The organism is Thermostichus sp. MS-CIW-41, from assembly GCF_054058915.1.
In genome coordinates this window covers 1-56803 of record NZ_JBSSBO010000013.1, presented here as the reverse complement: position 1 = coordinate 56803, position 56803 = coordinate 1, and the positions used below count along the sequence as shown (strand labels likewise).

Sequence of the window (56803 nt, the reverse complement as noted above, 5' to 3'; positions counted from 1 at the left end):
GCGGATATGAGCACACTCCCCTGCTCCTCCTGAGGCAATCACCGGCACCGACACCGCCTCGGCCACCCGCCGGGTTAGCTCCAGGTCATAGCCGGCCTGGGTACCGTCGGCGTCCATGCTGGTGAGCAAAATCTCCCCTGCCCCCCGCTCGGCCACGCTTTTGGCCCACTCCACCGCGTCCAGGCCCGTCGGCTGCCGCCCCCCGCGCACGTATACCTCCCATCCCCCTCCCTGCGGCTTGGCGCGAGCATCAATGGCTACCACAATGCACTGGGATCCAAACCAGCGGCTGGCCTGAGCCACGAGATCAGGATCCCGAACCGCTGCCGAGTTGAGGCTGACCTTGTCCGCCCCGGCCCGCAGCAGTTGTCGGATCCCCTCCAGATCGCGGATCCCCCCTCCCACCGTGAGGGGAATGAACACCTGCTCTGCGGTGCGCCGCACCACCTCCAGCAAGATCTCCCGCTCTTCGTGGGTGGCGGTGATGTCCAAAAAGACCAGCTCATCGGCTCCTGCCTGATCGTAAGCCTGGGCCAGCTCTACCGGATCCCCGGCATCCCGCAATTGCACAAACTGGATCCCTTTCACCACCCGCCCTGCCGCCACATCCAGACAGGGAATGATCCGTTTGGCCAACATCGCTCTCTCCCAAGGACTCCATACCGCTAACGCGAACAGAGGGGAACAACTGGGGATCGTTTTAGCCGAAGCTGATGACCAGGAAGGGTTCTTGAAACTTGGCCCCAGTCACCTGCCGACCTGCCAAGCTGGGGGGCAGGAACAAATTGCGCCGCTGATCCCCGGCGGTAATGGTCAGCTCCGGGCCCGACTGGCTCAGCTCGATTTGGGCCTTGCTGAAGCCGGGAATAAACAGCTTGACTGTACGGGCTCCCTCGTCGATGGCCACGGGCGGCGGCACATCCGGCACAGCGAACATCCCCCCCACCGCTGCTTCCAAAGCCGACCAATCGGATCCCTGACGCAGGGGGAGTGTTCGTAGTGTCAGCGGGAAAAAATCGGCGGCCGAGACCTCTCCCGGAGCCAGAGGGGTAACCCAGAGGCTACCCACCGTCAGCCCCACCATCTGAGCACTCCCCCAAAGGTAACGGGCGGTTTGCACGGCCATCGGGTCAGGGGTGGTCACCAGGTGGGCCAACACGCGGCGCGGATTGGCAATAGCCTGTCGTCCCTGCTCCAAAAGGTTGGTCATGCCCCCCAACCGCTCTGGCAGATCCTCCAGGGAGGAAAATTCCACGGTGCTTACCGAACGCAACAAGGGCTCGGCAAAGGGTCGCAGGGTTTTGGCCAAGTCGGATCCCAAAAAAGCTTGGGAGGCTCGCCGCCAGTACCAACTGGCCACCTCCGGGATCCCAAAGGCCCGCAAGGTGGTCAGATCCCCTGGCCCATCGTAGAGAATGCAGTCGTATTGGCCGCTGGCATCGTAACGGCGCAGAGCTTCCAGGGCCAGGGCCTGATCCATACCCGGCAACACCCCCAATTCCTGGCCGTAGATCTCCCGGAAAAAGGGGGTGCGCACGTATCGGGCTTCCAGCTCTTTGGCCGCCGTCCAGAACTGCTCCAGCAGCTGGGTTGTCCGCAACTGCACCACGCTCAAGTTGGCAGCAATGGTCACCGGCTCGCCGGAAAGCGGGATCCCGCCCAAAAGCATTTCCAGCCCCGGCCCCGCCTGATGGCCCACCAACAGCACCCGCCGCCCCTGCTGGGCTGCGGCCCGAGCTGCCGCCACGGCCAAGGTGCTCCGACCTGTGCCCCCCTTGCCCAGAAAGGTGAGAATTTGGCTCATTCCCGCTCCTCCCGATTCCGCTCTCCCGCCTCTCCGTAGATATCGATGTACAGAGATTGACCTGCCAACTGAGCTGCGGCCATCATCACCTGTCGAATCGCTTGCAGGGTGCGCCCGCCCCGCCCGAATACCCGCCCCCGATCCTTCGGGTCAAAGGCCAGCCGCAGCCATACCTTTCGCCCGCCACAGGTGGTTTCCACATCCATTTGAAGAGAGGCGCTGCTGAGCAGCGGTTCGATCAAAAGATGGACGAGAGCCTTGTAGTCTGGCATAGAGAGCTAGACGACAGGAGGGAACAACTGGCCAAGCCAAGCTTAGCCGACCCTAGGCCTCAACCGCTTCCTCAACCTGAGGCTTTTCAACTTCAGCTTCCGGAGGACTTAATTCTGCCGCTGCTGTCTCAGTGGCAGCTTCGCTCAATTCAGACTCGGGAACATCGGCGACCTCAGCCTCGGCCACGGATTCTGTTGCAGGGGCCTCTTCTGCCGCCTCAGGGATCCCAGCTTCAGGCTTGGCCATGGCCGGGATGCGAATCGAGGCAACCACTCCGCCTTCCCCTGCTTTCAACATCTCGTAGATGCCGGCCTTTTTGAGGAGACTGTCCACGGTCTCTGTGGGCTGAGCGCCACAACGCAACCACTTCAGCAAGCCTGCCGTTTGCAAAACCGTCTCCTTGGTGCGCGGGTTATAGTAACCCAGTTCCTCTAGCGGACGGGCTTCACGGCGGCTTTTACTTTCAATGGCGATGATGCGATAGCTGGGTTGCCGCTTTTTTCCGTAGCGCTTGAGCCGCAATTTGACCATGGGGTATCCACTCCTTGGGGGACGCTCCGCAAGCTGTAAAGATCCAAAAAATCCAAAAAAGAGTTCGCCTAGACCCGCCAAGCCTGCTGAAGCTCCAGAGCCTCGCTCCGAGCCTTTGGCGTTTGGCCGGTAGACACAGGCTTTTTATTTTAAGCGATTTTCTGCTTGACTGGAACTTGACTGGAAAATGTCCGACCCCGGTTTGGAAGGCAACCTTCATGGCAGAGTTGAAGAGAAAACCCTACACTCAGCAGCAACTCCCATGATCAACTACGCCGATTTGACAGACGAGCAGCGCCAGCTCTACCTCAAGGCCCTGATCGCGGTGGCCCGAGTAGATGGCCAGTTGGACGAAGAAGAAACCTCTTTCTTCATGCAAATCGCAGAAGGGGTAGGCATCGAAGCGCCACTGGCCCAAACCTATCTGGCCGATGAAGCAGGTGCACCTTTGGATATCAGCGGGATCCCGCCCATGCGCAATGCGGCAGGGGCCTTGATCCTGCGGGATTTGGCAGCAATGGCGGTGGTGAATAGCCAGCTGGTGGAAAAAGAAGAGGAGCTAATTTTCGAGATCGGCAAAGCCATGCAGTTCAGCGCTGAGGAGATCAACGAGTTTATCGACTGGGCCTTCATGGGACTGCAGTGGCAACTGAAAAGCGCATCCCTGCTGGAGCGCTATGCCCAGCCCTCCCCCCAACCTTCTGAATGACCTGGGGTACTAGATAGCATCACAACGGCCAGCCCCCGCTGCAGATATTGACAGCCCAGTTTGGCGTTCCCCTGAGCCAAGCAGGGGGAGACTTTCATCAAGTTAAATCTGGCCATCGAGACTTAGCCGATAAAGCGATCCAGAGCCCGCTGCAACTCCTCCAGCTCCACTTCGATATTGCCGGTCTCGATGGCATGGCGGATGCAGTGGCGAATGTGATCGTCCAAAATCAGCCGCGCCACCCGATCCAGCGCTCCCTTGACGGCGGCAATTTGCAGCAGCACATCTGGACAGGGCTGATCCTGCTCGATCATGGAGCGGATCCCACGCACATGCCCTTCGATGCGAGCCAAGCGGTTGGTCAACTTGCGCCGAGACTGGGGATCATGATGGTGAGGCTGGGCCCGCCCAGACAGCGGCGGCTTTTCCAGCGCCAGCTCCCACTCCTCCTCCCAATCGGGTTCTGAAGGGAGCGGTGGAACGGAATGAGATCGAAGTGGGGGGACGGGATCCGACATGAGAAGGGCAAAAGACTGCTTGCATGATACTGCCTGGTTTTCCCCGGGAACGATGGGGTACTCTACAATAGAAAAAGATGTGAAATTTTGTAAAACCTCTCATACTTTGGCTCCATGACCTCTGTGCTCTCCCCCTTTGGCCCTGTAGAAGCGGATCTGGAGCGTTTACGCCAGAACCTAACGCGGTTGGTGAGTGCCAAGCACCCCATCCTGGCCATGGCTGCCGAACATCTGTTTTCGGCGGGAGGGAAAGGGATCCGGCCAGCCATCGTGCTCCTCATTGCCCGTGCCACCACCCCAGATGGAGAGATTACCCCACGGCATTGGCGCTTGGCAGAGATTACTGAGATGATCCACACGGCCAGCTTGGTTCACGACGATGTCATCGACGCTGCCGACGTGCGACGGGGCATCGATACGGTGAATACCCTCTTCGACAATCGGATAGCCGTGCTGGCGGGGGATTACCTCTTCGGCCAAGCTGCTTGGTACTTGGCCAATCTGGACAACCTGGAGGTAGTGAAGCTCCTTTCCAAAGTAATCATGGATTTGCCGGAGGGAGAGGTGCGCCAGAGCCTCACCCGCTTCGACCCGGATGTGTCGATGGAAGACTACCTGGCCAAGAGCTTCTACAAAACGGCCTCCCTCATGTCCGGCAGTTCCAAGGCTGCTGGCCTGCTGAGCGGGGTTAGCGAGGAAGTGGCGGATCGCCTGTTCGATTTTGGGCGGGATCTGGGCATTGCTTTTCAGATTGTCGACGATCTGCTGGATTTCACCGCTTCGGCAGAGACGCTTGGCAAGCCTGTGGGATCCGACCTCATCCAGGGCAACCTCACTGCACCCGTTCTGTTTGCCCTAGAGGAATTTCCCCAGATGCGAGAGCTCATTCTCAGGGAGCTGTCCAACCCGCAAGACCTGAAGCAGGCCCTGGAGTGGGTGTATCAAAGCGAAGGGATCCCACGCTCTCGTCAGTTGGCCCGCGACTACGCCCAGCGGGCTGCCGAAGCGCTGTATAGCCTGCCGGACTCTGCGGCGCGTCGTGCTTTGTTTCAGATGGTGGACTATGTGCTGGAGCGGCTGCACTGAGCAGTCCCGACAGGGTCAAGCTGGCTTTCTACCGGGCTGTGTTGCCCAACACTTGGGCCTCTGGAAGAAGCTCAGGATATTCTGGCGGGGCGAAAAAGTGTAGGCGATTTGGGGGCCAAAAGCGAAAAATGGTGTTGCCGATGATGTTTTCTTCCGGCAAGAAACCCCACACATGGGAGTCTTGGCTGTCGTTGCGGTTATCCCCCATCACAAAATAGGAGCGGGGAGGAACCACGAATTCGGATCCCTGATTGGGAACTCCAGGACAGCGCTCGCCAGGGCAAGAATAGTCGGGGGGGGCATAGATGTAGTCTTCCCGCAGCGGGATCCCGTTGATGATGACCTCACCGTTGGCGATGCGAATGCGATCTCCCGGCAGGCCGATCACCCGCTTGATGTAGGCCCCGTCGAAGTTCAGTTTGGCGGGAGGGTTGAAAACAATAATATCGCCTCGTCTGGGCGAACCAAAGCGGTAGCTGACCTTTTCCACCACCAGCCGATCCCCTTCTTCCAGAGTGGGCAGCATCGAATCGGAGGGGATCCAACGCGCCTCTGCCACAAAGGTGCGAATGCCGAAGGCCAGCAACAGAGCCAGCACCACCGTCAGAAGGTTTTCCCGTTGCGCCTGCCACCAGCTGCGGGATCCCGAGCTGGCAGGGGTTTCCCCTGATGGCGACTGGGGCTTGGGCAGAGGAGTTGGATCTTTTGACGGCATGGAAGCTAACGAACAAGACTTCACGATCTCAAGATTACCGCACCCAATCCAGGGCAGCAGAATGGGATGCCCTCCCGTTCAACCCCTGCCGGAGAGACGAATAGCCGGCAATAGCATAGGATGGGTATTCTGGTGTACCGTACTCGCGACTGTTAGCCCCTATGACGATTTCAACAGAAGAGCGCCTAGAGCGAGTCGAGCGCCTGGTCGAGGCCAATAGCCAAGCAATAGCTCGTCTCACCCAACAACAAGAGGAAGTTTTGAGGCGGATCGATCGGCTCTCAGGGGATAGCGAAAAACTCTCGGAGCGGATTGAAAAGCTCTCGGGCGATGTCGAAAAGCTCTCAGGTGATGTCGAAAAGCTCACTTTTAAGTTCGACACCTCACAAACCATCGGGGAACGGCTGGAACGTCTAGCCACCAGCCTGATTGCCGGTGCCACCATCAGCATCATTGCCGGAGTGATTTTGGTGCTGCTGCGGGAGGGATCCCGTTGAAGGGATGTTGCTCGGGGCTGGTTTTGGGGGGTCAACTGCCGGAATTGAGTTTTTCCCAGTCCTGCTGGTGGATGGCGATCATCTGGGCTTGGGCTTGAATAGCTGCCAACACCTCCGTCATCAGGGGCCAGTCGCTCCGCGGCGGACTGGGGTACTGCTTAAGCTTGTCAACTGTGTTGCTGAGAGCACTTTGCAATTGTTGCAGCAGTTGATAGGTCTGTTGGGCCAAAGCTAGGGTCTCAGAGACGCGGAGGTTATTCTGGCCTTGTTGATATTTCTGGAGAGCTTCCCCTCGCAGGATGCTCAAGATGGCCCCTTCTCTAGAGGCGGCAGTCTGGCCACTTTTGGAGCGCTGCGGTATGATGCGCAACTGCAACACCAGTGGCTCCCCCCGGTACATCCGCTCCACCTCTGCCTGCTGCGGCTCCCCGATCAACTCCGGATCCAGCGCCATCATCCGCTTCATGGCGGTGATCAACTTCGCTCGTATGGACTCGGAGAGATCTTTGAACAGATCCCGCAAAATCCCCTGCTGGCGGTAGCGCACTCGACAAGAAGGCCCCTCTTGAGGCTCCACGAAAATTTGCTCGGCTTTCTCATCCAAAGCCCGCCGCAGCATCGAGTTGAGCAACTGCTGCACTGTCTCTTCTGATTCGTCGGCGGGGACGGACGGAGGCTGGGTTGGCCTCAACTGCGTGGGGGGCCCCGCCGCAGGAGCAGGAACCTCCCGAGTCACCCGGTTGGCTTGGGCCTGGAGGCGCAGCCGCTCCACCTCTGCCGGGTCGGGGGGATGGCTGAAGTAGTAGGCAATTAAATCCTGCTGCTGCTGAGCGGTGAGAGGGATTGGCTGGACGGAAATCTGGGAATAGGCCAGCATTTTGCTCACATAGTCCAGCGCCGCCAAATCCTGGGGATCCACCATGCCCAAGATAAGGCTGTCGGTATCCAGGGCCAAGGGAACAACTTGGTAGTAAATGCAGATCTCCACCGGCAAGTACTGGGCAATTAGAGCCGGCACCCGCGCCCGGTCAACAATGGAGTGTTGTCCCACCGCCAGAGAGGCATCTGGATCAGTCATGGCAAGCCCGGAGTGGATCCCGCACAGGCGAGACGTCGCTACTCGATCATAGAGTAAAGCCTACACCCTCGCGGCCTGAGGCCCATGGCATCCTGGCTCATCTGACCGGCGTAAATTGAATAATGTAATACTAGGGGTATTCTCCTCTACACCCAAAGCAGTAAAGCCTTGTTAAGTCTTGGAGTTAACATCGACCACATTGCCACCCTTCGACAGGCACGCCGCACGGTGGAGCCAGATCCGGTAGCGGCAGCGGTGATTGCCGAGCTGGCGGGGGCAGATGGCATTACGGTGCACTTGCGCGAGGATCGCCGTCACATTCAAGATCGGGATGTGCGGCTGTTGCGGCAAACTGTGCGCACCCACCTCAACCTGGAGATGGCAGCCACCGAGGAGATGGTGGCGATTGCCCTGGAGATTAAGCCTGACTACGTCACTTTGGTTCCTGAGCGGCGGGAGGAAATCACCACCGAAGGTGGGTTGGATGTGGCGGGGCAGGTGTCGCGCCTCAGGGATGTGGTCGGCCAACTGCAGGGATCCGGCATTCCCGTCAGCTTGTTTATCGACCCAGATCCGACCCAAATTGCCGCTGCTGCCCAAGTGGGAGCCCGCTGGGTGGAGCTCCACACGGGGCGCTATGCAGAAGCCTCATCCGCAGCTCAGCGGCAGGTGGAACTTGACCACCTGGAAAAGGCCAGCCAACAGGCCCTTCAACTGGGCTTGCGGGTGAATGCGGGACATGGTCTTACCTACTGGAATGTCGGCCCAGTGGCGCGGATCCCTGGCATGGAGGAGCTGAACATCGGCCACAGCATTATCAGTCGAGCGGTGCTGGTGGGGCTGGATCGGGCGGTGCGAGAGATGCGTCAGGCGATGGGACTAAGCTGAGGAGCAGGCCCGGCATGAACTCGGAATACTACGGCTACGAAAACTACGTTCTGGATCAGGCGGAGATTGAGCGCCTGTTGGATCTGCTGCCAGCCAGTATGCGGGAGAGTGTGAAGATCTTGCCCGCCTCGGAACGGCAAACGGTGGTGATCAAAGGCCGTCGGCAAATGCCCTGGGAACGGCAGATGCGACTGTTCATCAAGCCCTACGAGTGGCGGCAATTTACCCCCCTGCAGCGGGCGGGGCTGTTCCTGCACAAGGTGGGCTACTACAGTCGGGCGGTGTCGCGGCAGATCGACTTTTACCTGGCCATAGCAGCTCTGGGGGGGTTGAGCTTGATCTTCGAGGCCGTACAACAGGATCCCGTGGGAGCAACCGTTTCGGGTGGTTTGAGTGGCTTGGCCCTCTGGCAGTTGCGCCGCGACCAAACCAATGACCGTCGTCTGTTGGCTGCCGACGCCTATGCGGTGGATCGCCTGGTGTTGCGCGGGATCCCGCGGCTGCAGGCGGTGGAGGCCCTAGGGCAGGCGCTGCATGTGGAGGCCCGTCTGGAGGGGCGCTCGGGCAATGATCTGCTGGACATGTTGCGCTACCAAAACCTCAAGCGGCTGGCCCAGCGTCCGGCGGAAGACATTGTGTTGAGCTAATCCCGGGTAGAGATGCTTTCCCCCTCGCGGCTGGGATCCCAGGCGGGCCGGTGGGGCCGCCATCTGCTGCAAGTGGCGGTGACCGATTCCACCAATCGGCTGCTCTTGGATTGGGGGCGTCGCTTCCCACAGCCGCTGCCAGTGGGCACAGTTTTGGTCAGCACCCGCCAACGGGCTGGGCAAGGTCAACATGGGCGAGTGTGGCACTCGCAGCCGGGGGGACTATACCTGTCCGTTTGGCTGGGATCCCCGCCTTTGCATTACTCGCTGCTGGAACTGACCCTGACCTTGGGCTGGGGCATTGCGGGCCGTTTACGGCAAAACCTTGGGATCCCGCTGCGGCTGAAATGGCCCAACGATTTGGTGGTGGTAGATGAGCAGCACCCAGATTCTCTGCTCAAGCTGGGGGGGATCCTGGTGCAAAGCCGCTTTGGGGGGAGCGGGCAACTGCTGGGGTTGGTGGCCGGTGTGGGGGTGAATGTCAACAACCCCGTTCCCATTGGGGCAATCACCTTAGCCCAAATTTTGGGATCCCCTCTGCACCGCTCACTCGACCGCACCGAGATTGCCGGCTGGGTTCTGCAGGGGATGGAGCAGGGATTCCACGTCTGGTTGCAAGGGGGATTTGCCCCCGTTCGCTCAGAGTACGAAGCCTGGATGGTCAAGCCGCAAGTCCAATGGCTCGAAAGGGGGACTAGCCTCACGATCTTGGGCCTTGCCGAGGATGGAAGGGTGCGAGTACAAACACAAGGGGAGCGACATCTGCAACAGCAGCAATCCATCCGGACGCTTACACCCGACCAAGTTCGCTTGAGCTATCACATGCCGGCGGGCGATAGCCTGTAATTTCTCTTGTGTTTTTTATGTGGCCTGTGTTGAACTCGGTGATGAAGCTTTTGGTTATGGCAGCGCGCCTTTTCTCCCCCCGAGCTCGGCGGCTGCGCTTTTGGCTGAAGCTGGGGCTGGCTCTGCTCTGGTTTTATCCCACTGCTCTGCTGGCCCAGACCCAACCAACCCCTTTGCCCCCGCCGCCCATGGTGGAACCGGCCCTGGACACGCCTGGGGCGGCAGCCCTGCTGCTGGATGGAGCCATTCCTTTACGAGAGGGCAGCCCTGCGACCCTTGAGGCAGAAACCCGCCCAGAGACGGTAGTGGGCCGCGAGATCGTGATTGAGCCCCAGAAGAACCATGACCTGGTTCCCCATGCTCAGCCTGAAGGTGGGGTGCCGGTGGTGCTGATGGAACGCAGCTCCGGTCGCCGCATCATTCTCGCCCCCGGCCAAGAGATTCGCATCGAGGATCCCAGCCAGCCCCAAGCTCCTGAACCGCAAACGCCAAGGTTGCCTGAACTGGCGGCAGGTGACGAACGACTGCTCTACCCCCTACCTCACCCGGTGCCGATTACTTCTGGATTTGGCATGCGAATTCACCCCATCCGCGGAGAGCCGGAGTTTCATGCTGGAGTGGATTTGGGGGCCAGCATGGGCACGCCGATCTTGGCCTCTTTAAGCGGCAAGGTGGTCACTTCGGGATCCCTGGGGGGTCTGGGGATCACCGTTGTGCTGGAGCATGCCGGCGGTCGGCGCACTCGCTATGGCCACATGTCCGAAGTTGCTGTAACACCGGGGGAAGTGGTAGAGCGGGGATCCGTCATCGGCTATGTGGGGGCGACCGGAGCGGTAACTGGGCCGCACCTCCACTTTGAGCTGTGGAAGCGGGCGGTGGGGCAAGGTTGGGTGGTTCTGGACGCCACAGATGATCTGAAGGTTGCTGCTGCCCAGCTGCCGGGTTAGCCAGAGCCGGCTTGGGTTAGCATAGGTGGGCGGGCTCCAACTGGAATGCTGGCGCAGGTAACCAGTTGGGTCATGCAGGTTTTGCGGACGTGGCGGAACGGCAGACGCGCTAGACTTAGGATCTAGTGCCGCAAGGCGTAAGGGTTCAAGTCCCTTCGTCCGCATGAGAATCCCCTACTTCCCCAGCCCTTTTCCCCCAAGAGGGCAGAAGTTCCCCCGGTCAACAGCAATGCTGACTGCCTTACGGTCGCTCGCCAGCAAGCCTAGGAGAGCCAAGGTGACAAAGCAAGCTCTCCCGCCGGCTAAAAGCAGACAGGGACACATCTCCCAGGCTAGAAGGCTTCTCGGTCCGCCTGCAGAGAAACTGGACTGGGTTGCTGCCACGAAAACCTTGGCTCTAGGCCGGAAAGATCACCTGCAGAATTTGCTCGGGGGCAATCGACTCCACCTTCCCATCGGCCCCCTTGACCGCCCGAAACGGCCCCTCTGAAGGCAGCAACCGCAGCGGGTCGGTGGGCCCAAACAACGCCACCAGCGGCGTCTGGGTAGCCACCGCCAAATGCATAGGAGCACTGTCCACACACAACAGCAGCGTTGCCCCACCAATCAAGGCCGCCAGCTGCCCCAGCCGGACAGGACGGCTCACCGGCAGCTCCGGCAGTTGCGCCAGAAAGCCCTCCGCCAGCTGCTCATCCTCTGGCCCCACCACCAGCACCAACGGCAGCTCCGGCCGCTGCTCCCGAAAACCCTTGATGACCTTGACCCAGTTGGCAGAGGGATAGATCTTCTGAATTCCCTTCTCCTGCGACAGCTGGCTGGCCCCCGGATGCAACAGCACATAATCTTGAGCGGCATCCCCCAAAAGGCGCTTGCGTTCCTGCTCTGCCCACTCCAGGTCTGCTTTTTTCAGACGAATCTGGGGCAACCCCGCCGGCGCAGCAATGCCAAACCCCTGCACCAGGTCGTGGTACATCTGGGCCGCATACTGGGCTGGCTTCAGGGGCACCGGGTCGGTCAGCCAAGGTCGCCCCGGCCCCGGCGGCGCATAGCCCACCCGCTTGGGAATGCCGGTCAGCCACAACAACAGCTTGACCCCCAAGCTTCGGCCCAGGCTCAGCACCCCGTCATACTGCCGCTCCCGAATGCGCCCCAGCAGGTCGCTGAGATCCCCCAACGACAGCTGTTCTTTGAACGGAAAAGTCAGCACCCGACTCACCGAAGGACAAACCTCGTAGGCAGCCGCTGCCCGCGGCTCCACCAGCACCTCCAGCTCCGCCTCAGGAAAGCGCTGCCGCAAACTGGCCAGGGCGGGGAAAAACAAAATCTGGTCACCAATCCCGCCCGGCACCAAAGCCAGAATCCGAGGTGCCAAAGGGGCTTTAGCTGCTGGAGAAACCGCCTGCATAAAGCATCCTGTAGAAAGCTGTATCCAGCCTAGGGGATCCCCGCTTACTCTATCTCAGATTGGGTGGATAGATTCAGGGCCAGCTCGACCCGCGGAAGACAAACCCCAGAACCCTTCTGGGCCAGAGCGTTGTGTACACAGGCTCTCATCCGCGATGATGGGCTGTGGCCGCCACCTTCTGCAAAGGCAGCACCATGACGGAGGAGCCGATTCCGCTGCTGGATTTGACGGGGCAGTACCGCGCTTTGGCCGGGCTGTTGCAGCCGCAGGTGGAGGCTCTGCTGGCCTCTGGCCAGTACATCGGCGGGGCGGCGGTGCAGCGCTTTGAGGAGCAGTTTGCCCAGTTTTTGGGGGGTGGCTCTTTGGAGGCCGTCGGCTGCAATTCCGGCACCGATGCCTTGGTGTTGGCTTTGCAGGCTTTGGGCATCCAGGCGGGGGATGAGGTGCTCACCAGTGCCTTTAGTTTTTTTGCCTCGGCTGCCGCCATCAGCCGGGTGGGGGCGCGTCCGGTGTTTGTGGATGTGGATCCGTGCACCTTTAACCTGGATCCGCAGCTGCTGGAAAGGAGCATCTCCTGCCGCACCAAGGCGGTGGTGGTGGTGCATTTGTTTGGGCAGGCGGCCAACATGACCCAGATTCTGGCTATTGCCCGGCGGCACGGCTTGGCGGTGGTGGAAGATTGTGCCCAGGCGGTGGGGGCCTGTTGGGGGGGCAGGCCGGTGGGCACTTGGGGAGAGGTGGGCTGTTTCAGTTTTTTTCCCAGCAAGAATCTGGGTGCGGCTGGGGATGGGGGGGCGGTGGTGACGCGGGATCCCCAACTGGCCAGGCGGGTGCGGGCGCTGCGGGAGCATGGGCAGACCCGTCCGTACCACCACGAGTATCTGGGTCTCAACAGTCGTTTGGATGCGCTGCAGGCGGTGATTCTCTCGGTGAAGTTGCCTTATCTGCGGGAGTGGAACTGGCGGCGGCAGGGGATTGCGGAGTGTTACCACCGCTTGCTGCAAGGGATCCCGGGTTTGATTCTGCCTCAGGTGGGGGTGGGGGGCAGCTCGGTGTGGCATCAGTACACGGTGCGGGTGGTGGGTTCTGAGCCGTTGGATTCGCGGCGGCGGGACGATTTGCAGCAGGGTCTGAAGGAGCGGGGCATTGGCAGTCGGGTTTACTATCCTCTGCCGTTGCCGCTGCAGCCGGTGTACCGAGGGCTGGGCTACAGGCGGGGGGATCTGCCCAATGCCGAGCTATGTGCGGCTCAGGTGTTGTCTTTGCCCTGCTTTCCTGAGTTGACCACCTGTCAACAAGAGCGGGTGGCTGCGGCCATTGCTGAAATCCTCTCAGAAAAAACCTGCCCGTAGCACTGGTTATGGTGATTTCAAATTACACTGAAGCAGCTTGTAGATTCCAGACCTCTTTCTCCTTTGGAGAGGGGCCGGGGATGAAGGAGTGATGAGGGGACTGCGGTGTTGTGGAAACGAAGCCGAAAACTAGTTCCATTACTGCTTCAACGGACGGGAAGCCTGGGGATCTTCTCCTCAGAGCAGAAATCAGGGCGCCAGGTTCGTTTTCTGCGCCGCTTCCGCTTTACCCGTATTGGGGGGCGGTTTGTCGGGATCGCCCTGTTGGTAAGTATTGCTGCTTTCAACACCGGCAACAATCCCCTGTATTTGTTGCTGGGAATGCTGCTCAGCCTTATTCTCATCAGTGGTACCCTCTCTGATCTCACCCTCAAAGATCTGGAGGTCAGCCGGCAGTTGCCTAGCCGCATTTTCGCCGGCCAGCCTGTCTTGGTGGGTCTCACGCTGGTCAATCGCAAACGGCGCCTGCCCAGCTTCTCGTTGCAGGTGAGCGAACGCATTGAGGGGCTGAGGCGGGAAGATTGGCCTTCCAGCTATGTTTTGCAGGTGGATCCCGGTGCCAAGGTGGACACTTTTTACCAGCAGACTTTTTCAAGGCGGGGAGCCTGGCAGTTGCAAGGTTTTGAAGTTGCCACCAGTTTTCCATTTGAACTCTTCCGCAAGGCGGTAGAGATTAGGGATCCCCAAACGGTGATCGTGTTTCCGCGGCTCGCCCCGGTTCAAGGATTGGTGCTGTGGGATCAGCTCAGCAGCGGCAACCAATTGCGCCCCCAGCCTGGTCGAGAGGGAGACTACCTGAGCTTACGGCCCTACCGACCCCACGACGATGTGCGTTCTGTCCACTGGAAGATCTCGGCCAAACGGGATCAACTGATCGTGCGGGAGTTGGAGCGTCCACGAGCCCAGGCCATCACCCTCTGTTTTGAAAACCGCTGGCAGCCCCAGAAAGAGAGGCCCGAGATCCATCGAGACAAGTTGGAGCGAGCTGTAGAGCGCTGTGCCGGGATCCTCTTCTACTTGATGCGAGAAGGTTACCCGGTAGCACTTGTTACGTTACAAGAGCGGACTCCTTTTGGGTCAGACCTGGCCCATCAAGATCACCTGCTGACCGTGTTGGCACGACTTACTTTTGTCGGGGATCCCCAGCTCAGCCCTCCACTGGAAAGAGAACCTGATCCCTCTGTCAAGTTTGACCTCACCCCTCAAGATCGCTGTGTGCTGCTGGCCCATCCCGACCAGGATGGAAAATCTGCCCCGGCCCATCTCATCCACACGGGATCGCTGTTGCAATTTATCCCAATTGAGTGAGCTTCAGGCCCATTTTGATAGCAGGATCCATCTGAGATTGTTTGGAAAGCTTGGGCGCAGATCCTTGCAAAGCTTTAGGTTAAACTGCTGAAGAAGTGGTGGTTCACTGCTCCAACTTTTGTCGCAATTCTGGAATGGCCCGCCGCATTTGTCGATAGCCCTCCTGAATAATCGGATCTGCTTGATGAAAATCGAAGATCCCATACTGGCTCAGCTTGGGTTGCAAGAGCAAATCCGGCGGATGTTCGGCTAAAACACTGCGGGTAACGATTTGCTCCATCACGTTTAACGTCTTGCCAATAACGTCGAAAATATTGGGACCAGAGGGCTCATCTGGAAACCATTGGCTAATTTTTTCTTGGATCCCTTGTTGTAGGGATTGATAGCGTTTGCGAATGCGGGTGATGAAGTTGGTTTCTTCTTCGATCACTTCTCCTTCAGCATTCAAGCGCTGTCGCCGTTGAAGGGTTTCTTCCACCTCTGTTTCTTCCAGTTGCGACTCCACATCCGCGGGATCCACATGGTTGAGATTGACCGCAACAACAACATCGGCCCCCATCTCCCGCACCACTCGCACCGGCACCGGATTGACAATGCCTCCATCTCCGAGATAGCGCCCTTCGTGGTGAAAGGGAGTGAAAATTCCTGGGATAGAGATGCTGGCCCGCACGGCATCTGCCATTTTACCCGAACGCAACAGCACCTCCTGGCCTGTGATCAAGTCGGTAGCCACACAGCAAAAGGGGATCCCGGCCTCTTCAATACACAGCTCTTGCAAATGTTCTGTCAGCAGCTCATAAATTTTGTTGCCATCCAGCAGGCCACAGGTGGGAAAGACCACATCAAACAAAGACAGGATCATCTTCCAGTTGAGATCTCGCACAAAGTCTTCCAGCTCATCCAGTTCTCCTGCTGCATAAATGGCTCCCACAAAAGCGCCAATGCTCGTCCCGGCAATATAATCAATGGGGATCCCGGCCTGCTCTAGAGCCCGAATTACGCCAATATGAGCCCATCCCCTGGCTCCGCCGCTGCCCAGTGCTAATCCCAGTTTTTTGCCCATGATTGCTCCCTCAAAAAGAGACCCAAAAGACCTCAAGAATCCTAAACCTTGCTCCCTCTAACAATTAGGTACCTGCCCTTTCCCGCAGATCGGAAGGCAGATAACTGCGTTCCCCTAAGATTTCCAGAAGGGGGCCATAGCGGTCGAACTTGACCACGCTGACCGAGGCGGCCAAAACCTCAATGCGATCCCGGTAGCGACCCAGGTCGATGCCCAGCAGGCTGCAGAGAATAACCCGAATGGTGGCCTTGTGGGAGACGATCAAGACGTGGCCGCCTGTCCATTTTTCCTGGATCTCGGCCACAACCGGCATGGCCCGATTGGCAATTTGCACGGCGGTTTCGCCCCCCGGAGGGGCGTTCCAGGCCGGCTCGGTCATCCAGCGCCAATAGGCTTCTGGGTAGGCTTCTTGCGCCTCAGCGTGGGTTTTGCCCTCCCACTCGCCGTAGTGAATTTCTCTTAGGCCCTCTCGAATCTGCATCTCCAAGCCAACTTTCTCGGCCAGGGGGCTTAGGGTAGCCAAGGCGCGCCGCATTGGGCTGACGTAGAGAGCTTGCCAAGGGATCCCGGCATAGGCTGCGGCAAAGGCTTCTGCCATTTGTTTGCCTTCGGGGGTGAGGTCGGGATCGAGAGCGCCGCAAAAGCTGCCGGAACGGCTGTAGGGAGTTTCTCCGTGTCTAAGGAGGTAAAGTCTCAGGCTCATGGGAAATATGCTTATGGGAGCGAACTTTGCCACTCTAGCTGCCCAACTTTAAGCTCTCCTTATCCCCCTTCGGGGCGGTGGTTGGTGGTGGGGATGTAGATGCGGCTGCCCGCCCACTGCAATTTTTCTCGCAGGGTGCGAAAGTAGGAGAGCTCTTTTTCCAGGATCATCAGCTTGGCCGGTGTAGGCGCTTGCTGAATGTGAACCCACTGGCCGGGATTCACCGACTGAGCCAACACGCCATCTGTCCACAGGCGGGTTAACCCTTCGGGATCGGCAAGAGGCCAAATGTCCACCCTGGCTGTGCCGCTGATGACAATAGGACGGCTAGACAAACTCAGGGGACAAATAGGGGTGATGATGATGGCGTCGAGGGTGGGCTCGAGGATGGGGCCATTGGCTGCCAGAGTGTAAGAGGTGGATCCCGTCGGTGTGGCCACCAGCACGCCATCCCCGTGGTACTGATCCAAAATCTCTCCGTTGACCTCGATCTCCATGATCGCGGCGGGCAGCCGCTCTCGGTTGATCGGCTTCAGGCAGATCTCATTGAGGGCATAGTAGACTTCGCTAACCGGGCGGCCCTGGGGTTTTCCCTCTCCACGGGCGGCCAAGGGATCCCCTTGCCCCAACTGCGGCTGTTCCCAAATCTGGGCTTGCAACATCATGCGGGCTTGCAAGAAAAAATCCCCCGCCTGGATACGATCCCAGGGATCCTGCTGCAACACCCGCTCCGACTGGGCCAAAAACCCCAGCCTACCCCCCGCTTTGATCGGCAAAATCGGGATCCCATGGGGAGCCAGGTATCGTGCCGCCGCCAACACCGAGCCATCTCCCCCCAGCACCACCGCCAGATCGATGGGATCCGAGGTGGCCTCCAAAAAGACTGGGTAGGGGTTGTGGTGCAAGCCAGTGGGAGCTGTCAACACCGTAACACCGCGCCGGCGCAACTGCTCCGCACACCTCTGGCAGGCGGCTTTGCTCTCCCGATCCCCCTCTTTGTAGGCAATCACCACCAAGCCCAAGTCCATGGTCAACCTCATCAAGGGATCCCTGTCGATTGTCCCCTTCTTCAGGCTGGGGATTGCTCAGGATAATCCAGACTATCCCCCCCAAAGTTAACCAGAAAATGTTCTCTTGGACGGTGAAACCGATCACCGCAGCTCTCCCTTGAGCGTCACTGCCCCCGCCAGAGCTTTCTTCTACAACTTTTAAGTAACAGTTAAGTAAATCCGAGAAGTCACCTTGAAGAATCAACCGAAAACCCCGCCATTTCCAACAGATGGCCCCAATCCGGATCCCTGAGTTCAGCCACCGGCGTAGGCTGATGCAGACCTCAGCAATTCGGTTTATGGTATGGACATTCCCCCTGCAATTCCTCTTCTCCAAGCTGCAAACCCATGACCGCAGATCTCACCAACCGCATTTTGGGCAACCGCTACCAGCTGATTCAAGAAATTGGTAGCGGTGGTATGGGATCCGTCTTCCGCGCCTTAGACTTACACAACAACGGCCAAGAGGTAGCTGTCAAGATCTTATATGCCCCCATGCTGCTGAGCCGGGGCGACTTCCAGACAGACTTGCGCCGTCGCTTTGCCGAAGAGATCCGCGTTAGCACCCTTCTGGGGCAGCATCCTCGCATCGTCAAGGTTTTGGATCACGGCCAAGAGGGGGAGCAGGCCTACTTGGTGATGGAGTACCTCAAGGGGCAGGATCTGGGCAAGCTGATCCGAGAAAAAGGGGCTTTGCCGGTTCGACAAGCCGTTCGACTAGCCTTGCAGGCCTGTGAGGGGCTGCACTTTGCCCACACGTTTCAGGCCAAGGTAGAGGGTCGCGAGATTCGGGGTGTCATCCACCGCGACATCAAACCCAGCAACCTCTTCATCGAGCAAGTTTTTCAAAATGGCAAGCTCATCCCCCAACTGAAAATCCTCGACTTTGGCGTGGCCAAAACCCTGGCGGATCACACCCTCAGCCTGGGCACCCAAAAAGGGGGAGGATTTATCGGCACAGCTCGCTACGCCTCTCCCGAACAGATACGGGGCAAAGCCTTGGATGCCCGCTCGGATATCTACTCCTTTGGGGTAGTGCTCTACGAGATGCTGACGGGATCCATGCCCTTTCAGCTGGAAACCGACTCCCTGCACAGCTGGATCCACGCCCATTGCTACGAAAGCCCAATCGAGATCAACCCGAAGGCAGCCCCCCAGCCGATCCCACCCCCTTTAGCAGCCGTGGTGATGGATTGCCTGAAAAAAAACCCAGACGAACGACCGCAAACGATGCGGGAGCTGGGGGAACGACTGCTGCAAGCCTATGACCTGACAGTGGCCACTCAACTCTCCACCAGCCAGGCCAGCACGGTGATCATCCCCACCGGCAGTGCCAAGCCTCAACAGGATGCTCCACCCTCTTCTGAGTCCAAGCCACCGATCCAAGCCACCCGCAATACAGGATCGGCTTCTGGAGCCTTTGAAGATATCCGCGATGAGGATCTGGATCTCATCGAAGATGAGCCGGTCTCTCCCCCCTCCCCAGGTGCAGGGATCCCCTATTACATCACCGAGCGGGAACCCTCCTCAGCAGAAGCTTCGCCGGAAACACCGGATCCCTCCCCCCAAAGTGGGGGCGAAACTCCCAAAACGCCCTCCACAGTGATCCCAGCCAGCAACGCTCTCCCGACCGTTCAGGATCCCCCCGTCGCTCGCCCTGCCACGCCGGCACGAACCGATACTCCCCGCACCCGCCCTCTGCGGCAAGCTGCCCCCCAAACGGTTCTGCAACCTTCCGACAGCAACCTGAAGTGGGTTTTGGCCGGGGGATCCCTAGGCGTTATGGCTTTGCTGGCCGCCTTTTTGCTGTGGCCACGCCCAACGATCCGCGATAGCCGGGAAGAACCGGATCCGATCCCTACCGCTGAAGTAACCCCAACACCTACACTCGAACCTGCTCCCACTCCAACGCCGACACCCACCCCGACTCCAGCACCAACACCCACTCCGGTGCCAACGCCCACCCCGACGCCGACGCCGACGCCCACCCCGACTCCAGCGCCAACACCCACTCCGAGACCGACGCCCACCCCGACTCCAGCACCAACACCCACTCCGAGACCGACATCCACCCCGACTCCAGCACCAACACCCACTCCGAGACCGACATCCACCCCGACTCCAGCACCAACACCCACTCCGACACCGACGCTTACCCCTATCCCTCGATTCACCCCGCTTGTCCCTCGTACTCCTACCCCCACCCCGACTCCATCCCCCACTCCCACTGCCACACCTGCCCCAGCAACGCCAACACCTGCGGCAGAGCTGGCCCTCAGCGGCGAGTGGCTTTACGAGGGAGGATCTTTTATCTGGCAGGGATCCCTGTGCAAGGTCAATGTTGCGGCTGGCGTCCAGGAAACCGTCTCCATTCGTCAGGAGGGCAACCAGATCAGCGTTTCCTCCCCCAGCTTTTCTGAGCGCAGCGGCCAGGTTATCGGCAGCCAACTTTCTGTTAGCGGCAGGATAGGGGGTAGCGGTACCCCAACCGTTGCTTGGAGTGGCACGGTCAGCCCTGACGGGCGCGTGATTCGCGGCAGAGCCACCTGTGGCAGCGCTGACTTTGCCATCAAGCTCACCCGCCAGAGCTAGAGGCCGACACCCCCCCCTCGGTCTCCGCCACCGCCGTTTTCTCTATCGTCCGGTTTCTGTTGCCGTTGAGGCGGTGGAGGAGGAGCAGCAAAGCTTTCGCTCACAACTTCGATGGTGTAAGGGCCTCGCCCAGGGCTGCCCGGAGCAACGCTGCGGGCATTCTGGGCCCAGTAGCTTTCCACCAGGAGCAAGTAGCAGCGGTCTTGCCGTACTGGGATCGTCAGCTCGGAGGTGGTGAAATCACCAGGCTTTGCGTCATCGTTGATGAAGAAGAATTCCGGATCAGTCTCCCTGTTGACATCAAGACCAAAGATGACCAGCACAGGGTCGAAGACTGGACTAGTTAGGCGGATAGTAACTCCTGTAACATTGGCTGCAGAAGGAAAGTAAAGGAATCCATCGACATAAAAGGTAAACGTGCCAGGGGGAGGTGGAACTTCCCGGGCATTTATGACATTGTCCCTCTCATCGAAGTAGATCTCCAAGTCGCTATTTGGCCCCAAGGTTCCACTGCGCCTATCCCCCTGTCGGCGCAGACCAATCGATGCAAAAAGGCCTGGACTGAAGGCTTGTTCGCAGACGTTCACCAGAGGCGGTATTGTACTCCCTCCACTTCCTCCACAGCCTGCCAAAACCGCAGCTGAGGCCAAAAGGCCCAAGAAAACCCTCTGCAGGGATCCCTGCGGAGCTCTAGAAGCATTCGATGCTGGCCCTGGCATAAGCACTCCTCCGGACACCGGATGTCAATGTTCCTCTAGATTACGATGCTCTGAGCAATTCTCAGCAAAATGCAGATCACTGACAGGATTTTCCCACGTTTAGGCTTGCACCGGCCTGGGGGAGCTGTTTCACTGCTGGCATCGAGAAAGGAGCTTCCAGAGTGTAGTGGAACCATTGAGCCCATCTTGTCCTCAGGAAGGGATCCAGAGCAAAACCCTTTTTCGCGGTGGGCTAATCATGACCAGCGTCGGGCTTCTTGGTGAGGGTGAGAAAGAAATGAGCTAGGGCTGCCACACATTCTCGATCTTCGAAGAGTAGGTGGCATCGCTGCCGAACCTCCTCAGCCATGTGGTAGCGAAACTCAGAATCGGATCCCAGTTTTACGGCCAAATCCTCGTAGCTTTTCAGATCCGAGGCAATTAAACTGTCCAGCCCCATTCTTTTGAGAATGGCATAGGTATGCCGCCCCCGCATCAGCTTTCCAGGGCAAGTGATCACAGGCAATCCGACCGCAACGGCCTCTAAGGTGGTGATCCCACCTGACCAGCCATAGGAATCTAACATAAGATCGGCACAGCGGTTGAGATCCAAGTAGTCTTGATAATCCAATCCGGGCAGGATCAGGCAGTGGTCTTCTACATTGAGGCCATACAAAGAAAAAGCCCGGGTGAGCCGTTCCCGAAATTGTCGGGCAATAGCAGCATTGGGTAGAGCCAAAAAAACAAATTGAGCGTTGGGCACTCGCTGAGCAATAGCGGCAAAAAGATAGTCATATTGGGGCAGATATTTACCCAAGTATTGACAAGCTAGGTAAACCACTGCGTTTCTGCGCAGGCCGAAATCCTCACGATAGCGCTTTTGCTGAGGCAAAACCGGCTTTTCGAAGCAAGTGCCCAAATGAGGTAAACGAATCAGGGTTTCACTATAATGTTCTTGAGCATCCTCTGGCTCCATTAAATCGCTGGAGAGGAAATAGTCAATCGTAGAAAGCCCAGAAGTTACAGGATGAGCCCAAGTGGAGCACTGTATCGGTGCCAGTCGCAGGGAAGCCAGTTGCAGAATAAGAGGTGAAAGACCAATCTCCAAATACACTAAAATATCTAGCTGATCCTGCAGGATTTGTCGGGCTGCATCCTCAAGTCCGGTGGGAATGTGTCGAAACACATCGGCATATTGACGATACCGGTCTGTCATGAAATCGGTTCTGGGATCCAAGTGATAGGCGAAGACTTGAAACTTTCGCTCCGAGTTAGCCTGTCCATCAATCCAATTAGCATTTAGGTACTTAACCCAACCCAGAGATAAGCGGCTGTAAGAGCAAGCTCGCATGGAAGCTGAGGCAAACCCAACTCGGAGGGGATCCCCTGGTTGGGATTGGCAAGGAAGATATCTCCAATCGGGATAACAGGCGTTGACTATGCGTTGAACAAACTGGGCATATTTTTTCTGCAAATCCAGGTCGTTGTAGCCTTGGTACTGTAGGTAGTGATTGGTTCCCAGTCCTGATGCCCACAGCGCTGTGCGACGTTGCTCCTCTGTTTCTAGGGGAGTTTCCTCAATAAGACGATCCAGGTGCTCAACAAAGCGAGCACGAAAGGAGTTGAGCTCTTCCTCACTCCGATAGACTGCCGGCAAGTAGAGATGATAAAACCAACGAGCCTGTTCTAACTGGGGATCCAAAGCCAATGCTTTCTCCAGGTGATCCAAGGCAACAGCGTGTTCTCCTTGATCTCGGTAGGCGATAGCCAGATTCAGATGCACCTCTTCCAAAGGGATCCCTGCTGCTCGATCCGAGTTTACCAACAGGGAATTGAGCAGGGGGATCGCCTCTTCGCAGCGACGTAAGTTAACGAGGATCTTGCCAGCTTGAAAGGCGGAAAGAGTGGCATCGGGATTGAGGTTTAAGCTCTGCTGGTAGCAGGATAAGGCTTTCTCCCATTGGCCCGAAGACTCGTAGACCACGCCTAAGTTGTGATGATAAAGAGCTACGCAAGGATTTAACTCAATAGCCTCGGCAATTAGCGCAGCTGCCCATTCCAAATCCCCCTTGGTCTGGGCCACCGTTCCCAGCAGGTGCAAAGCGTCGGCTTGCTCAGGAAACTCCGCCAAGATCTCGGAGTAAATGGCTTCTGCTTGTCGCAAATCTCCTGCTTGCTGGGCTTGGATCCCGGCTAGAAGTTTGTTTGTAAGTATCCAGTCTGACATCTACTACAAGATGGCTAGAAATTCTCCTGACTTGTCTGCCCAGTATAGTTTTTTCCAGTTATAGTCAGTTCAGTTGGGGATAAGATGACTTTACAGGCAAGATAACATGCAGGTAGACCTAAAGAGGAAGCTTAGATCTGAGAGAGAGTCGTATTTGTTCCGCTCCGTGGCTCATTTTTTTACTTTGTTCAGCTACTTTACCTAAACGTAAGCTCTGCTCAGGTAACAGAGACAGCCGTAGTTACCTTGAGAAATCTCCCCCTGCCAGAGGAGATGAGAGGGATCCAACATCTGGTCAATCTGCTTGCGGTCTTGCTCAGAAGTAAACTCCACGTAAATCACCTTGATGTCTTTGAGCTGCTCTTGCAAGCTGGTCAACACCTCCACCTCATCTCCACCTGTAGCCACCCTGAGCACATCGATGGGCTCCAAACCCAACTCCTTGAGGGCTGCCCTGGCTTCCCGGAAAGGGAGCAGCTGCTCCACTCCCCACTCGGCCTGAGGATCCTCCGGCCAGAGGCGACGGGTTCTGCAACTATCCTGCCCCGCCAGCCCCACCGAATGCACAAAGCAGTTGCCCAAGCTGAGAATATTCTGCCGCAGCAGGTGTAGAGCTAGGGGATCCACCTCGAAACAGTGAATAGCCGCCTCAGGGTGAAGAGTTCTGAAACAAGCGCTGGCCACGCCCACCCCCGCTCTCACATCCACGACAACCTTGACATCAGGAAGAATGGAAGCCGCAGGCTGATAGATGCGGCTCAGGCTGGCTACTGTCCCTTCATACTCAAGGCCTTCGTACCCCCGCAACCAAGCTGACGGAGCAGAGCTGCCCTTTTGGATTAAGTCAATGAGAAAAGTTTCTGTTATGTTCCCCGCATTGGCAAAGAGGAGCTGGGTATCTTCTCCCGGAATGAAAGCAAAGCTGGCCCTCAAAGGCTGCCCCAGCCGCTGCAAGTCCTGAGCTGTGCACACCACCGCATCAAAGCTAGGCCAACTGCTCGGCTCCCCCCTCACCTCATGAACTCGCTCGGGCACTCCCTTCTGCTGCAGCAGACCACAGGGATCCCCAAACCCCTCTTCCACGTACAGCTCCAGCCGCGGCAAGTCCAGCAAGTCTGCTGCTATCACCCCAGGACAGCTTCGGCCAACAAATACCCTCAGTCGCTCCTGCACGCGATGCAGCTCTTGAATGGGCTCGTAGATTCCTAGTCGTGTGTCTATCCAGGCAGAGCTGGCCGTGCTGACAAAGTAGCGCACATCAGAGCGGGGCGAGTAACGAAAGGGCTCCGGCAGCTCTCCCCCAAACACCCAGTCCAGCAGGTTCTGAATGCGGTGGCGGGGATGCCAGTGTTGGTCGAAAGTGTGATAAGCGCGGCGGGCAATTTGAATGGCCTCCTGGGGATAGTCTAGGTAGTAGCGGATTTTCTCCAGGAGTTGGGCTTCGGAGTTGTAGGTGTCGCAGTAGGTGCCGGGCGCCAAAAGTTCGTCCAATCCTGAGGCGAAGGAGAGCTGGTCGGTGAGCAGAAAGCCCCCTGCAGAAATCACTTCCAAGTTCCTTAAGTTCAGATCCCCATTTTGGCTGCAGTTAAAGGAAATCAGAGAATGGGCAAACCATTTGGCTGCCTCTTGGTGGTTGGCTGTTTTGATGAGGATGGGCAAATCTGCATTCTTTATGGCTTGAACCAGCCGGCAACGCCTGGGATGGCGGGATCCCTGTTGGCCGATAAAGACCACTTGATTTTCTCTATCTTCCACCCAATCGTGGGTAACAGTGCGCATGGAGATAAGAGGCAACCAGGCAAGATTCTCAACGCCTGCTGCGGCAAACCAGTGCAAATGCTGGAAGTTATAGGCAGTAGCGACGTAATCAAAGCCTTCAGTAGCCCAGTAGGCCAAGAGATGGTTGATGGGAAGTTTCCAGTGGTGGGTGTCTCCAGCTAGCAAGAGTGTGGGGCATTTAAACTTCCTTGTATTTAGGGGATTACTCTGGTCAAAGCTGGAAGTCCAAACAATAACTAGGTCAAACTCCTTATTTGTAATTTGCTCAGACTGCTGCACAAAGTCATAGAGGTCATAGTCTCCCTCTGGGCACTCCACCAATTCCTTAGAGAGATTGACAAAGTTTAGTCCAAAGCCCTTGGCTCTCCTCTTGGGGCAAAGACTGACCTGCCGATCTGAAAGCTGCGGGGGCGGGATATAGTCTGGCGGAGTTGGCCAATTGAGGAGAATTCGCGGAGCATTGGCCTTGATGTCTTGCATTTCTCGACTCCCCAAGTTGAGCGGCAGGTTCTTCTAACTCCTACAGGCTACTAGGATTGGACACAACAACAAGGGATCTCTGTTGCCCTGGAAAACGATAAGCCGAGCATAGGTTATAAGCAACCCCATGGATCCCTGTCTGCAAGAGCCGAATCCAGTTTACCTGCCTGGATGGCCCCTACCCAAGACGAGCTCTCCTACGACAATGGCATACCCATGGAAAGCTGGCGGCACACGTGCCAGATGGACTTGCTCATCTCCACCACCCATGCCGAGCGAGGTTTTGAGGCTGTACCCAGCGAAGTGGGAGGGTAGGAGGCCACCTGGATTCTGTGGGCCACTGCCGCTGGGGAACTGATGCCTGCCAAGGCTGAACTGGAGCAGCAAAGGGCTGAGCGCCTGGCCTAAAAGTTGTGAGAACTGGGGGTGGATCCGGGTACATTAAGCTAGAGCAGACGTCAGGGATCCCTCCCCATGGATTGCCAAGACCTTGCTCAGGATCTTCTCCTAGAACTGGAGCAAGCTCAGAGTCTCACCCAGCTCTTAGATTGGGCTTTAGCCTGCCTTCCTAGCCAGCAAATCTTCTGCCAGATTGGCTGGGAAGAGTCCGCAGCTGTTTTGCAGGCAATGCTTCGCTATCCTGAAAAGTTAGCAGTGATTCTACGGAATCCCCTACAGAGCTCATCCGAAAAGTCAATCAGCACAGAAGATATCCAAACCCAAATTTCTCAGTTGGGATTAGAAGAACGGGTTCTACTCCTAGAAGGCCCCATTCCTGCCCTTTTGGCAGATCTCGGTCAATGTTTCCCAGAGACCCAGATTGGCGTTTGTTTCTGGACTGAACTCACGGACTACCGTACCTGTCTGCTTCAGTCTTTGCTACTGCGGGATTACTTGGCCGACTCAGCCCTATACTTGGTCAACCATTGCCGCTACGGAGCCATAGCCCAAGCCAACCTAGATTTGATGGGGATAGATCCCAGTTTTCATCTGCAGAAGGTTTTGCCCAATCTAGGCCAAGGGATCCATCTCCTCACTTGGGATCCCCAGCACAAAGGGTTAACCGAGCAGGATCTCGCTCACATCCAAGCAATTGGCCCTGGATCACTGCTGGCAGCTAACCCGGTATTCCTGACTTTTACCCAGCCGGATCCCTCAGAACCCAACCGGTTTTACCCCTGTAAATACATCAAGCTGGATAACTTCCTGCCTCAAGAGCTCAACCAAGCCATTCTCCAACATGCCATTACCCACCAAGACAAGTTTATCCCTTCCAAGAGCTACAGCAACAGCAACACCGAGGCAGAGTCACTAAAATTTCGCCGCTCCCTGAGGCTGGACTTCGCTTACTTTCAGGAGCATGGATCCCTGCTGCGAGAAAAAATTGCGGCTGTTGCTCCCCAGATTTTTGCTGAGCTAGGCATTGAGAACTTTGACATTCAAATCTTTGAGATGGAGATGATTGCCAGCCATGATGGCTGCTTCTTTACCGCCCACACCGATAACTCCTACCCACAAACTGCCTTCCGCCAGGTGAGCTGCGTATATTACTTCCACAAAGAGCCAAAGCCTTATCGAGGAGGTGAGCTGCGCATCTACGATACCCAAAGGCAAAAACCTCATCCACCAATCCTGCACGGGGCATACGATGAGGTAAATCCTACAAATAACAGCATCGTCTTCTTCTCCAGCAGTTGCCTACATGAGATCCTGCCGGTATTTAGCCCTAGCCAAGCCTTTGCCGATAGCCGCTTCACTATCAATACTTGGCTAGGAGCCAAGCAATTCACCTAAAGGCTTGCAGCTCCACCATGGCCAGAGTTTGCATAATTACCACTGTTCGGGATCCAGGCGTGTGCTTGGAGTCGTTCATTCGCTATCACCTTGCCCTTGGAATTGACCATATTTATATCTTCTTTGACGATCCAGAGGATCCCGCTATTCAGGTGGCACTTCAGTTTTCCGATGTAACGGCTATTCCCAACGATGAAGCTTTGCAAGTCCAACAAGCATTGGGGAATGTTCTCTACCCAAAATATGGCCCTCATGTTGGCTATGAGGTCATGGCTCGTCAGATCCTTAACGTAGAAACTGCTATACAACTTGCCCTGGATCAGGGCATGGACTGGATTCTTCATATTGATGGAGATGAGCTTTTTTATCCTGGCCAGATGATGGCTTTGGATTGGTTTGATCAAGTAAGCGACGATATATTCCAGGTTACGTTCCTAAACCACGAAGCAGCTCCCGAAGCGTTTGAGATCGAAGACTACTTCCGCGAGGTCACTTTATTTAAGAGAAACCCTGCTATTTTGGATCCCGGATTCTATACCCGGTTTCAGAAGATCTCTAGTAAGAGTCAATACTTTTTGGCTTATCAAAATGGAAAGTCAGCAGCTCGGATCTATCCCTCTCTTCTGCCTAACAGCGTACATAGCTTTGATATTCCAGGGGATCATACTCTAGTAACGTCGTCTCCCTCTATTTTGCACTACTTGAACTGCGGCTTTCAAAACTACTATAAAAAGTATGCTCAACTGGGAAACTTTCCCGACTACTGGTGGCGCTCCAAGTCTAATCCTATTCGGGTGCCTTTTCACTTAACCTCACGGGACGCTTATTGCTCAGGAGATAGAACTCGTATGGAAGCTCTTTATCAAGAGTTCATACTTTACAGCAGTCCTGAAACCAACCAGAACCTCATCGAAAAGGGTATTCTTACTCGCATCTCCTACCCATCACAGTTACTGTCCTCGCTCTAGTTCACTGGTTTAGCCTAGAGCCCTTGCCTACTCTTGAGGGAGACTGGAGCAACTGAAATAAAAAAGCTCCCCACAGGGAGCCACGGAGTACATAAAGTAGAGATAGAAACTAGTCAAAGACGTTGCAGCTCTTACCAACAAAGGTAGCCGCAGTAGCCACAGCTGTCTCCTGTGATCCCAGCCCAATGGTGCATTGAATTTTGTTGCCAGAAGCGTTGATGTACTTATTGTTAGTTGCTGTGGTGTCCCAGCGCATTCCCTGAGGCGAAGTAGAATAAATATCGCTGGCCACTGGTGTCTGGTAGTTGGGAGCGCTCCACGGGTCATTCATGTATTTATCCTGCCTACTGCCGCAGTAGTCTGTGGGGCAGCCGTACTTAATCGTAGTGTAGTGATTAGGATACTGGGAGAAGTCCAGCCGATAGACTTCAGAAGCACGACCTACCGCAGTAAGAGCTGCCTGGGCTTCAGCCGTGCGGGAGCGGCGCACTTGGTTCAAGAACTGCGGGATCGCCACCGCCGACAAAATGCCGACGATCACAATTACCACCAGCAGTTCGATCAGGGTGAAGCCCTTGGCTTTGGAGAGAATTTGCTGAGCCAGTTTGGCCCGCAACAGAGACTGACGAGACTTTGCACTCATGAGTACCAGATCCTTTAGCAAACTAGAGAGTTAACTGTGCAGCTCACCTGCTAGTGCTAACTTACCCCGCTCAAGGGCGATTCATAACAGCCTGCTCCCTGGCGCAATTGCGGATTTTTGCCAGATGAGCCTGACACAGGTCAGTGGTTTAGCTGAGCCGGCCTCAGCATGGCAGATTAAGACTAGCACTCTTCCTTCAGCCTATGAACCCTACGCTGCAAGCCCGGATCCTGGAAGCCAAGCAACTGTTTCAGCAGTCTCCCGATACCTTTGCGGAGTGGTTGGTTGCTTTTTACCGAGAGCAAGACGCAAAGGATTGGCAGGAGTTCCTGTGGGGTTTCTTTGATCTCTCCCCATCTTCATTGGCCAATGAGCCAGCCTTCCCCTCTGAGCCAGAGGCAATTACCTTGTCAGCGCTGGAGCAGGCCTTGGCTGCTGGCCAGCTGAGCCTTGCTTACCAGCTCTACACGCCTCTGGTGAGGGCAGGGATCCTGTCCCAGGAGAAAGTCTTGGATTTGTTGCTATCCCTCGCAAGTCGTCTGGAAAACAGCCCCGCGCAGGAGCCGCAGCAGCGTCTTCAGGCTTGTCTAAAGCTGCGGGAGATGGCCTTTGAGCTGGATCCAAGCCGGCGGGACAACACCCAAGTTTTGCTGATGCGGGCCCTGCAAGCTCAGGATGAGCTGGCAGTTGGCTTTTATGGGCAAGCCCTACTGGAGAGCCTAGGCGGCGAGAAGAGCCTCGATATTACTCAGGAGCCACTCCTTACTGAATTGCTCGCGCGGCTATGGGACGATGGCTACCTGAGCTTGTTTTTTGAGGTGGCCACAACTTTACAAGTCTTTCTTCCGGAGGAACAAAGATCTGGATTTGCTGCTTTGCTGGCCCAGCTAGCCAATGCGGTGGATCCCGAGCAGGCGAAGCGCTATGAAGGTTTGTGGACGATAGAGGACTTAATCGGTGACTTTTTTCAGAGGGCAGCCCGCGCCTTCTTCCAGAACTCTACCAGTGATGGCTATTCCATTTTAGGAGAAGCTCTCATCACGGCGGCCGAGAGCTCACAGGTGCAAGAGAACTTTACTCTTCGTCTATCCCTTCTATCAGAATCGCTGGAAAAGTTGATCCATGCTGCCCAGCCAGAACGGATAAACCTTGTTATTCAAAAAATTATAGACTTGATTTTGTCAAGGGAAACTAACTTAGAGTCCTTAAAAATTGATGACGAAAATCTACTTGAGAGCTTAACAATTTCCAAATCCATTATATTTCGAGTTTGCTTTTGTTGGAGTTATCTAACTGACGATCGCTCTCTGATTCGTCATTACCAACAAATTGGTGGTAGAATCTTTAACGACTGCCTAAGCTTAATGGCTTCTCAGCGAGACTTTCTTTGGTCGGAATATTGGCAGAAGAATCAGCAAGACTACTGCGGATCTGGCAGAACTAAGCGAAAGCTGAGGGTAGGCTTTCTGGGTAACTGCTTTCAGCGACATTCGGTTGGCTTTCTCAGTGAGGCTACTCTCAGGAACCTATCTTGCGATCTTCTGGACGTTGTCTACTACTACTACCAGGGGTGGAAAAATGAAGATATGGCCAGTCATGACAATATGTATCAAAAGTTTCGCTCTCACGAAAATCTCCATTTTCGCTTTTTTCCAGGAGAAACCAATTCGCCTCAAGTAGCTGCTCAAGCACGCGAGGATCGCATCGATATTATGATATTTATGGACTCTATTACCTGCCACGATGCGAATATTGTAGCAGCTTTGCGAGCTGCCCCCATCCAAATTGGTTGGCTGGGTGGAGATGCTGTTGGTTTGCCGGAATTTGACTACTTCTTTGCCGATCCCTATATCCTTCCTGAAGATGCACAGGCCGATTACCATGAAAAAATTATCCGCTTGCCTAGCTACTGTGCTGTGGACTATCTGGACGTCCTGCCCGCTGATAAGATAGATTTCAGAGCTAAGCTGAGAATCGATCCGCAAGATATTGTTCTTCTAACTGCGGCCAGTGCCTACAAGCGCACCCCTGAATGCATTGATGCTCACCTGCAGATTCTAAAAGCCGTACCTAACGGTATCCTAATTGTCAAAGGCTCGGGGGAAATTGCCACGGTTATCAGGCGCTATCAGGAAAGAGCCAAAGAATTAGATGTTTTGGATCGCGTCCGATTTCTAGCCAAAACCAGCACTGTAGAAGAGCATCGCGGCCAACTGGCTTTGGTGGATCTGGTCTTAGATACCTTTCCCTACACAGGCGCAACCCACACTATGGAAGCTCTCTACATGGGTGTGCCAGTTCTTACCTTAGTAGGTCGCCATTACTACGGCCGAATGAGCTACAGTCTGCTAAAAAATATCGGTCTTGAAGATTGTATCACTTGGTCAGTAGAAGAGTTTATCCAACGTGGGATCCAACTGGGCAATGATCCGGAGTGGATTAATCGGATCAAAAGGCAAATCAAGGATTCTCGCCGTTGGTCGGTGATTTGGGATCCAAGAGAACATGCCCGCAGCATGGAAGCTGCTTTCTTCCACATCCTGGAAGGTAAATCCCACGAAACTTATACGTTTCACCCCAACGACTTGTACTCAACTCCAGATGAATGGAACCAAGCTGGGATCGAGCTCATTCGATCCCTAAGTGCTGATGCTTCAGTCTCAACACGTCAATCTGCTTGGGAAGAGGCACTATCCCTGTGGCGAAGAAGTTTGGCTAAGGATCCCCGCCATGTTCCCTGCTGGCTAAATCGAATACATGCTCTACTGGTACTGGGCGATCGTCCTCGTGCCTTTGAAGATGCCTATGCTCTACTAGAGTTTCTGTGTACAGAAGCGCCGGACTTATGTCCTTCCAGAGGGACAGATCTCCCCATCTGGTATGAAAGCGAAGTTTCTACTCACTCAAATACTTATACAAAACATAGTTATCTCTATTATCTATCCAGATGGATAGCTACTCACGTTGGGGTCGTATACAGCCCAGAAGCCATGCGATTTTGGAACCTAACTTATTCGATAGATCCAGATGATGAACAAGCAGCTCTGGCGGTAGCGATTGAGCTTCTCTCGCAGAAAAAGATAGAAGGGCTAATACCAATTAACCATATACTTAGCCTTGATCCAACTCATCGCCAAGCATGCCTGGTCAAGGAAATTGCACTGTGGGAGGTTGTGTCTCAAGTGCAAACAGCCTCTTTCCCTGCGCAGCCCGATCTCTATTTTGACTATGAAAATTGCAGACTCTCCCTCGAGCCTTCGTTCTCGAGTGTTGTCACGCGCGTTCTACTTACTCAAGGAGAATGGTTTGAGAGCGAGATTAGCTTCTGCAAGCACTTTTTAAGACCAGGGATGAACGTAATCGATGTAGGGGCAAATGTTGGAGTATATACTTTCCTTGCTGCGCATCGAGTAGGCCCTACGGGTAGTGTAATCGCAATTGAGCCCACGGCTTCTTGTCTTCAGTGTATGCGGAAGACAATAAGTGCCAGCTCCCTAGAGGATGTTGTCTTCCTTATCGAAGCTGCTGCCGGTGAGCATGAAGGCACTGTTCAGTTAGGAGAAGAAAGATCTGGGGCATTTAACTCTATCGGAAATCCGAAGCAGGCATCAGGGCAGGCGTCAAATAATGGTGAAGGAAAAATTGTGAATCTTGTTACCCTGGACTCTGTGTGGCGTTCGAAAGGTGAACCCCGGATTGATCTTATCAAGATTGATGTAGAAGGCGCGGAAGAGCAGGTCGTTTCCGGCAGTCTAGAGTTGCTTGCCGCCAGTCACCCTGTTCTTATTCTTGAAAACAAGCACGGCCCTAAAGTTACTGGAACTTCTACAGCTAAAATACTGGAGCCTTTGGGATATGAGTTTTACACCTACAACCATTTCCTGAATAAGCTAGCCAAGATCAAGACTCAGCAATACTCGATTTCTACTCTAAACATTATTGCGATTCATTCTTCAGATCTAGAAAAAGTTGCAGACATGATATCGGTTTAGAAAGTTGGATCCGAATTTTGCTCTTTTGCTTGTGTTGAGCAAGGAGCTTTCCAGGGCTGGGTGGTTTCTGTTGTACGAGCAAGTCATTCAACTTTTCTGGGGAACAGAGCTTGCAGTGGGGGTGGGCAATCGTAAGTAGACAGCTCATGCCAAGAAGTCCAACTGACGTTAGACACTGCAGGCGCCGCGAGCAAGCCAATTTGAGCAAATTCAACTAACCGGAAGAGCGTAGCAATTGCATCAACTGCTGAGGCGTCATCTGCTCGTAGGGCTCAAAGGGCTGGTGGATCCAAGGGTTATCCGGCAAATAGTCCACATAGTAGTCGGGTTGATAGACGGAGGCGGCCTTGTACCACAGTACGCCGGTGCGGATCTCCTCGATGTAGAAGCCGTAGTGGTGCTTGAGCCAGTGGACAGAGCGCTTTAGGGTCATGCCAGAGTCTGCCAGATCGTCCACCAACAGCACGTGGCTGCCCAGGTTGGCGGTGGTCATGGCTAGATCCCGCGAGAAGGTCAGTTGCCCCCGCTGGCGGTTACCGGGCCCAGAATAGGAAGAGGCTGAGAGAATAGCCAGGGGCAGGTCGAAAAGACGGGCCAAGGTATCGCCGATGCGCAGCCCCCCCTTGGCAATACAGACGATTTGGTTAAATTCCCACCCGCTTTCGTAGACTTTGACGGCCAACTCCTCGATTTTGCGGTGGTAGTCGGCCCAGGTGATGGAAATTTCGTGCAAGGGATCCCCCTCTACCCATCTAGAGTGCTCAGTTTAATAATGACGCTTCTCCCCTCGACTAGGGACTAGCTTTCTTTCAGAGGGATCACCTTCACCCAATGGGCATAGACGGGATCCCGATTTTCGGTAATTGCCGTCAGCTTCTGCCGCAACTGCTCGGTGATGGGGCGGGAGGGGGGCAGGACGTACTGCTCGATCTGGCGAATGGGGGTGATCTTGGCAGCAGTGCCGGTTAAAAAGGCCTCGTCAGCAATCAATAGCTCCGATTTGTCAACGGGCCGTTCTTGGGTAGGGATCCCCAGGTCGCGGGCCAGAGTGAGGACGCTGTCGCGGGTGATCCCTTCCAAGATATCTTGGTCGAAGCTGGGGGTAATCAGCACGCCATTGCGCACGATGAAGATGTTCATGCCCGAGGCTTCGCTCACTTTGCCCTGGGAGTTCATCAAAATGGCCTCGTCATAGCCAGCCTGCGCCGCCTCGGTTTTGGCCAAAGAGGAAGTGATGTAGGCGCCGGTGATCTTGCCCCGCAATGGTAGGCTGCGATCCTCTTGCCGGGCCCAAGAGCTGATGCGGCAACTGACCCCCTCCGGCGAGAGATAATCCCCCAATTCTAACCCGTACACGAAAAAGTCTTTCTCGATGTTGTGCAGCCGCGGCGAGATGCCTAGGTCGGAGGTGTACACCAAGGGGCGGATGTAGAAAGACGTGGAGGGACGGTTTTTTCCGATCAGCTCGACGATCACCTGCTCAATCCGTTCAGCAGGGAGATCAAAACAGAGCAGGCGGGCGCTTTGACTCAGTCGTCGGCAATGGCGATCCAGACGGAACACCAGAACTTGATCCGGGTTTTGCGGATCAGGGATCCCGCGTAGGCCGCCGAACGCCGCTGTCCCGTAGTGCAGAGCATGGGTGGCAATGGAAATCTTCGCCTCAGCAAAGGGGACAATCTGGCCCTGAAAGTAGGCGTAGGGCAGAAAATCTGGCATGGTCGGCACCCACCGGGGTAGGAATGAGGGGTAGGAATATTATCACCGATTCGTGCAGTGCCGGGAGCTCCAACGTCGGCATGACTTCCCTGCCTGTAGTAGCAGCACGCGGGATAGGTGTAGAGGTATTTCTCCCCCGCAGCAGCGTTGTTTAGCCAGTCAGTTTCCGAGAGGGTTGGATTGGAGAAGCAAACAGTTCGTAGCTGAAGAGGGGCCGAGCAGCTACACCCTATGACGCAAGGGGGATGAACTCCTTGCGAAGGCAGCAATGCTCCTTGTGGCAAGGCTTCTTGAGTCTCAGGGTGGTAGGGTAAGGAGGTGGTTGCTCAAGCAGCTGTAAATAAAGCCTGCAAAACTTTCGATTGCTGCCTTACTTTTGCTTGGCATTTTGCCCCCCGCTAGCCCGATGCTGTCGACGGGTGGGAGCCGGAGGGCTGCTTTTGCCCAATCTTTTGCTCTGGGTATCCCCATTGAGGAAGCCATTCGGATCGCTCGATCTGCCGTGCCCAATGCTGTGATCAAAGAAGTTGAGTTGGAGCGCGAAGATAGACGCCTAGTTTGGGAAGTAAACTACCCGGCACCCGCGCTATGCGCAGGGTGCGGGCTTTATCCCAATCCCTAGCGGCCCCAGAGGGCAGCTAAGTTTCGGAATTTCGGGCGAGTTTACAGTCGCCCCAAGAAGAGAGATCACCCGAGCAGCGTTATGGTCAGCGTCCCCTTCCCAGCCACAATGTCCACACTTGAACGACTTGCCGCTTCGGTAAGACTTGCCCTGCTCAGGGTGGATGTGCAGGCACCGGTGGCAGGTTTGGCTGGTATAGGCGGGCGGAACCAGTACCACAGGCACTCCAGCAATGGCAGCCTTGTAGGCCACAAACATCCTGAGCTGGTAGAACGCCCAGTTATTGGTTCTACGGCGTTCAGCTTTACTCCGAGGTTTCTGATTCAAGCACTCTCGGATGCCTGTCAAGTCCTCAAAAGCCAGTGCTGCACCAATGGCCTGGGCATCCCTGACCAAGGTTCTGCTGATGTTGTGGTTCAGCCATGTCTGGTAGCGCCGTTCCCTCCCAGAAAGCCTACGAAGCAGTCTTCTAGACGACCTCGTGCGTTTGGATTGAACCTTGGCGCGTACACGGCTGAACCGGTCACGGACGGCCTGGATGTGTTTTCCACTCCAAGAACGCCCGTTACTAGCGGTGGCTATATCCCGCCTGCCCAAGTCAACTCCGATTACCTTTGGAGTTTTGCCAGTTGGGGGAGTGTCCAACTCAACCGCAATGTTGATGTAGTACTCCCCTTGCCTGGTCTTGCACAAAGTAGCACTTGTTGGTTTCTGCCCTCGCAGAAGTGCTATCTGATAGCCGCCGATCTTGAGCTTGAGCCGAACCCGTCCACTCATCAGTGTTACACCAACAGCCTGTTCGGACTCTCGGTACTCGAAAGTGCGCACATCCAAAGTCAGGCTGGTGGGGCGAAACTTGTGGACTTGTTTCACCGCTTTGGCGTTGCTAATCACACGGCGGAGTGCCTGACAGACGTGATTAGCCTTCAGCCCCGTTGCCGCTCTTACCGGTCGATAAACCAAGTGATGCAGCTTGGCGACGTTCCAGCACTTTTCACGTTTAGCGGTGTCGAGAATCTGGTTGCAGGCGTCAGCAAATCCCTGCAAGGTGCGGTCAATCTCTTGACGCAACTCTTGTGGGACTATCAGCTTGCAACGTACAGAGATGGTCTGGCTCATGGGCTTATTGTAGCTCATCCAGACTTTGCCCCAGTACACTTATATGGAGGCGGGCTTTCCTCCCGGCACCAAGCCTGCGGCTATGGTGCGGGCCTCCAGCCCGAAAATTGGTGAAATTTACCAACGATATTGAAGTTAAGATCGACGCCACTACCGGCAATATTGTCGATATCGACGACTAGCACTCAGGAGATGCCCCCTGCATAGGCGGGGGTGAGCGTTGCCGGAAAAGGCTGTAGCTGCTACTGCTTGATGAAAAAGTAGCGACCTTGAGAACTGCGAAAGCTGGGTTGTGCAAAGGTCAGGGATCCCTTTCCTTTTGGGCATGGGGAAAGCGTCTACACGGTAGCTGCCTGATGGCTGAAGCCGGTTCGACAGCTGGCTAGGGACAGGTGGTGGGGTCAGGCTGAGCTAGAATGCTGTCTATCCGTCTTGCTGCTCCCCCTGATGGACGACCCCCCTTTAGCCTCGACGGCTGCTTTCCCCAACACCGAGCTTTCGTGGGGAGATGCGTCGCTTAGTCTCCTTTGGGTCATCGGTCTTCTGGTCATCAACGCTTTCTTTGTCGCGGTCGAGTTTTCCTTGGTATCGGCGCGGCGCTCCCGCATGGTGCAGTTGGCGAGCGAGGGAAACCGCCAGGCGGCAATTGTGCAAAAAGCCCAAGAGCAACTGGAATATGCCCTCTCCACCACCCAGTTGGGCATTACCCTGGCCAGTGTGTTGTTGGGCTGGATCGGGGCTACGCAAGTGGCGCCGACGCTGTTTCTGGCCTTGAGGCAGTTGGCTTGGCTTCAGAACCTGGATCCGGCCCTTATTCGAGGGGTGGCAGTGGTGTTGGTGTTTTCGCTGCTCACCTATTTTCAGATCGTGGTAGGGGAGCTGATCCCCAAGACTCTGGCCATTCTCTATTCCGAGCCGATTGCGCTGCAACTGGCCTGGCTCAATCGTTTGGTCAGCCGTATCCTAAGACCTTTTGTAGAGCTGCCCCGCTTTTCCTCTCGGTGTGTGCTGCGGCTTTTGGGAGTCCAGATTCCGGAGGCCAGCTCCTTTTACAGCACCATGACGGTGGAGGAGTTGCAACTGTTGATCGCCTCGTCGGTGGAGTCGGGCAACATCGAGGCGGAAGAGCGAGAGCTGTTGAGCAACATCTTCGAGTTTGGCGAGACGGTAGCTAGCGAGGTGATGATCCCGCGTACCAGCATCGACGCGGTGCCGGAAACTGCAACGGTGCAAGAAGTGCTGGCCGAGGTGGCCGAATCAGGACACTCCCGTTACCCGGTCTACGGCGAGTCTTTGGATGACATCCGCGGGCTGATCCACGTCAAGGAAGTCATTGGGGAGCTGGCCAAGGGATCCATCGACCTCCACAGCCCCATCACGCCTTTTATCCGCGAGGCCCACTTTGAGCCGGAGAACAAGCCGATTGCCGAACTGTTGCCCGAAATGAGGCAGCACCACTGGCCGATGGTGGTGGTGGTGGATGAGTTTGGCGGCACGGCGGGCCTGATCACCATTCAAGACTTGGTGGAGGAGATTGTCGGCAAGCTCTCCGATGGCCCGGATCCCAACACCAAGGAGCCGGACATCCAAGAACTTGACGAAAATACCTTGCTCATCCAGGCTCAGCTAGATATTGAAGAGATCAACGAGCGCTGTGGCCTCAACCTGCCTCTGCACAAGGATTACCAAACGCTGGGGGGCTTTTTGATCTACCACATGCAGAAGATCCCACGTGCTGGGGAAAAGTTCACCTACCAAGAGATGGAGTTTCAGGTGGTGCGCATGGAGGGGCCACGGGTGGATCGGGTGAAGGTAGCCCGCCGCCCCGGCACCCCGGCAAACTCCCTACCGCTGCTCCCCCCGGCGCAAACGGCAAAAACCCGTCCATAAGCCCGCTAGGAGAGCATTAGGTCCTTGCCTTGACCACTTTCAGGGTCTGCAGGCGCACATCCTCTGGGCCGTTGATAAAGCCGCCTGCCTCATGCACCAACAGCAGATAGTTCACCGCCTCTTGAGTCACCTCTTCTCCCGGCACCAAAATCGGGATCCCAGGTGGATAGGGGGAGATGATCTCGGCGCAGATATGGCCCACTGCTTCTTGGAAAGGCACCCGCTGAATGGGGGCAAAAAAAGCCTCCCGGGGTGATAGCCGTTGCGGTGGCAAGCAAGGACGGGGCAGTTGTGCCAGCCGCTGCATTTTTTCCATTGCCGCTCTGGATGGGCGGGATCCCTGAAAATGTTGCGACAGGGCGGCGAAACTTTCCACCAGGCGGTCAATGTCTCGCTGGGTATTGCCGATGCTGACAATGAAGACCACATTGTGCAGGGTGGACATCTCCGGCTGCACGTGGAAGTGATCGTTAACCCAGTCGTGAGCGTCGAAGCCGAACAACCCCAGCTCTGTCACCGTTACCGTGAGACGGGTGCGGTCGAAATCGAAAAAACCAGGGGTGGAGCCGATACGCTCTGGGCCAAAACAGCGCAAGCCGGGGATGCGGTTGAGACGGGCGCGGGCTTGATCTGCCAAAGCCAAGGCTTGGCCCAGCAGGGCTTCTCCCTCCAGTGCCATCTGCCGCCGTGCCACATCCAGCGACATCATCAGCACATAGCTGGGACTGGTCGATTGCAGCAGTTGCAGAATGTTGCGCACCCGGTTGGGGTCAATGCGGGATCCCTTGAGGTGCAGCATCGAGGCCTGGGTCATGCCGGAGATCACCTTGTGGGTGGACTGCACCACCAGATCGGCTCCGGCTTCCAAGGCCGAAATGGGCAATTCCGAATGAAACCCAAAATGGGGCCCGTGGGCCTCATCCACCAGCAGCGGCAGGCCGTGGGCGTGGGCGATGGCTGCCAGAGATTCCAGGTCGCAGCAAACCCCGTAGTAGGTGGGGCTGACCACCAAAACTCCCTTGGCGTCGGGGTGTTCTGCTAGGGCCCGCTCCAAGCCAGCTGGGGTGATGCCGTGGGCGATGCCCAGCTCAGCGTCGAAATCGGGCTCGATGTAGACGGGTACGGCCCCGGAGAGGATCACCCCGGCAATGGCGGATTTGTGGCAGTTGCGCGGCAAGAGGATCTTGTCTCCCGGATCGCACACCGCCATCACCAGCGTTTCCACGCCGCAGGTGGAACCGTTGACCAAAAACCAACTGCGATCCGCTCCATAAGCTGCTGCCGCCAGCTCCTGGGCCTCTCGGATCACGCCATCGGGGTCGTGGAGGTTGTCCACCTCTGGCAGCTCGGTCAGATCTGCCCGGAAGATGTTCTCTCCCAAAAAGGTCCGCAAGTCGGCAGGGATCCCACGTCCCTGTTTGTGGCCTGGCGTGTGAAAAGGAGCCTTATCCAAGCTGCAATAGTGGCGGATGGCCTCAAACAGAGGTGCTCGCTCCTGGGCTTTGCGATCCAGCGAGCGCAAGCAACGAGAGGTTTTGGACAGATTGGACAGAACCACAGACCACTCCTCAACACACCAGGTGGGCATTTTGTGATTATCCATCCCAATGGAGGCTAAGTCCACCGCTGGCGCTTTTCCTGCTAGCCTGGGTTTTCAGGTGGCCTTTCTTCCTCTCCTGTATGTTTGAAAAACTGCCCTTCCCCCTGAGCACTCTCGTGTTGCTGGCCGGGGCTGCCGCCACGGCTTGGGGCTTTGCCCACTACAACGATCCCACCCTCAATCTCATCGGCCTGTTTGCCGGGATCCCCTTGCTGTTGGGAGGGGTGACCATGAAGGTAGTGGAACTCAAGCCGGTACCTGCCCTGGCCGCCCCTTCTCTCGAGGTGATCCAAGCCCGCGCCCAGCAGGCCACGGAAATTCAAAAGCAAGTCCGCGCCGATATCACCAAATATAGCTACGGGGCTAATGCCCACCTGGAAGATGCCCTGGAGTTTCTGGGTCTGCGCGGCCCTCTGGAAGCAGATCTGCCCAAGGTGAGAGGGTACAGAGAAGAGCTGCGAGATGGCCGGTATACCTTGGTGCTTCTGTTCGATTCCCCCAAGGTTCCCTTCCAACAATGGCAGGAAAGCTACCAGAAAAAAATGCAAGGCTTCTTTGGCCGAGATGTGGAGGTGCAACTGGGGCAGCCCCAAGAAAATCAGGTGGAATTGGCGCTTGTTGCCCGAGGTGGATCCCAGGCCACTTGAAGAAGCCATTAGCTGCTGAATGCAACTCAACGGATCCCGAAGCTAATGCAGCCAGTAACTCAGGACTGTCGAGAGTTAACTCATGAGGGGTGTGGGGAGCTATGGGTCCTGCGCTGTGCCTATAGTATCAGTGTTGGGAGGATGTCACGAAACTTGGCAGTTCGGCATAACTCTATTTTACGGATTGGGAATTTTACGGATTGGGAGGAAGACCAAAAGCAACATTATCATCCATAATGTAGGGCGTTAGCATGAAGACCACCTCATTGCGCTCGTTATTCACACTCTGAGAGCGGAACAAAGCACCCAAAAGAGGCAAGTCGCCTAGGAAAGGCACTTTTTGAACCTCAACGATGTCCCTGTCTTGAATGAGGCCAGCAATAATAAAGGTTTGCCCATCTCTTAACCTGAGCTGAGATGCTTCCAGCCGCCTCCTGTCAATATTGAAAAGTAGAATGCCTGCGAAGTCTCCACCTTCCAATCTTTGAAGGGGTACAGGAATGGAGATTTCCGGCTGAATGGTCAGGGTGACAAACCCATTGTCATCTATCCTAACTTCTGAGACGTCAAGGATAACCCCAGCATCCTCCCGCTGCAAACGCTGAGTCCTAGTTGGAGGCTGGTTTTCACCCTGGGGTATGGCGATGGTTTCAACGTTAACAGGCACGCTGGTTGCAATGCTAATTCGACTGGATCCGCCATCTGCCACCACAACTTTGGGGTCAGTTAGAATTTTTCCAGTTCCATCTTGTATTGCAGACTGCACTCTTAGAGCCAAAGACTGCTGCAGCCGGTTGAGAGTGTTAAATATTCCCGTGATGGATCCTGATGGGCCTTCAGGGCCGATAGAGCTTACCGAGGATCCCGCAGGTTGATTGAGCGGTTGACCACCAAAATTGGCGTTTCCCAAGGTTCCAAGGGCAAAGTTGCCAGATGCCCCTCCCAAGTTAACTGATAAGCTTTCGTTTTTGTTCAAGCGAATATCAACTGCTCTCAGGGAAATCAAAACCTGTCGCCGACGCACATCCAATTGGGCAATCTGAGCAGCCGCGATGTCCTGCTGCCGCGAGTTGCCGATCACCGTAATGGAGTTGGTGCGCTCGTCCACAACGAATTGGGCACCGGGAGCAACGGCGTTCAAAACTTCTTCCAGCCGACTGGCCAAATCGGCGGCGACTGCCTGATTCACGCGGTAATTGCGCACCAGGATCCCAGTCACCCCTGGCAGGTTTTGTCCAACAAATACGGTTTGGCCCCTTCGCTGGGCCTGCAACTGTTTTAGCCGCAAGATAAAGTTGAATGTCTCCTGTAAGGGCGAGTCTTGCACATCCAGAGAGATGGTTAGATCGGGTGGGACGTCGTTGAGCACCACATTCAACCCTGCTCGCCGCACCAACAAGCTCAGCACATCGCCCACAGGAGCATCTTTCAAGGTCAAGCTAATCCTGGCATTGGATCCGAGATCCACTGTAGGTGGATCAGGCAGGATTGTGCCAACGGCAATATCTCCGGCAGGAGGAGCCACAGCTCTCCCCTGAAAAGGAGATTCGGTGGGCAAACTTCCCGGCGGCAATTGAGGTTGGTTGAGCTGGCCCACAGGGGGGACCTGAGAAATCACGGGTGCAGCAGGAACAGCAGGTGCAGGAGGAGCCGCTTGAGTTGTCTGCGGAGGGGCAGGGTTTTGAGCGACCGGTTGGGAGGCAGGGGCAGGAGCTGCGGGCTGAGGAACAGGAGCCACGGGCTGAGGTCGGTTTAGTGACGCCGGTTGGCCGGGCGCTACTGGGTTGGACGAGGGTTGAGGGGGAACCGCCGCTAGGGGGGCCGGTGGAGCAGAGGGTAGGCCCTCAAAGTCGAAGACCAACTGCGTCGGGCTGCGCCGAGCCAGCAAGCCTTGGGGAGCTGCGGCCACACCGGCTATTTCTATCCGCACGCTGTCGTTGCTCAACTGCCAGGCCTCAATGAAGCGCACCCCCGGCAGGGGAGACTCTTGGCGATAGCGGCCCTGGCTTCCGCTCAATTGAGCATTGGTGATGTCCCCGATCCAAGATTGTCCCTGCTGGGTAAAGAACACCTGTGGGCGAGCGCCCCCTTCGGTGTTGATCTCCAACTGCATGCGGTTGCCGTTGGGCACCAGGCGGATATCTGTGATGCGGCTGAGGCGTTGCAGGTTTGCGGAGGTCAACTGTTGAGCGGCTGCCTCATTGACCCGGCTTTCTAAGGCCAATGGGGGCAGGGACAGGATCAAGCCCAACGCACACCCATAAGCAACTCGACGGTTCATCATCCTCACACCTCACTCCTTCACCCAGTCGTATTCTTGCTTCACCTCGCCACGGGTGCCTTTGGCCTCGTTCACCCCGTGCTTCCCTAATCAAAGCCGAAATCTCGGACTTTGCCACTACCTGTAGCCGTTTCGGAAGAAATTTTTCCCAGATCTTCGATTCGGCAACACTATCCGTGCTGAACCGGCGGTTGTTCCCGTCTTCTGAAAACCAGAGGGGATCCCGCACTGGCAGGATCCCCCCCTGAGTCAAGGCATGGCTGGGCTACTGACCAGGTGACGTTTGCCCTTCAGGTGCAGGAGCAGTGCCCAACGGAACGTCCTTGTTGTAGATGTAGGCAATCAAATCAAAAGCAGCGTCCAGCTCCCCTGTGTCTTGAACAGGATTTAAGCTGATGTTGCTCACCCGGAACAATGTGCGCAGACGCTCTATATCTCCCATCAGATTGATCAGCTCCGTATAGGGGCCACGCAGAGCAACGCGGGTGGTTTGCACTTGGATGGCGGGAGCGATGATCCCAGGCACTTCCGGATTGGCCGAAGACGCTGGAGTCAGTGGAGAAGGGCTAAAGCTGCGCAGCTCGCTGTTGGGCTGCCCTCGCACCAGCCGGTTGAGATCCAGCAGTTGCGTGTCGGCATTCTCGGGGGTGGAGAGCAGGGCACTGATCTGTTCCCGCTCCACGCGAGCTCTCTCGACCTGATTGGGCACATCTTGCAAACTGGCAATCTGGCTCTTTATGTCCTGCAACTGGGTGGTTTTGTTGGCTACCTCCCTTTCCAAAGCCTGTACCTCCTCGATCAAGGGGCGAAGTTGGGTGAAGGCCAGAAACCCCGCCGCGCCTAGCCCTGTGATCCCGATTAAAAGACCAATTCGAATGGGGGTCAGCTCCACGCCCAGCAGTACCGGCGGCCCTGCCGGGGGAACCACCAGTTGTTCGTCGGGAAAACCTTCAACCGATCCAGTCATCAGTTCGCCTCCACTCGACGCGAAATGCGGATCTTTTCAACCAAGCCTATCGCTCCCCGCTGCTCCAGCTCGCGGGTAAATTCTGGGTCGGGATCCCCCAGGGTACGGATGGTTACGGTTATGCCGTAGGTAACGCTGGGCTCGGTTAGGTCTGTGCCGTCCACCCGGGAGCTGCTGTTCAGGACGGCGCTGGTAACAAAGTTGGAATCCAGCAGGGTGAGCAAAAAGTCGTTCACCAGGGGAAAGTCCAGCGCCCCTCCTTGGATATTGACGGTATCCCCGGAAGCGCTGATGTTGGTTATCCATACCCCCTGGCCGGGGATCTTGCGCCGCAGCTCTTCCAAGATGGCCGACCAAGGCTGGACGGATCTCAGAAAGGAGCGGAACCCTTCCGTTTGGGCGCGAATGGTTTGCAGCTCTTGATTGGCATTCTGCAGCTGGGACAACTCAGCATTGGCTGTGCTGAGCTCACTGTCAAGGCGAGCCCGCTCCGCCCTCAAGGTTTCTCTCTGGCGGGAAAAGCTGTCTTGGAAATACCAAAAAGCTCCCATCGCTACAGCAGCAACAGCAACCCCCAGGCCAATGGCCGGGATCCAATTCTGGGATCCCTCTGCAGCCTCAGCTGCGACTACTGCTCCCCCACCTGTTCGAGCTGTGGTGAGGACATCCGGCCTTTCTTTGAGGAAATTGATCTCCGGTGTGTACATCTCTTTAACCGCCTTGTGCGCTATTCCATCGGTTGGGCGAGCTTGCGCTGCCTGCTGCCGCTACTTGGTGTCTTCCCGCAGCGCCAACCCCAGGGCCACTCCCATTGCTGGGCGTTCCTCCAGGGGCAGTTCCACTGAATCCGGCACGACAATGTTGCCAAAGGGATCCGCCAACTCCACCGCCACGCTCAACGACTGAGATAAGAAGCCGTCGATTTGGCCGATGCTTGCCCCAGTTCCGGCCAGCAGTACTTTCACCACAGGCGAGCTGCTTTCTGTGCTCGTAAAGAAGTCGATGGAGCGCTTCAGTTCATCCGCCAAATCGGAGACAACGCGCGTTACTGCTGCTACACCGGGATTGCTGGGCGCTGGCTGTTCTCCCGTGGCCAAAATATCGGTGGGGTTGATCAAGGGTAACCTCAGAGTTCGCAACAGGTCGCCGGTGCGGCTAAGCGGCAGATTCAGGGATTGGGCCAGCACCTGCCGCATGTGGATGGTGCCGATGTTGACGGTGCGGGTAAATTGCGGGATCCCGTTCACCAAAATGCTGATCTCGCTGCTGTCGTAGCCGATGGAGCTGAGCAACACGGCCTCTTGGGGGCCGTACTGGATTAGCTGATCGCGGATGGTGCGAATGAGGGAGAAGCTGGCCAGCTCCACACAGCGCACCTGCAAATTGGCTGCCTGCAGCACCTCCAGGTAGTTGTCCACCACCTCTTTGGGGATGGCCACCAGCAAGACTTCGATGCGCTCAATGCCATCCTGGGAAAGATCGAGACCCAAGGGCTGGTAGTCGACATCCGCCTGATCCCGCGGATAGGGAATGTAAAGTTCGGCCTCCTGCTCCAAAACCACCCGGCGCAGCTCATCGGCGGGTAGGTCGGCAGGCAGGCGAATGAGACGAACGATGGCCTCCCTTACGGGCACTGCTGTGGCTGCCGGCAGGTTGGTGGGTACCTTGTTTTCATTGAGCAAATTCATCAGGATCAAGCCAACTGTGCTCGGATCGAGGATGCGTCCTTCGACCATCGCCCCTTCTGGCATGTCCACGCTGTGGTAGTGGGCCAGACGATAGCGACCATTGCCCTGCTTTTTCAGTTGGGCAACGGCGATGCGCTCGGGGTTGATGTCCACCCCAAGCATGGTTCGGGTTTTGGAGCCACCGAAAAAGCTAAACACACCGGGAAACCCCGCCCTTTGCGCTACTGCTAGAGGCATACTACCCAATTTGTAGGTGGGTTACCACTGTTCGCCATTGGCCGCGGGGAAATCCTTGTCTGGGCCGATCCCTCCCTGCCAGCCGCAAGTGCAGGGCTTGCGCGGTGTTGAGCGGTGTTGGAAATTCGCTTGACTCAACGGGTCTGTTGCCGGGCCCACTCACGGAACTGTTGTAACCGCTCACAACCCTTCTTCCTCGAGGGCCTGGACGTTTTGCACAATCCGGGAGAGCTCGTTTTTCTCATCCACATTGATGCGGGTCGGGGATCCGCTGATGATGCGCTCGTAGCCCCGGAAGGAATCGCGGATTTGAATGCCCGCATTGGAGATCAGGTACTCGCGGATCCCTTTGTCGTGCCAGGATCCCCGCATTTTGAAGACGTTGAGGGCGCGGGCCATTTCTCCGCGGATCTCCACGTATTGCAGCAGGATGATCGTGTCGGTGATGGTGGAAATATGGGATTCGGTGATGGAATGGGATCCCATGAATTGGTCGGTGGTGTTGGTGAAAAAGCCGGTGATCTCCTCCTGCTTGGCCAGGCCAGTTACCCCGATTACAAACTGGCGGAAGGCATTTTGGCTCACTCCCCGCGCCAGGGCTGACAGGGAGTCGATGGCCATGCGGGAGGGCTTGAAGGCCATCATCTCGGTTTTGATCTTCTGCAGGTGGTCTTCCAGGCCGGCAGATTCTGGGTAGGCGCAGATGATCTTGAGGAGGCCCTGCCGCTCGAACTCTTCCAGGTCAATGCCCCAGGAGGAGGCGTTGCGGGACAGCTGCGCCCGCGACTCTTCGTAGGCAAAGAGAATGCAGCGTTCCCCATCCAGGCAGCCCCGCTCCAGGAATTTGCTCACCAGCGAGGTTTTGCCCGTGCCGGTGGCGCCGGTGGCCAAAATAATCGAGTCTTTGAAGAAGCCGCCGCCGCACATTTCGTCCAGCTTCTCGATGCCGGAGGAGACCCGCACGTTGGAGGAGCGCTGCGTCAGCTGCATGGCTCCCAAGGGGAAGATGTTGATCCCGTCGTTGGTGATGGTGAAGGGATATTCCCCCTTCATGTGGGTGGTGCCCCGCAGCTTCAAGATCTCGATGGTGCGCCGCCGTTTCTCTCCCTCCAGGATGTTGCGTAGGATCACCACGTTATCGGAGACGAATTCCTCTACGCCGTAGCGGGCGATGGGGCCGTACTCGTCGGTGCGCTCCGTGGTCATGACGGTGGTGACGTTGGCCTGCTTGAGGCGGGCCGTCAGGCGGAACAGCTCCCGCCGCACCACACCGGCAGGGTCGTATTGCTGAAAGATGGCTGTCACTGAGTCGATGGAGACCCGCTTGGCTTTGTATTTGCGAATGGCGTACTGGATGCGCTCGATGAGGGCCGACAAATCAAAGTTGCCGCTCACCTCATAGCCTTCGGGATCGGGGGAGGCATCCAGGATAAACAGTTGGCCCCTGTCGATGAGGGCCTGCAGATCCCAGCCAAAGCTGGAGGCATTGCGAATGATATCGGCGGGGGTTTCCTCAAAGGTGACGAAGATCCCCGGCTCTTGATACTTCACGATGCCGTTGTAAAGGAACTGCATGGCAAACAGGGTTTTGCCGGTGCCGGAGGTGCCGCTGACCAAGGTGGTGCGTCCCAGGGGTAGCCCACCGTGACTGATGTCTTCAAAGCCCTCAATGCCCGTCTGTTTTTTGGGGATCCCTCGCAGCTCTGAGAGATCCGCCCGGTGGTTGTCTGGGGTTGGTTCGGTGGAGTCCTCTGCGGTGTTATCTTGTGGCTTTTCTGGCTCAGAAGGCCCCAATGACTGGTTCATCCCACTCTCCTTGCTCCTGCAGCCTGTCTCAAGCCTCTTCGTCCAATTCTTCGTAGAGCAGATCCAGGCCGATGAGCACTTTCTCGCGGTTGGACAGATCGCCAATAATCTTCCGCACCGGTGGCGGCAGGATTTTGGCCAAGGTCGGCGTTGCCAAGATCTTATCTTCCTCTGCCAGTTGCGGATTTTTCAAGACATCGATCACCTTCAGGCTGTACACGCCGCGGAACTCCTTTTCCAAGATGTCTTGCAAGGTGCTGAGGGCACGCAGAGAATTGGGGGTGTTGCCCGCCACGTAGAGCTTGAGAACATAGGCTTTGCGAGTGGACATATCTAAGGATCCCTTGGAGCGGTTTTGGGAATGGAGCGGCGGTACATTTCGCTCAGGTGGGCCATCACATCGATCAGGGTAAGGCGGTAATCCAGCAGGATCTCTTCGCTGCGGCCTTCCAGCTTCAATTGTTTGGCAAAGTCTTCCATCAAGTTCATGTGCAGCTCCAGCAGTTGAGCAGCGCCGATATCGGCAAAAAAGGCCAAGGCCACCAGCTCGTCGATGCGGGCATTGACGGTCTCGGGAGATTGAAAATAGTCCAAGACGATTGCCTGGTAAAGGTTACGCAGCCGTCGCATGAGGGCTTGCTGCTCGTGGGGCGGGAGGCGACGGTAAAACAGCTCTGGGTCACGATGATAGTACACTCCGGCGTAGCCCAGCCGTTCCCGCAATTTCTCCGCCAGCCGCCGTTGTTGTTGGTTGCTGTAAGCCAGGTAGGGCTGATCGCTGGGATGCGCTGGGCCCTGCGGGAGGCCGCAGGTGGGAGACATCTGCAGAAACAAGGCGATGGCCCGATCCACCAGCAGCTCCAAGACGGAAGGGGATCCCGAAGCGGTACAGTCGGCCCGCACCTGCCCCTTCAGCTCCTGTGGCGAAATGGGACGGACGAGGGTGGCGTTGTGGTAGAAAAACTGCTCTCGCTTGAGCAATGCTTTCACCAAAGATGAGGTGGCAGGGATCTCTCCTTCCGTCTCCGGTGTTTCCTTTTGCAGGTGGGATTCTTCCAGCACAATCGCCAACACCGTCGGCAGCAGCAGTCCCCACGCGCAGAGCTGATTGCCCAGATCGTGCAGCTCTTGCAGCCGAGTGGGATCCACCAGGAGCACCAAGCAATCGACATGGCCGTCTTGTCTCCTGAGAGCCTCTAGGAAGGTAGCTTGATCCTGAAAACACTCGACAACAAAGCGTTCAGGGGGTAGCCAGTCCTCGCAAGCTAGGGGCTCTCCTGCTGGCGGCTCCCAATCCAGCAACAGGTTGATGCGCAGTGGATGGGTGTCAGGCAACAAGACAAAGGATGAAGATATATTTCCTATCTTAAATCTGACCGGGATCCGCGCTCACCGGCCAGAGGAAAAGAGCGGGAGAAAAACCTAAACTAGGGGTGAGTGAGCTGCTGCCGAGATCCCTATGGTGCCCCTGATCATCGACTGTGACCCTGGCCAAGACGATGCGGTGGCTCTGCTGCTGGCTATGGCGTCGCCAGAAGAGCTGCAATTGCTGGGCATTACCACGGTGGCTGGCAATGTCTCCTTGGACAAAACCAGCCGCAATGCTCGACAGATCTGTGAATTGGCCGGTCAGCCGCAGATGGGGGTGTATGCCGGCTGTCCCCGACCTCTCTTGCGCCCTCTGGAAACCGCCGAGCAGGTGCATGGCAAAACCGGGATCGACGGAGCGGATCTGCCGGAGCCCCAGATGCCTTTGGGATCCCAGCATGCAGTGCCCTATCTCATCGAGACGCTGATGGCTGCCCCTGAGCCGGTTACCTTGGCTTTGCTGGGCCCGATGACCAACTTGGCAGTGGCCCTGGTGCAGCAGCCTCGGATTGTGGAGCGCATCCAGCGGCTGGTGTTTATGGGGGGATCCGCCTTTGAGGGGAATGTTACCCCGGCAGCCGAGTTCAACATCCTCACCGATCCCCACGCCGCCCAGATCGTGCTCAGCGCCGGGATCCCGGAGGTGGTGATGCTGGGCTTGCACGTCACCCAACAGGTCCTCAGCACGCCGGAGCGGATTGAGCGCATCCGCGCCCTGGGCACCCGCGTTGGGCAGACGGTGGCCAATATGCTCACCTTTTACGGTAAGGTCGACGTAGAACGCTACGGGCTACCGGGAGGGCCATTGCACGACCCTTGTGTGATTGCCTATCTGTTACAGCCGCAGTTGTTCGAGCTCAAGCCCTGCTACGTCGAGGTGGAAACGGCTAGCCCCTTGAACCTGGGCCGGACGGTGGTGGATCGCTGGGGATCCAGTGGTCGCCTCGCCAATGTTCAGGTGGCTTTTGGGGTGGATGCCCAGGGGTTTTACCACCTGCTCACCGAGCGCCTGGGCCGTTACCGATAATTCTGATAGTTCTGATCCTTGAGGCCAGATCCGAAGGTGGAGAATCCCAGCGCCGTCCAACGTGCCAAGCTGGAGTGGGTGAACCTGCCCACCGCCGTCACCCTGCTGCGGCTGGCAGGGATCCCTTTTGTTTTGCTGGGCCTGAGCCTGCAGTCCCCCTGGGGAGAGAGATTGGCCCTCTGGGCTTTTTTGCTGGCGGCAGCAACCGATTGGCTGGATGGCCATTTGGCCCGCCGTTATGGCTTGGTAACCGATATGGGCAAGTTTTTGGATCCTCTGGTGGATAAGCTGCTGGTGTTGGCGCCGCTGCTGGGCCTGCTGGAACTGGGGCGGATCCCCGCTTGGGGCGTGTTTTTGCTGGTGGGGCGGGAGCTGGCCATCGCCGGCTGGCGGGTCAACCAAAGCCAAATCCGCGGTGCCAATTTCTGGGGCAAAGCCAAGACGGTAACCCAAATCCTGGCCATTGCTTTGCTGATTTTGGGGTGGCCGGGAGGGATCCCTTGTTTTTGGGTGGCGGTGGTTCTCACCCTGATCTCGGGCCTGACCTACCTGCACACCGATCATCCCCATCATGCGCAGTCACCCGGCAGGCCATAGCCCTTGTCAGATCCCCCCGCCCCTCGCCGACAGAGGAGCATGACTCTAGTCAATAATAAGCTCAACTATACTGAAAATAATGTATAATATGTTCAGTGCGGATTACTACCAGTTGATCTTTCTGTTTACTTTCGAGTCTGCCAACATGGTAGCCAAAGCAAAGCAGAAAATTGGTAGTAAGACGACACGGAAACTGCGCTTTGGGTATTCTACTCAAAGCTTTGCGGGATACCGCCATTCTGTTTGGACTCCGTCCCGCTAACGCGAATGGAAACAAACAGAATGCTATCGCTGCATAGTTGAACAGTGATGTTCAGCAGTGTTCAGCGTAAATGTATCAGACACCCCACCTGAGCAGCGCATCCTCGGCCTAGATCCAGGTCTGGGAACCATGGGTTTTGGTTGCATTCTGGCGGGATCTGCGGGGTTGAAACCTGTGGATTATGGGGTGATCAGCACCCCCAGCCAACACTCGATGCCGGAGCGGCTGCAAACGCTGCACGAGGATTTGAGCCAGTTGCTGCGCCAACTGCGCCCGCATCAGGTGGGGCTGGAAAAACTTTTTTTCTACAAAATGGGCAATACCATTGCCATCGCCCAAGCCCGTGGCGTGATCCTGCTCACCTTGGCCCAGCATCATCTGTTGCCGGTGGAGTTTACGCCCGCCCAAGTCAAGCAAAGTTTGACAGGCTACGGACGCGCCGACAAGCAGGCTGTACAAGCTGCCGTGGCCCGGGAACTCAACCTGCCCAGCTTGCCCCGCCCGGATGATGCCGCCGATGCCTTGGCGATTGCCATCACAGTCTGGCACCACCGCTTCTCTTGAGGGATCCCCTCCCTGTCAATCCCCTACCTTTAGCAGAGATAAATTAGCAGAGATAAAGATTGGCCAATAAAGATGGGCTAGACTCAGTACAGCAAGAAGCACAAGCCCTATGCCTTCTTCTTCCGTGGATGTTCGCGAGCTACCGCTGTTTCCCTTGCCGGAGGTGGTGCTGTTTCCGGGCCGACCTCTGCCGCTGCACATTTTCGAGTACCGCTACCGCATGATGATCAACACCATTCTGGAGACGGATCGCCGCTTTGGGGTGCTGATGTTCAATCCCCAGACGGGATCCCCAGTGCGGGTGGGCTGTTGTGCTGAGGTGTTGCAGGTGCAGCGATTGCCGGATGACCGCATGGACATTTTGACCTTGGGGCAGCAGCGCTTCCGCGTCTTGGATTACGTGCGGGAAAAACCCTTCCGGGTGGGGCTGGTGGAATGGATTGAGGATGAGCCGACCACCCCTTCCGATGACCTGCAGAGCTGGGTGCGCCAGGTTACCACTCTCCTTCAAGATGTGGTGCGTCTCTCGGGCAAGCTAATGGAGCGGGATGCACAGTTGCCGGAGCAGCTCCCCACCACCCCCATAGAACTGTCCTACTGGGTGGCTAGCCACTTCCATGGGGCCCCCCAAGAGCAGCAAGCTCTGCTGGAAATGGTCAGTACCGAAAGGCGGCTGCGCCGGGAAGCCGAAATTCTCGAGTCCACCCGCAAGCACTTGGCCGCCCGCACGGCCCTCAAGGATCTGTTCACGGAAATTTCCTGAGGTTCCTGTCAGTTGGTCAGGTCTGCTCCCATCTGTTCTGGTGGCTCTTGTGGACCTTTCCAGAGAGTGCCCTTTGCCTTGCTCGACCAGGCAGAGCAGAATGCTTCCCCCGGAAAGGTTGGGTATTTCTTGAGGATCCCTTCCCCGTTTTTCATGGCCTACGCTCGCCGCTACTTGCGCTTTCCCTCTCAGATCTTGGGCCGGGAAATGGAGATGCTCCACTTTGGGCATCACGGCTACCCGCTGATCTGTCTGCCCACCAGCAACGGGCGTTTTTTTGACGTGGAAGATCGCGGCATTATTGCCAGCCTCAGCCATCATCTGGAACAGGGCTATTTGCAGGCTTTTTGCGTGGAAACCCTGGATTGGGAGACCTTTTTCAACCGCGAGCTGGACTTGCCCCAACGTCGGGATCGTTGGCTGTTGTTGGAGCAGCACTGGGTAGAAGAGCTGATCCCCTACGCCAAGGCCGAGGCGCAAAATGAGTTTCTGGTGGTGGCTGGGTTTTCCCTGGGAGCTACCCATGCTGTCAACCTCACCTGTCGGCATCCCGGCTTGGTGCGCCGTTGCTTGGCCCTGGGGGGGCCCTACGATGTGGCCGCTCTCGGCTCCATCACCGGCTGGGATCCCCAACGGGCAGAGCAGGAGCTGTATTTCATCAACCCGCTGGCCTATATGTCCAACATGAGCCGGCAACTCTGGGATCACTTGGGCGGGCGCAACACCGAGCTGAAGCTGCTCACCGCTCGCCACGACCACTGCCTCAGCGACAATCTGCGCCTGGCAGAAGTGCTTAGCCGCAACAACATCCCCCATCAACTGGAGGTATGGGAGGGGAATCACGATTGGCCCACTTGGCAAGCGCAAATCCGCGCCTTCGCGTAGGATCCCTTGCAGGGAATAGCTTTTGACGAGAGAGCTTTGATGATTGAAGACTATTGGGTTGGCAGCCTGCACTTCAGCGAGCCTTTCGGGGACGATACTCTGGCTCGCCTCAACGCACTTCCCCCTGTTCAAGCTCGCAACGGCCAAACTTACAAGATCCGGGCCGAACATGTCACCATTCATGAGGTGAACCTGGATTACCGCACCAAGTATCGCTTGATCCTGGATCGCTTCAGCTACCTTTACCCCCAAGCCATCGGCCTATTCATGGGCTTTGCCTTTCGGGGGGTTTACCTCATCAACAACCCCTTTAGCTTTTATTACTACCTGCGCAACAAAGATGCTGCCTACATGGTGGTCAAAGAGCTGGGGATCTCCATCCCCAAAACTTACATTCTGCCCCCTAAAGAAGCCCCCGCATTGAAAGCAGAAGATTTTAAGTATCACAAGTTTTTCGATTGGCAGGGGATGGCGGAAGATCTGGGCTGGCCAATTGTGATTAAGCCGGCGGAGGGGCGAGAGGCCATTGGAGTAGAAATAGCCCACAACATGGAGCAGCTCCTCTATTTTTACGACCGCTCTGGATCTCAGGTGATGATGATCCAAGAGAAGGTCAAAACCCCTTACCCTTGGCAGATTCGCGCCCTCTGCATTGGCCGAAAAATCATCCCGATTAAGTACATCTTTCGTAAATTCGATGCTAGCGAGTATCTGTTCGATCCAGAATTTCTCACGCCGGAAATGGGCCAGAAAGTCATCAATACCTGTCGGATTATCAATCGAGTTTTGGGCTATGAAATGAACTCGGTGGAGCTATTTATCGACGAGCAGGGAGAGCTCCAGGCCATCGACTTTAACAATCCGGTGCCCGATGGGCGGCTCAAGGCTTTGGGAGAGATCTTCTACAACGATTACCAGCAGGCCCTTTGCGATTTGGTCTTGGACATCGTGCGGGAACAGCGTCCTTTCGACTTCCTGCCCCCAGATATCAACCGCTTTGCCCACATTGCCCGACGGGCCGATCTCACCCGCGAGCAGAAGTTTCAGATGGCTCTGGATTTGGCCAACCGTTACTACGAGCCCAGGGATCCCGATTAAAATCAAACCAGAACCCAAAAGTGTGGTTTTCCGCCGGAGAAGTTGTGGACGGGCAAAGGAGCAGCAGCGTGGTTTCCGACCCCGTTTCAGGGTGGTACGTGATCAAGCAGGCGCAGGGATCCTGCTAGGTGCTGCATTTGGCGGCGTTGAGTCGGCAGAAGCATTGGGGGCCTTTTCCCGGCCAAGCTGAGGCAATTGCACGGCGGGTTGGTCTGATCCGAGCAGGCAAATGTCAACCGGGTTGAAATGGCGCTGGTGCCACGATATTCGCGAGATCCCAGCAGGGGCCTGGCACGCCTTGCAAACGGAGCGCACCTCTCCTTTTTTGGAATACGAATGGTTGCACAGCCTAGAGAGCTCAGGTTGTGCCAGCCGCAGGACAGGGTGGCTGCCCTGTCACCTGTTGGTGGAGGCAGACGGCCAGTTGATTGCTGCTGCCCCCTTGTATTTGAAAAGCCACAGTCAAGGGGAGTTTGTCTTTGACCAAGAATGGGCTGCAGTTGCCGGCCAATTGGGGGAACGCTACTACCCGAAGTTAATCGGCATGGCCCCCTTCACCCCGGCCACGGGCTATCGCATCCTCGTCCATCCCGAGTATTCGGAAGCAGAGGTGTGGTCGTTGATGCTGGCAGCCATTGACCGGTTTTGCCAAGAGAAGGATATTTCGGTGTTTAGCTTGCTTTATGTAGATCTGGACTGGCGGACTCAATTGGAGTCGGATGGATTTACGCCCCGGATCACCCACAACTACCAGTGGCACAACCCCGGCTACCGCTCTTACGAAGACTTTTTGAGCCAGTTCAATGCCAACCAGCGGCGCAACATCAAGCGAGAGCGGGCTGCAATGGAAAAAAGCGGCCTAGAACTCAAGATTTACACAGGAGAGGAGATCACGCCCCGCCTGTTGTCTCTCATGTACGACTTTTACAGCAACACCTGCGCCCAATTTTGGAACTGGAGCAAATATCTCAATCGCCGCTTTTTCGAGTCTCTCTATCCCAACTATCGGGAGCGAGTTGTGCTGGTGGCCGGGGAACGGAATGCAGAAATTGTGGGGATGTCTTTTTGTATTCGTAAGGGAGATCGCCTGTTCGGGCGCTACTGGGGTTGTCGGGAGGAGGTGAAGTTTTTGCACTTTAACGTTTGCTACTACGAGCCCATTGCCCTCGCCATCCGAGAAGGGATCCGCAACTTTGATCCCGGCGCAGGGGGATCCCATAAGATTCGACGGGGATTTCCGGCCACGCCTGTGTACAGCTACCACCGCTTCTATAGCCGAAGGCTGCAACAGGTTTTGGTGCCCTACCTGAACCGGGTTAACCCTCTCATGTTGGCCGAGCTGGAGAACGTGAATCAAAACGAGGTTCCTTTTCGAGAAGATGTTTTGCCTTCTCTATCTGCTTTGACCAAGGAGTGAACCACTTCATTGGATGGGGTTTTCAATCCCGTAAGCAGTTGGCGGCTGACATGCTTTTTGCCTTGCTACAGCTTTTTCCGGCAATGCTGACTCCAGCCAACACGACCTGACCTATGGTTATAGTTATTTCGAATTTCGGCGAAACAGCCTAATGGAACATCCGATCCCTTCCGGCCTTCCTGATCCCGTCAAACCTGGGGATCTTTTGATGTTGGAGATCACGGCCCTGACCCCCCAGGGAGATGGCATTGCCCACACGGTAGGACTTGGACAAGGGCGAGTGGTGTTTGTGTCCCAGGCGGTGCCCGGGGATCAGGTGGTGGCCCAAATAACCGAGATCAAGCGCAACTACTTGGTCGGGCGAATTCGGTCGCTGATTTCTCCCTCTCCCCAACGGGTGCGACCAGCCTGCATTGTGGCGGACAAATGTGGTGGCTGCCAATGGCAACATGTCAGCTATGCCCAGCAATTGGCCACCAAGCAGCAAATCCTCAGGGATGCACTGGAGCGGATTGGCGGTCTGACTCTGCCGCAGCCTGTCCCTATTTTGGGATCCCAGCAGCCGCTGCGCTATCGCAACAAGGTCACCTACCCCATAACCAAACCGGAGGGCCAGCCATTGCGCATGGGCTACTACCAACGGGGCAGCCACCGCTTGGTGAACCTCAACCAATGCCCCGTGCAAGACGAGCGGCTGGATGTGTTCCTGAGGGAAATCAAGCGGGATCTCCAAGAAACGGGCTGGAGTGTCTACGACGAAAGTCGTCACCAAGGTCATCTCCGCCACTTGGGTTTGCGCATCGGTCGCCGTACCCGCGAGGTGCTCCTGACCTTGGTCAGTTGCAGTCGTCGCCTGCCCCATCTGGAAAGCTGGGCCGAACGCTGGATGCAGCGCTACCCTGACCTGGTGGGGGTCTGTCTCAATCTCAACTCGGCCCGCACCAATGCCATCTTCGGCCCGGAGACTGAGGTGATTGCCGGTCGGGGGTCTTTGCGGGAGGAATTTGCCGGTTTTTCCCTCTGGATCGACAGCACCTCTTTCTTCCAGGTCAACACAGAGCAAGCAGAAGCCTTTTTTACCTGGATAGCCGACCAACTGAACCTGCGGGGAGAGGAAACCATCCTGGATGCCTACTGTGGCATCGGCACCTTAACCTTGCTGCTGGCGCAACGGGCGAAACGGGCGATGGGGGTGGAAGCTTTGCCGGAAGCGGTGGCCCAAGCCCGCTACAATGCCCAGTTCAACGGTATCGCCTCAGCCCAATTTTTCCAGGGCACGGTGGAACAGGTTTTGCCGACCCTGCCCCCTGCCGACATTGTGGTGCTGGATCCGCCGCGGCGCGGCTGCGACCGCCAAGTGCTCGAGACCCTAAAGCTGCGACGACCACCACGCATCGTCTACATTAGCTGTCACCCTGCCACTTTGGCGCGAGACTTGCAGATCCTACTGGCAGAGGGATCCTATTGCCTTACCCAATGGCGGGCGGCTGACTTCTTTCCCCAAACCGGGCATGTGGAGGGGGTGGCCTTTTTGGAGCGAGTTTGAAGAGTACGCACCCTGACCAAAAGGCGCGGCAAGCCCCGTCCTTCAGGGCAGGGAAGGATAGCGCCGACCGTAGCCGACGCCCTTTAAAAACGCAGTGCCGGCCATGTG

At 56.4% G+C, this 56803-nt stretch carries 51 protein-coding genes and 1 tRNA gene (1 of these 52 cut by a window edge); 26 read left to right on the top strand and 26 right to left on the bottom strand.

Features of this window, described 5'->3' with window-relative positions:
- From hisF to rpsP, 4 genes are all read right to left on the bottom strand, one after another.
- Positions 1-639: the 5' portion of an imidazole glycerol phosphate synthase subunit HisF gene (gene hisF, locus ACVWXE_RS06030; protein ID WP_414523082.1), read on the bottom strand. Its footprint begins 123 nt before the window's first position; the window shows 639 of its 762 coding nt (coding positions 1-639); its start codon is at positions 637-639; its stop codon lies off the left edge, out of view.
- A 61-nt stretch (positions 640-700) separates the two neighbouring features.
- Complete coding sequence (locus ACVWXE_RS06025) at positions 701-1804, bottom strand: Get3/ArsA fold putative tail anchor-mediating ATPase NosAFP (protein WP_457489832.1); 1104 nt, start codon at positions 1802-1804, stop codon at positions 701-703.
- Complete coding sequence (locus ACVWXE_RS06020; protein WP_457489831.1) at positions 1801-2076, bottom strand: KH domain-containing protein; 276 nt, start codon at positions 2074-2076, stop codon at positions 1801-1803. The genes ACVWXE_RS06025 and ACVWXE_RS06020 overlap by 4 nt, the downstream gene beginning before the upstream one ends.
- Before the next feature lie 52 nt (positions 2077-2128).
- Positions 2129-2608 (bottom strand): 30S ribosomal protein S16, encoded by a 480-nt coding sequence (gene rpsP / locus ACVWXE_RS06015; RefSeq protein ID WP_011432103.1) that lies wholly within the window; start codon positions 2606-2608, stop codon positions 2129-2131.
- Positions 2609-2870: 262 nt separating this feature from the next.
- On the opposite strand from rpsP, the gene ACVWXE_RS06010 reads away from it, so the two are divergent.
- Positions 2871-3317, top strand: a complete 447-nt coding sequence (locus ACVWXE_RS06010; RefSeq protein WP_414388933.1) for a TerB family tellurite resistance protein — start codon at positions 2871-2873, stop codon at positions 3315-3317.
- Between the two features lie 122 nt (positions 3318-3439).
- On the opposite strand, the gene ACVWXE_RS06005 is transcribed toward ACVWXE_RS06010, so the two are convergent.
- On the bottom strand, positions 3440-3835 hold the full coding sequence (locus tag ACVWXE_RS06005) for a metal-sensing transcriptional repressor (protein ID WP_414341707.1): 396 nt from the start codon (positions 3833-3835) through the stop codon (positions 3440-3442).
- A gap of 114 nt (positions 3836-3949) precedes the next feature.
- Here ACVWXE_RS06005 and sds point away from each other — a divergent pair, with 114 nt between their 5' ends.
- Positions 3950-4921 carry a solanesyl diphosphate synthase gene (gene sds, locus ACVWXE_RS06000; RefSeq protein ID WP_041436149.1) on the top strand — a complete coding sequence of 324 codons (972 nt, stop codon included), beginning with the start codon at positions 3950-3952 and terminating at the stop codon, positions 4919-4921.
- Positions 4922-4949: 28 nt separating this feature from the next.
- Here the strand turns inward: sds and lepB are convergent, their stop codons facing one another.
- The gene (gene lepB / locus ACVWXE_RS05995) at positions 4950-5636 is read right to left on the bottom strand and encodes a signal peptidase I (RefSeq protein ID WP_041436160.1); all 687 of its coding nucleotides are present in this window, start codon (positions 5634-5636) and stop codon (positions 4950-4952) included.
- Positions 5637-5797: 161 nt separating this feature from the next.
- On the opposite strand from lepB, the gene ACVWXE_RS05990 reads away from it, so the two are divergent.
- Complete coding sequence (locus ACVWXE_RS05990) at positions 5798-6133, top strand: hypothetical protein (RefSeq protein WP_457489830.1); 336 nt, start codon at positions 5798-5800, stop codon at positions 6131-6133.
- A gap of 31 nt (positions 6134-6164) precedes the next feature.
- On the opposite strand, the gene ACVWXE_RS05985 is transcribed toward ACVWXE_RS05990, so the two are convergent.
- The gene (locus ACVWXE_RS05985) at positions 6165-7211 is read right to left on the bottom strand and encodes an ATPase, T2SS/T4P/T4SS family (RefSeq protein ID WP_457440814.1); all 1047 of its coding nucleotides are present in this window, start codon (positions 7209-7211) and stop codon (positions 6165-6167) included.
- A gap of 168 nt (positions 7212-7379) precedes the next feature.
- Here ACVWXE_RS05985 and ACVWXE_RS05980 point away from each other — a divergent pair, with 168 nt between their 5' ends.
- The 5 genes from ACVWXE_RS05980 to ACVWXE_RS05960 all read left to right on the top strand — a co-directional run bounded on the left by ACVWXE_RS05980 (position 7380) and on the right by ACVWXE_RS05960 (position 10703).
- Positions 7380-8099 (top strand): pyridoxine 5'-phosphate synthase, encoded by a 720-nt coding sequence (locus ACVWXE_RS05980; RefSeq protein WP_414383724.1) that lies wholly within the window; start codon positions 7380-7382, stop codon positions 8097-8099.
- 14 nt (positions 8100-8113) lie between these two features.
- Positions 8114-8746 (top strand): DUF3318 domain-containing protein, encoded by a 633-nt coding sequence (locus ACVWXE_RS05975; RefSeq protein ID WP_011432111.1) that lies wholly within the window; start codon positions 8114-8116, stop codon positions 8744-8746.
- Positions 8747-8758: 12 nt separating this feature from the next.
- Positions 8759-9592, top strand: a complete 834-nt coding sequence (locus ACVWXE_RS05970; RefSeq protein WP_457489829.1) for a biotin--[acetyl-CoA-carboxylase] ligase — start codon at positions 8759-8761, stop codon at positions 9590-9592.
- Positions 9593-9633: 41 nt separating this feature from the next.
- Complete coding sequence (locus ACVWXE_RS05965; protein WP_457489828.1) at positions 9634-10539, top strand: M23 family metallopeptidase; 906 nt, start codon at positions 9634-9636, stop codon at positions 10537-10539.
- Between the two features lie 83 nt (positions 10540-10622).
- A tRNA-Leu gene (locus ACVWXE_RS05960) sits at positions 10623-10703 on the top strand.
- Positions 10704-10936: 233 nt separating this feature from the next.
- Here the strand turns inward: ACVWXE_RS05960 and ACVWXE_RS05955 are convergent.
- Positions 10937-11944, bottom strand: a complete 1008-nt coding sequence (locus ACVWXE_RS05955; RefSeq protein WP_457489827.1) for a glycosyltransferase family 9 protein — start codon at positions 11942-11944, stop codon at positions 10937-10939.
- Between the two features lie 194 nt (positions 11945-12138).
- On the opposite strand from ACVWXE_RS05955, the gene ACVWXE_RS05950 reads away from it, so the two are divergent.
- Positions 12139-13296, top strand: a complete 1158-nt coding sequence (locus tag ACVWXE_RS05950) for a DegT/DnrJ/EryC1/StrS family aminotransferase (RefSeq protein WP_457489826.1) — start codon at positions 12139-12141, stop codon at positions 13294-13296.
- 264 nt (positions 13297-13560) lie between these two features.
- Entirely contained in the window at positions 13561-14604 is a 1044-nt protein-coding gene (locus ACVWXE_RS05945; protein ID WP_457489825.1) for a DUF58 domain-containing protein, read from the top strand.
- 103 nt (positions 14605-14707) lie between these two features.
- Here the strand turns inward: ACVWXE_RS05945 and ACVWXE_RS05940 are convergent, their stop codons facing one another.
- The 3 genes from ACVWXE_RS05940 to ACVWXE_RS05930 all read right to left on the bottom strand — a co-directional run bounded on the left by ACVWXE_RS05940 (position 14708) and on the right by ACVWXE_RS05930 (position 17398).
- Positions 14708-15667, bottom strand: a complete 960-nt coding sequence (locus ACVWXE_RS05940; RefSeq protein WP_414407523.1) for a patatin family protein — start codon at positions 15665-15667, stop codon at positions 14708-14710.
- A 64-nt stretch (positions 15668-15731) separates the two neighbouring features.
- The gene (locus ACVWXE_RS05935; protein WP_011432118.1) at positions 15732-16370 is read right to left on the bottom strand and encodes a histidine phosphatase family protein; all 639 of its coding nucleotides are present in this window, start codon (positions 16368-16370) and stop codon (positions 15732-15734) included.
- Positions 16371-16429: 59 nt separating this feature from the next.
- Positions 16430-17398, bottom strand: a complete 969-nt coding sequence (locus tag ACVWXE_RS05930; RefSeq protein ID WP_457466625.1) for an NAD(+) kinase — start codon at positions 17396-17398, stop codon at positions 16430-16432.
- A gap of 369 nt (positions 17399-17767) precedes the next feature.
- Between ACVWXE_RS05930 and ACVWXE_RS05925 the strand changes: the two genes are divergently transcribed.
- The gene (locus ACVWXE_RS05925) at positions 17768-20011 is read left to right on the top strand and encodes a serine/threonine protein kinase (protein ID WP_457489824.1); all 2244 of its coding nucleotides are present in this window, start codon (positions 17768-17770) and stop codon (positions 20009-20011) included.
- Here ACVWXE_RS05925 and ACVWXE_RS05920 read toward each other — a convergent pair.
- The 3 genes from ACVWXE_RS05920 to ACVWXE_RS05910 form a co-directional block, all read right to left on the bottom strand.
- On the bottom strand, positions 20008-20496 hold the full coding sequence (locus ACVWXE_RS05920) for a hypothetical protein (RefSeq protein WP_457489823.1): 489 nt from the start codon (positions 20494-20496) through the stop codon (positions 20008-20010). The two genes, ACVWXE_RS05925 and ACVWXE_RS05920, sit on opposite strands and share 4 nt — an antisense overlap.
- A 466-nt stretch (positions 20497-20962) precedes the next feature.
- Positions 20963-22936 carry an O-linked N-acetylglucosamine transferase, SPINDLY family protein gene (locus ACVWXE_RS05915; protein WP_457489822.1) on the bottom strand — a complete coding sequence of 658 codons (1974 nt, stop codon included), beginning with the start codon at positions 22934-22936 and terminating at the stop codon, positions 20963-20965.
- 201 nt (positions 22937-23137) lie between these two features.
- Positions 23138-25195, bottom strand: a complete 2058-nt coding sequence (locus tag ACVWXE_RS05910; RefSeq protein WP_457489821.1) for a glycosyltransferase family protein — start codon at positions 25193-25195, stop codon at positions 23138-23140.
- A gap of 171 nt (positions 25196-25366) precedes the next feature.
- Here ACVWXE_RS05910 and ACVWXE_RS05905 point away from each other — a divergent pair, with 171 nt between their 5' ends.
- The 3 genes from ACVWXE_RS05905 to ACVWXE_RS05895 all read left to right on the top strand — a co-directional run bounded on the left by ACVWXE_RS05905 (position 25367) and on the right by ACVWXE_RS05895 (position 27957).
- Positions 25367-25510: a hypothetical protein gene (locus ACVWXE_RS05905; RefSeq protein WP_011432125.1), complete on the top strand. Its 144-nt coding sequence runs from the start codon at positions 25367-25369 to the stop codon at positions 25508-25510.
- Positions 25511-26071: 561 nt separating this feature from the next.
- Positions 26072-26989: a 2OG-Fe(II) oxygenase gene (locus ACVWXE_RS05900; protein WP_457489820.1), complete on the top strand. Its 918-nt coding sequence runs from the start codon at positions 26072-26074 to the stop codon at positions 26987-26989.
- A 17-nt stretch (positions 26990-27006) separates the two neighbouring features.
- On the top strand, positions 27007-27957 hold the full coding sequence (locus tag ACVWXE_RS05895) for a glycosyltransferase family 2 protein (RefSeq protein WP_457440388.1): 951 nt from the start codon (positions 27007-27009) through the stop codon (positions 27955-27957).
- Positions 27958-28066: 109 nt separating this feature from the next.
- Here ACVWXE_RS05895 and ACVWXE_RS05890 read toward each other — a convergent pair whose 3' ends face one another.
- Positions 28067-28600, bottom strand: coding sequence for a type IV pilin protein (locus ACVWXE_RS05890; RefSeq protein WP_457489819.1), 534 nt, complete (start codon positions 28598-28600; stop codon positions 28067-28069).
- 203 nt (positions 28601-28803) lie between these two features.
- Here ACVWXE_RS05890 and ACVWXE_RS05885 point away from each other — a divergent pair, with 203 nt between their 5' ends.
- On the top strand, positions 28804-32592 hold the full coding sequence (locus ACVWXE_RS05885) for an FkbM family methyltransferase (protein WP_457489818.1): 3789 nt from the start codon (positions 28804-28806) through the stop codon (positions 32590-32592).
- Between the two features lie 214 nt (positions 32593-32806).
- Here ACVWXE_RS05885 and ACVWXE_RS05880 read toward each other — a convergent pair whose 3' ends face one another.
- Together ACVWXE_RS05880 and ACVWXE_RS05875 are read right to left on the bottom strand one after the other, a co-directional pair.
- Entirely contained in the window at positions 32807-33325 is a 519-nt protein-coding gene (locus tag ACVWXE_RS05880; protein WP_414329088.1) for a phosphoribosyltransferase, read from the bottom strand.
- 65 nt (positions 33326-33390) lie between these two features.
- Complete coding sequence (locus ACVWXE_RS05875; RefSeq protein ID WP_457489817.1) at positions 33391-34311, bottom strand: branched-chain amino acid transaminase; 921 nt, start codon at positions 34309-34311, stop codon at positions 33391-33393.
- Positions 34312-34717: 406 nt separating this feature from the next.
- Between ACVWXE_RS05875 and ACVWXE_RS05870 the strand changes: the two genes are divergently transcribed.
- Positions 34718-34933: a PepSY domain-containing protein gene (locus ACVWXE_RS05870; protein ID WP_457467372.1), complete on the top strand. Its 216-nt coding sequence runs from the start codon at positions 34718-34720 to the stop codon at positions 34931-34933.
- Here ACVWXE_RS05870 and ACVWXE_RS05865 read toward each other — a convergent pair.
- Positions 34898-36052 (bottom strand): RNA-guided endonuclease InsQ/TnpB family protein, encoded by a 1155-nt coding sequence (locus ACVWXE_RS05865; protein ID WP_457489836.1) that lies wholly within the window; start codon positions 36050-36052, stop codon positions 34898-34900. The genes ACVWXE_RS05870 and ACVWXE_RS05865 overlap by 36 nt on opposite strands.
- Positions 36053-36499: 447 nt before the next feature.
- Between ACVWXE_RS05865 and ACVWXE_RS05860 the strand changes: the two genes are divergently transcribed.
- Entirely contained in the window at positions 36500-37942 is a 1443-nt protein-coding gene (locus tag ACVWXE_RS05860) for a hemolysin family protein (protein ID WP_457489816.1), read from the top strand.
- A 16-nt stretch (positions 37943-37958) separates the two neighbouring features.
- Here the strand turns inward: ACVWXE_RS05860 and ACVWXE_RS05855 are convergent, their stop codons facing one another.
- The gene (locus ACVWXE_RS05855; RefSeq protein WP_457489815.1) at positions 37959-39500 is read right to left on the bottom strand and encodes an aminotransferase class I/II-fold pyridoxal phosphate-dependent enzyme; all 1542 of its coding nucleotides are present in this window, start codon (positions 39498-39500) and stop codon (positions 37959-37961) included.
- Between the two features lie 122 nt (positions 39501-39622).
- Here ACVWXE_RS05855 and ACVWXE_RS05850 point away from each other — a divergent pair, with 122 nt between their 5' ends.
- A complete protein-coding gene (locus tag ACVWXE_RS05850) occupies positions 39623-40189 on the top strand; it encodes a DUF2854 domain-containing protein (protein ID WP_414522531.1) in 567 nt (188 codons plus the stop codon).
- 193 nt (positions 40190-40382) lie between these two features.
- Here the strand turns inward: ACVWXE_RS05850 and ACVWXE_RS05845 are convergent, their stop codons facing one another.
- The 7 genes from ACVWXE_RS05845 to ACVWXE_RS05815 all read right to left on the bottom strand — a co-directional run bounded on the left by ACVWXE_RS05845 (position 40383) and on the right by ACVWXE_RS05815 (position 48506).
- On the bottom strand, positions 40383-42470 hold the full coding sequence (locus ACVWXE_RS05845) for an AMIN domain-containing protein (RefSeq protein WP_457489814.1): 2088 nt from the start codon (positions 42468-42470) through the stop codon (positions 40383-40385).
- A 265-nt stretch (positions 42471-42735) separates the two neighbouring features.
- Entirely contained in the window at positions 42736-43437 is a 702-nt protein-coding gene (locus ACVWXE_RS05840; protein ID WP_457489813.1) for a hypothetical protein, read from the bottom strand.
- Positions 43437-44144 carry a PilN domain-containing protein gene (locus ACVWXE_RS05835; protein ID WP_457489812.1) on the bottom strand — a complete coding sequence of 236 codons (708 nt, stop codon included), beginning with the start codon at positions 44142-44144 and terminating at the stop codon, positions 43437-43439. The genes ACVWXE_RS05840 and ACVWXE_RS05835 overlap by 1 nt, the downstream gene beginning before the upstream one ends.
- Before the next feature lie 60 nt (positions 44145-44204).
- A complete protein-coding gene (gene pilM / locus ACVWXE_RS05830; RefSeq protein ID WP_238376866.1) occupies positions 44205-45362 on the bottom strand; it encodes a type IV pilus biogenesis protein PilM in 1158 nt (385 codons plus the stop codon).
- 180 nt (positions 45363-45542) lie between these two features.
- Positions 45543-47168: a circadian clock protein KaiC gene (kaiC, locus tag ACVWXE_RS05825; protein WP_011432142.1), complete on the bottom strand. Its 1626-nt coding sequence runs from the start codon at positions 47166-47168 to the stop codon at positions 45543-45545.
- Positions 47169-47196: 28 nt separating this feature from the next.
- A complete protein-coding gene (gene kaiB, locus ACVWXE_RS05820) occupies positions 47197-47499 on the bottom strand; it encodes a circadian clock protein KaiB (protein WP_011430723.1) in 303 nt (100 codons plus the stop codon).
- A 2-nt stretch (positions 47500-47501) separates the two neighbouring features.
- A complete protein-coding gene (locus ACVWXE_RS05815; protein WP_414343474.1) occupies positions 47502-48506 on the bottom strand; it encodes a circadian clock protein KaiA in 1005 nt (334 codons plus the stop codon).
- A gap of 121 nt (positions 48507-48627) precedes the next feature.
- Here ACVWXE_RS05815 and ACVWXE_RS05810 point away from each other — a divergent pair, with 121 nt between their 5' ends.
- The 8 genes from ACVWXE_RS05810 to rlmD all read left to right on the top strand — a co-directional run bounded on the left by ACVWXE_RS05810 (position 48628) and on the right by rlmD (position 56695).
- Positions 48628-49563 (top strand): nucleoside hydrolase, encoded by a 936-nt coding sequence (locus ACVWXE_RS05810; RefSeq protein ID WP_414382892.1) that lies wholly within the window; start codon positions 48628-48630, stop codon positions 49561-49563.
- A gap of 78 nt (positions 49564-49641) precedes the next feature.
- Positions 49642-50160 carry a CDP-diacylglycerol--glycerol-3-phosphate 3-phosphatidyltransferase gene (gene pgsA / locus ACVWXE_RS05805; protein ID WP_457384968.1) on the top strand — a complete coding sequence of 173 codons (519 nt, stop codon included), beginning with the start codon at positions 49642-49644 and terminating at the stop codon, positions 50158-50160.
- Between the two features lie 319 nt (positions 50161-50479).
- Entirely contained in the window at positions 50480-50986 is a 507-nt protein-coding gene (gene ruvC, locus ACVWXE_RS05800; protein ID WP_011432146.1) for a crossover junction endodeoxyribonuclease RuvC, read from the top strand.
- 109 nt (positions 50987-51095) lie between these two features.
- Entirely contained in the window at positions 51096-51749 is a 654-nt protein-coding gene (locus ACVWXE_RS05795; RefSeq protein WP_011432147.1) for an LON peptidase substrate-binding domain-containing protein, read from the top strand.
- 66 nt (positions 51750-51815) lie between these two features.
- Positions 51816-52634, top strand: coding sequence for an alpha/beta hydrolase-fold protein (locus tag ACVWXE_RS05790; protein WP_457489811.1), 819 nt, complete (start codon positions 51816-51818; stop codon positions 52632-52634).
- A gap of 39 nt (positions 52635-52673) precedes the next feature.
- The gene (locus ACVWXE_RS05785; RefSeq protein ID WP_414350608.1) at positions 52674-53732 is read left to right on the top strand and encodes an ATP-grasp domain-containing protein; all 1059 of its coding nucleotides are present in this window, start codon (positions 52674-52676) and stop codon (positions 53730-53732) included.
- A gap of 229 nt (positions 53733-53961) precedes the next feature.
- On the top strand, positions 53962-55149 hold the full coding sequence (locus ACVWXE_RS05780) for a GNAT family N-acetyltransferase (protein WP_414428191.1): 1188 nt from the start codon (positions 53962-53964) through the stop codon (positions 55147-55149).
- 151 nt (positions 55150-55300) lie between these two features.
- Positions 55301-56695, top strand: coding sequence for a 23S rRNA (uracil(1939)-C(5))-methyltransferase RlmD (gene rlmD / locus ACVWXE_RS05775; RefSeq protein WP_457489810.1), 1395 nt, complete (start codon positions 55301-55303; stop codon positions 56693-56695).
- Positions 56696-56803: the final 108 nt, after the last annotated feature.

Bases quoted from the DNA above. Each gene is read 5' to 3' on its own strand.
- ACVWXE_RS05850 (WP_414522531.1), top strand. From the start codon at position 39,623: ATGTTTGAAAAACTGCCCTTCCCCCTGAGCACTCTCGTGTTGCTGGCC.
- rlmD (WP_457489810.1), top strand. From the start codon at position 55,301: ATGGAACATCCGATCCCTTCCGGCCTTCCTGATCCCGTCAAACCTGGG.
- ACVWXE_RS05950 (WP_457489826.1), top strand. From the start codon at position 12,139: ATGACGGAGGAGCCGATTCCGCTGCTGGATTTGACGGGGCAGTACCGC.
- ACVWXE_RS05835 (WP_457489812.1), bottom strand. From the start codon at position 44,144: ATGTACACACCGGAGATCAATTTCCTCAAAGAAAGGCCGGATGTCCTC.
- ACVWXE_RS05860 (WP_457489816.1), top strand. From the start codon at position 36,500: ATGGACGACCCCCCTTTAGCCTCGACGGCTGCTTTCCCCAACACCGAG.
- ACVWXE_RS05975 (WP_011432111.1), top strand. From the start codon at position 8,114: ATGAACTCGGAATACTACGGCTACGAAAACTACGTTCTGGATCAGGCG.
- ACVWXE_RS06020 (WP_457489831.1), bottom strand. From the start codon at position 2,076: ATGCCAGACTACAAGGCTCTCGTCCATCTTTTGATCGAACCGCTGCTC.
- sds (WP_041436149.1), top strand. From the start codon at position 3,950: ATGACCTCTGTGCTCTCCCCCTTTGGCCCTGTAGAAGCGGATCTGGAG.
- ACVWXE_RS05915 (WP_457489822.1), bottom strand. From the start codon at position 22,936: ATGTCAGACTGGATACTTACAAACAAACTTCTAGCCGGGATCCAAGCC.
- kaiC (WP_011432142.1), bottom strand. From the start codon at position 47,168: ATGAACCAGTCATTGGGGCCTTCTGAGCCAGAAAAGCCACAAGATAAC.
- ACVWXE_RS05810 (WP_414382892.1), top strand. From the start codon at position 48,628: ATGGTGCCCCTGATCATCGACTGTGACCCTGGCCAAGACGATGCGGTG.
- ACVWXE_RS05905 (WP_011432125.1), top strand. From the start codon at position 25,367: ATGGCCCCTACCCAAGACGAGCTCTCCTACGACAATGGCATACCCATG.
- ACVWXE_RS05885 (WP_457489818.1), top strand. From the start codon at position 28,804: ATGAACCCTACGCTGCAAGCCCGGATCCTGGAAGCCAAGCAACTGTTT.
- ACVWXE_RS05795 (WP_011432147.1), top strand. From the start codon at position 51,096: ATGCCTTCTTCTTCCGTGGATGTTCGCGAGCTACCGCTGTTTCCCTTG.
- ACVWXE_RS05965 (WP_457489828.1), top strand. From the start codon at position 9,634: ATGAAGCTTTTGGTTATGGCAGCGCGCCTTTTCTCCCCCCGAGCTCGG.
- rpsP (WP_011432103.1), bottom strand. From the start codon at position 2,608: ATGGTCAAATTGCGGCTCAAGCGCTACGGAAAAAAGCGGCAACCCAGC.
- ACVWXE_RS05890 (WP_457489819.1), bottom strand. From the start codon at position 28,600: ATGAGTGCAAAGTCTCGTCAGTCTCTGTTGCGGGCCAAACTGGCTCAG.
- lepB (WP_041436160.1), bottom strand. From the start codon at position 5,636: ATGCCGTCAAAAGATCCAACTCCTCTGCCCAAGCCCCAGTCGCCATCA.
- ACVWXE_RS05875 (WP_457489817.1), bottom strand. From the start codon at position 34,311: ATGCCAGATTTTCTGCCCTACGCCTACTTTCAGGGCCAGATTGTCCCC.
- ACVWXE_RS05895 (WP_457440388.1), top strand. From the start codon at position 27,007: ATGGCCAGAGTTTGCATAATTACCACTGTTCGGGATCCAGGCGTGTGC.
- ACVWXE_RS05955 (WP_457489827.1), bottom strand. From the start codon at position 11,944: ATGCAGGCGGTTTCTCCAGCAGCTAAAGCCCCTTTGGCACCTCGGATT.
- ACVWXE_RS06005 (WP_414341707.1), bottom strand. From the start codon at position 3,835: ATGTCGGATCCCGTCCCCCCACTTCGATCTCATTCCGTTCCACCGCTC.
- ACVWXE_RS05985 (WP_457440814.1), bottom strand. From the start codon at position 7,211: ATGACTGATCCAGATGCCTCTCTGGCGGTGGGACAACACTCCATTGTT.
- ACVWXE_RS05845 (WP_457489814.1), bottom strand. From the start codon at position 42,470: ATGAACCGTCGAGTTGCTTATGGGTGTGCGTTGGGCTTGATCCTGTCC.
- pilM (WP_238376866.1), bottom strand. From the start codon at position 45,362: ATGCCTCTAGCAGTAGCGCAAAGGGCGGGGTTTCCCGGTGTGTTTAGC.
- ACVWXE_RS05990 (WP_457489830.1), top strand. From the start codon at position 5,798: ATGACGATTTCAACAGAAGAGCGCCTAGAGCGAGTCGAGCGCCTGGTC.
- ACVWXE_RS06010 (WP_414388933.1), top strand. From the start codon at position 2,871: ATGATCAACTACGCCGATTTGACAGACGAGCAGCGCCAGCTCTACCTC.
- ACVWXE_RS05935 (WP_011432118.1), bottom strand. From the start codon at position 16,370: ATGAGCCTGAGACTTTACCTCCTTAGACACGGAGAAACTCCCTACAGC.
- kaiB (WP_011430723.1), bottom strand. From the start codon at position 47,499: ATGTCCACTCGCAAAGCCTATGTTCTCAAGCTCTACGTGGCGGGCAAC.
- ACVWXE_RS05870 (WP_457467372.1), top strand. From the start codon at position 34,718: ATGCTGTCGACGGGTGGGAGCCGGAGGGCTGCTTTTGCCCAATCTTTT.
- ACVWXE_RS05925 (WP_457489824.1), top strand. From the start codon at position 17,768: ATGACCGCAGATCTCACCAACCGCATTTTGGGCAACCGCTACCAGCTG.
- ACVWXE_RS05940 (WP_414407523.1), bottom strand. From the start codon at position 15,667: ATGGGCAAAAAACTGGGATTAGCACTGGGCAGCGGCGGAGCCAGGGGA.
- ACVWXE_RS05785 (WP_414350608.1), top strand. From the start codon at position 52,674: ATGATTGAAGACTATTGGGTTGGCAGCCTGCACTTCAGCGAGCCTTTC.
- ACVWXE_RS05910 (WP_457489821.1), bottom strand. From the start codon at position 25,195: ATGCAAGACATCAAGGCCAATGCTCCGCGAATTCTCCTCAATTGGCCA.
- ACVWXE_RS06025 (WP_457489832.1), bottom strand. From the start codon at position 1,804: ATGAGCCAAATTCTCACCTTTCTGGGCAAGGGGGGCACAGGTCGGAGC.
- ACVWXE_RS05930 (WP_457466625.1), bottom strand. From the start codon at position 17,398: ATGGACTTGGGCTTGGTGGTGATTGCCTACAAAGAGGGGGATCGGGAG.
- ACVWXE_RS05865 (WP_457489836.1), bottom strand. From the start codon at position 36,052: ATGAGCCAGACCATCTCTGTACGTTGCAAGCTGATAGTCCCACAAGAG.
- ACVWXE_RS05840 (WP_457489813.1), bottom strand. From the start codon at position 43,437: ATGACTGGATCGGTTGAAGGTTTTCCCGACGAACAACTGGTGGTTCCC.
- ACVWXE_RS05970 (WP_457489829.1), top strand. From the start codon at position 8,759: ATGCTTTCCCCCTCGCGGCTGGGATCCCAGGCGGGCCGGTGGGGCCGC.
- ACVWXE_RS05780 (WP_414428191.1), top strand. From the start codon at position 53,962: ATGTCAACCGGGTTGAAATGGCGCTGGTGCCACGATATTCGCGAGATC.